At 63.9% G+C, this 57,671-nt stretch carries 41 protein-coding genes (1 of these 41 running past the window's edge); 24 read left to right on the forward strand and 17 right to left on the reverse strand.

What is annotated here, in order from left to right; genetic code table 11:
* The 4 genes from H292_RS27215 to H292_RS0117335 all read left to right on the forward strand — a co-directional run.
* A partial coding sequence (locus tag H292_RS27215) for an alkaline phosphatase PhoX (RefSeq protein WP_037188669.1) occupies nucleotides 1-285 on the forward strand: 285 nt, incomplete at its 5' end.
* A 297-nt stretch (nucleotides 286-582) separates the two neighbouring features.
* A complete protein-coding gene (locus tag H292_RS0117325; protein WP_020112196.1) occupies nucleotides 583-15,240 on the forward strand; it encodes a non-ribosomal peptide synthetase in 14,658 nt (4,885 codons plus the stop codon).
* A 23-nt stretch (nucleotides 15,241-15,263) separates the two neighbouring features.
* Nucleotides 15,264-16,238, forward strand: coding sequence for an alpha/beta hydrolase (locus tag H292_RS0117330; RefSeq protein ID WP_020112197.1), 975 nt, complete (start codon nucleotides 15,264-15,266; stop codon nucleotides 16,236-16,238).
* Between the two features lie 44 nt (nucleotides 16,239-16,282).
* Nucleotides 16,283-16,987, forward strand: coding sequence for a glycoside hydrolase family 25 protein (locus H292_RS0117335; protein ID WP_020112198.1), 705 nt, complete (start codon nucleotides 16,283-16,285; stop codon nucleotides 16,985-16,987).
* Nucleotides 16,988-16,999: 12 nt separating this feature from the next.
* On the opposite strand, the gene ggh is transcribed toward H292_RS0117335, so the two are convergent.
* Nucleotides 17,000-18,337, reverse strand: coding sequence for a glucosylglycerate hydrolase (ggh, locus tag H292_RS0117340; RefSeq protein WP_020112199.1), 1,338 nt, complete (start codon nucleotides 18,335-18,337; stop codon nucleotides 17,000-17,002).
* Between the two features lie 118 nt (nucleotides 18,338-18,455).
* Here ggh and H292_RS0117345 point away from each other — a divergent pair, with 118 nt between their 5' ends.
* From H292_RS0117345 to H292_RS0117365, 5 genes are all read left to right on the forward strand, one after another.
* Nucleotides 18,456-18,980 carry a DinB family protein gene (locus H292_RS0117345; RefSeq protein ID WP_020112200.1) on the forward strand — a complete coding sequence of 175 codons (525 nt, stop codon included), beginning with the start codon at nucleotides 18,456-18,458 and terminating at the stop codon, nucleotides 18,978-18,980.
* A 94-nt stretch (nucleotides 18,981-19,074) separates the two neighbouring features.
* A complete protein-coding gene (locus H292_RS0117350) occupies nucleotides 19,075-19,752 on the forward strand; it encodes an SDR family oxidoreductase (RefSeq protein WP_020112201.1) in 678 nt (225 codons plus the stop codon).
* 15 nt (nucleotides 19,753-19,767) lie between these two features.
* A complete protein-coding gene (locus H292_RS0117355; RefSeq protein ID WP_230594125.1) occupies nucleotides 19,768-20,286 on the forward strand; it encodes a GNAT family N-acetyltransferase in 519 nt (172 codons plus the stop codon).
* 18 nt (nucleotides 20,287-20,304) lie between these two features.
* The gene (locus H292_RS0117360; RefSeq protein WP_020112203.1) at nucleotides 20,305-20,727 is read left to right on the forward strand and encodes a pyridoxamine 5'-phosphate oxidase family protein; all 423 of its coding nucleotides are present in this window, start codon (nucleotides 20,305-20,307) and stop codon (nucleotides 20,725-20,727) included.
* A gap of 35 nt (nucleotides 20,728-20,762) precedes the next feature.
* Complete coding sequence (locus H292_RS0117365; RefSeq protein WP_020112204.1) at nucleotides 20,763-22,001, forward strand: glutaminase; 1,239 nt, start codon at nucleotides 20,763-20,765, stop codon at nucleotides 21,999-22,001.
* Here the strand turns inward: H292_RS0117365 and H292_RS0117370 are convergent.
* Entirely contained in the window at nucleotides 21,989-22,861 is an 873-nt protein-coding gene (locus tag H292_RS0117370) for a LysR family transcriptional regulator (RefSeq protein WP_019665099.1), read from the reverse strand. The two genes, H292_RS0117365 and H292_RS0117370, sit on opposite strands and share 13 nt — an antisense overlap.
* Before the next feature lie 31 nt (nucleotides 22,862-22,892).
* Here H292_RS0117370 and H292_RS0117375 point away from each other — a divergent pair, with 31 nt between their 5' ends.
* Nucleotides 22,893-24,197, forward strand: coding sequence for an MFS transporter (locus H292_RS0117375; protein ID WP_020112205.1), 1,305 nt, complete (start codon nucleotides 22,893-22,895; stop codon nucleotides 24,195-24,197).
* Here H292_RS0117375 and H292_RS0117380 read toward each other — a convergent pair.
* Complete coding sequence (locus tag H292_RS0117380) at nucleotides 24,128-24,769, reverse strand: SGNH/GDSL hydrolase family protein (RefSeq protein ID WP_020112206.1); 642 nt, start codon at nucleotides 24,767-24,769, stop codon at nucleotides 24,128-24,130. The two genes, H292_RS0117375 and H292_RS0117380, sit on opposite strands and share 70 nt — an antisense overlap.
* Before the next feature lie 25 nt (nucleotides 24,770-24,794).
* Nucleotides 24,795-25,238 (reverse strand): Lrp/AsnC family transcriptional regulator, encoded by a 444-nt coding sequence (locus tag H292_RS0117385; protein WP_020112207.1) that lies wholly within the window; start codon nucleotides 25,236-25,238, stop codon nucleotides 24,795-24,797.
* A gap of 80 nt (nucleotides 25,239-25,318) precedes the next feature.
* On the opposite strand from H292_RS0117385, the gene H292_RS0117390 reads away from it, so the two are divergent.
* The 3 genes from H292_RS0117390 to H292_RS0117400 all read left to right on the forward strand — a co-directional run bounded on the left by H292_RS0117390 (nucleotide 25,319) and on the right by H292_RS0117400 (nucleotide 27,243).
* Nucleotides 25,319-25,993 carry an AzlC family ABC transporter permease gene (locus H292_RS0117390; protein ID WP_020112208.1) on the forward strand — a complete coding sequence of 225 codons (675 nt, stop codon included), beginning with the start codon at nucleotides 25,319-25,321 and terminating at the stop codon, nucleotides 25,991-25,993.
* On the forward strand, nucleotides 25,986-26,312 hold the full coding sequence (locus H292_RS0117395) for a branched-chain amino acid transporter permease (RefSeq protein ID WP_020112209.1): 327 nt from the start codon (nucleotides 25,986-25,988) through the stop codon (nucleotides 26,310-26,312). Before H292_RS0117390 ends, H292_RS0117395 begins: the two co-directional genes overlap by 8 nt.
* A 187-nt stretch (nucleotides 26,313-26,499) precedes the next feature.
* On the forward strand, nucleotides 26,500-27,243 hold the full coding sequence (locus tag H292_RS0117400) for a DUF5131 family protein (RefSeq protein WP_020112210.1): 744 nt from the start codon (nucleotides 26,500-26,502) through the stop codon (nucleotides 27,241-27,243).
* Here H292_RS0117400 and tcmP read toward each other — a convergent pair whose 3' ends face one another.
* From tcmP to H292_RS0117415, 3 genes are all read right to left on the reverse strand, one after another.
* On the reverse strand, nucleotides 27,244-28,215 hold the full coding sequence (tcmP, locus tag H292_RS0117405; protein WP_020112211.1) for a three-Cys-motif partner protein TcmP: 972 nt from the start codon (nucleotides 28,213-28,215) through the stop codon (nucleotides 27,244-27,246).
* Nucleotides 28,216-28,337: 122 nt separating this feature from the next.
* A complete protein-coding gene (locus H292_RS0117410; protein WP_020112212.1) occupies nucleotides 28,338-28,745 on the reverse strand; it encodes a hypothetical protein in 408 nt (135 codons plus the stop codon).
* A gap of 48 nt (nucleotides 28,746-28,793) precedes the next feature.
* Nucleotides 28,794-29,660: a ribonuclease H family protein gene (locus tag H292_RS0117415; RefSeq protein ID WP_020112213.1), complete on the reverse strand. Its 867-nt coding sequence runs from the start codon at nucleotides 29,658-29,660 to the stop codon at nucleotides 28,794-28,796.
* Nucleotides 29,661-29,842: 182 nt separating this feature from the next.
* Here H292_RS0117415 and H292_RS27220 point away from each other — a divergent pair, with 182 nt between their 5' ends.
* The 3 genes from H292_RS27220 to H292_RS28210 are packed head-to-tail and all read left to right on the forward strand — an operon-like array spanning nucleotide 29,843 to nucleotide 34,759.
* On the forward strand, nucleotides 29,843-31,927 hold the full coding sequence (locus H292_RS27220; protein ID WP_020112214.1) for a hypothetical protein: 2,085 nt from the start codon (nucleotides 29,843-29,845) through the stop codon (nucleotides 31,925-31,927).
* Nucleotides 31,917-33,533, forward strand: coding sequence for a class I SAM-dependent DNA methyltransferase (locus tag H292_RS0117425; RefSeq protein WP_027498891.1), 1,617 nt, complete (start codon nucleotides 31,917-31,919; stop codon nucleotides 33,531-33,533). Before H292_RS27220 ends, H292_RS0117425 begins: the two co-directional genes overlap by 11 nt.
* Nucleotides 33,533-34,759, forward strand: coding sequence for a hypothetical protein (locus H292_RS28210; RefSeq protein ID WP_155949801.1), 1,227 nt, complete (start codon nucleotides 33,533-33,535; stop codon nucleotides 34,757-34,759). The genes H292_RS0117425 and H292_RS28210 overlap by 1 nt, the downstream gene beginning before the upstream one ends.
* 1,619 nt (nucleotides 34,760-36,378) lie before the next feature.
* Here H292_RS28210 and H292_RS27715 read toward each other — a convergent pair.
* The 3 genes from H292_RS27715 to H292_RS28215 form a co-directional block, all read right to left on the reverse strand.
* A complete protein-coding gene (locus H292_RS27715) occupies nucleotides 36,379-36,954 on the reverse strand; it encodes a hypothetical protein (RefSeq protein ID WP_155949802.1) in 576 nt (191 codons plus the stop codon).
* A gap of 113 nt (nucleotides 36,955-37,067) precedes the next feature.
* Entirely contained in the window at nucleotides 37,068-37,733 is a 666-nt protein-coding gene (locus H292_RS0117450; protein WP_020112221.1) for a DUF4352 domain-containing protein, read from the reverse strand.
* 31 nt (nucleotides 37,734-37,764) lie between these two features.
* Nucleotides 37,765-37,965 (reverse strand): hypothetical protein, encoded by a 201-nt coding sequence (locus H292_RS28215; protein WP_155949803.1) that lies wholly within the window; start codon nucleotides 37,963-37,965, stop codon nucleotides 37,765-37,767.
* Between the two features lie 476 nt (nucleotides 37,966-38,441).
* Here H292_RS28215 and H292_RS0117460 point away from each other — a divergent pair, with 476 nt between their 5' ends.
* The 3 genes from H292_RS0117460 to H292_RS0117470 all read left to right on the forward strand — a co-directional run bounded on the left by H292_RS0117460 (nucleotide 38,442) and on the right by H292_RS0117470 (nucleotide 42,522).
* Complete coding sequence (locus H292_RS0117460; protein ID WP_020112223.1) at nucleotides 38,442-41,645, forward strand: type I restriction endonuclease subunit R; 3,204 nt, start codon at nucleotides 38,442-38,444, stop codon at nucleotides 41,643-41,645.
* Nucleotides 41,642-41,851 carry a hypothetical protein gene (locus H292_RS0117465; protein WP_020112224.1) on the forward strand — a complete coding sequence of 70 codons (210 nt, stop codon included), beginning with the start codon at nucleotides 41,642-41,644 and terminating at the stop codon, nucleotides 41,849-41,851. Before H292_RS0117460 ends, H292_RS0117465 begins: the two co-directional genes overlap by 4 nt.
* A gap of 413 nt (nucleotides 41,852-42,264) precedes the next feature.
* Nucleotides 42,265-42,522, forward strand: a complete 258-nt coding sequence (locus H292_RS0117470) for a hypothetical protein (protein WP_020112225.1) — start codon at nucleotides 42,265-42,267, stop codon at nucleotides 42,520-42,522.
* 40 nt (nucleotides 42,523-42,562) lie between these two features.
* Here H292_RS0117470 and H292_RS0117475 read toward each other — a convergent pair whose 3' ends face one another.
* The 3 genes from H292_RS0117475 to H292_RS0117485 form a co-directional block, all read right to left on the reverse strand.
* Nucleotides 42,563-44,398: a DUF262 domain-containing protein gene (locus H292_RS0117475; RefSeq protein ID WP_020112226.1), complete on the reverse strand. Its 1,836-nt coding sequence runs from the start codon at nucleotides 44,396-44,398 to the stop codon at nucleotides 42,563-42,565.
* A 65-nt stretch (nucleotides 44,399-44,463) separates the two neighbouring features.
* Nucleotides 44,464-44,892: a hypothetical protein gene (locus tag H292_RS0117480; protein ID WP_020112227.1), complete on the reverse strand. Its 429-nt coding sequence runs from the start codon at nucleotides 44,890-44,892 to the stop codon at nucleotides 44,464-44,466.
* On the reverse strand, nucleotides 44,889-45,872 hold the full coding sequence (locus tag H292_RS0117485) for a hypothetical protein (protein ID WP_027498892.1): 984 nt from the start codon (nucleotides 45,870-45,872) through the stop codon (nucleotides 44,889-44,891). The genes H292_RS0117480 and H292_RS0117485 overlap by 4 nt, the downstream gene beginning before the upstream one ends.
* A gap of 382 nt (nucleotides 45,873-46,254) precedes the next feature.
* Between H292_RS0117485 and H292_RS0117495 the strand changes: the two genes are divergently transcribed.
* Nucleotides 46,255-46,938, forward strand: a complete 684-nt coding sequence (locus tag H292_RS0117495; protein WP_019665093.1) for a thioesterase domain-containing protein — start codon at nucleotides 46,255-46,257, stop codon at nucleotides 46,936-46,938.
* 15 nt (nucleotides 46,939-46,953) lie between these two features.
* On the opposite strand, the gene H292_RS0117500 is transcribed toward H292_RS0117495, so the two are convergent.
* The gene (locus tag H292_RS0117500) at nucleotides 46,954-48,768 is read right to left on the reverse strand and encodes an AfsR/SARP family transcriptional regulator (protein ID WP_020112230.1); all 1,815 of its coding nucleotides are present in this window, start codon (nucleotides 48,766-48,768) and stop codon (nucleotides 46,954-46,956) included.
* Between the two features lie 57 nt (nucleotides 48,769-48,825).
* On the opposite strand from H292_RS0117500, the gene H292_RS0117505 reads away from it, so the two are divergent.
* Entirely contained in the window at nucleotides 48,826-49,617 is a 792-nt protein-coding gene (locus H292_RS0117505) for an SDR family NAD(P)-dependent oxidoreductase (RefSeq protein ID WP_027498893.1), read from the forward strand.
* Here the strand turns inward: H292_RS0117505 and H292_RS0117510 are convergent.
* Both H292_RS0117510 and leuS read right to left on the reverse strand, forming a co-directional pair.
* On the reverse strand, nucleotides 49,614-50,876 hold the full coding sequence (locus H292_RS0117510) for a lipase family protein (protein WP_026347792.1): 1,263 nt from the start codon (nucleotides 50,874-50,876) through the stop codon (nucleotides 49,614-49,616). The two genes, H292_RS0117505 and H292_RS0117510, sit on opposite strands and share 4 nt — an antisense overlap.
* Before the next feature lie 86 nt (nucleotides 50,877-50,962).
* Entirely contained in the window at nucleotides 50,963-53,773 is a 2,811-nt protein-coding gene (gene leuS, locus H292_RS0117515; RefSeq protein ID WP_442978570.1) for a leucine--tRNA ligase, read from the reverse strand.
* A gap of 103 nt (nucleotides 53,774-53,876) precedes the next feature.
* Between leuS and H292_RS0117520 the strand changes: the two genes are divergently transcribed.
* The 3 genes from H292_RS0117520 to H292_RS0117530 all read left to right on the forward strand — a co-directional run bounded on the left by H292_RS0117520 (nucleotide 53,877) and on the right by H292_RS0117530 (nucleotide 56,515).
* Nucleotides 53,877-54,278, forward strand: coding sequence for an SdpI family protein (locus tag H292_RS0117520; RefSeq protein ID WP_020112234.1), 402 nt, complete (start codon nucleotides 53,877-53,879; stop codon nucleotides 54,276-54,278).
* A 22-nt stretch (nucleotides 54,279-54,300) separates the two neighbouring features.
* Complete coding sequence (locus tag H292_RS0117525; RefSeq protein WP_373454683.1) at nucleotides 54,301-55,272, forward strand: DUF1648 domain-containing protein; 972 nt, start codon at nucleotides 54,301-54,303, stop codon at nucleotides 55,270-55,272.
* Between the two features lie 157 nt (nucleotides 55,273-55,429).
* A complete protein-coding gene (locus H292_RS0117530; RefSeq protein ID WP_020112236.1) occupies nucleotides 55,430-56,515 on the forward strand; it encodes a GGDEF domain-containing protein in 1,086 nt (361 codons plus the stop codon).
* Nucleotides 56,516-56,595: 80 nt separating this feature from the next.
* On the opposite strand, the gene H292_RS0117535 is transcribed toward H292_RS0117530, so the two are convergent.
* Nucleotides 56,596-57,671, reverse strand: the 3' portion of a protein-coding gene (locus H292_RS0117535; protein ID WP_020112237.1) for an esterase/lipase family protein. Its footprint extends 154 nt past the window's final position; the window shows 1,076 of its 1,230 coding nt (coding positions 155-1,230); its start codon lies beyond the right edge, outside the window — the gene reads right to left on this strand; it ends in the stop codon at nucleotides 56,596-56,598.

The raw sequence follows: 57,671 nt of genomic DNA on the forward strand, positions 1-57,671 counted from the left end.
AAGGGCAACCTGTGGGTCTCGACGGACGGCAACGCTCTCGAATCCAACGACGGCCTGTTCGCGGTGGTCCTCGACGGCGATCGCCGCGGCGAGACCCGGCAGTTCCTGACGGTCCCTGCGGGCGGTGAGACCTGTGGTCCGATCATCCAGGACGAGCGCGTCGTCGTCGCCGTGCAGCACCCCGGTGAGTTCGACGAGGCGTCTGCTGACAACCCCATGTCGCACTGGCCCGACGGTGGCGATTCCCAGCCCCGTCCCTCGATGGTGGCGGTCTGGAAGGTCTAGCTACCCGGAACTCGTACAGCACGATTCGCGGAAGGCCCGCACAGCCCACAGGGCTGTGCGCGCCTTCCGCATTGTTAGGTCTCATTCAAATAATTGACTGCATCTGTGAATTCTCTTCACAGTCCCGGCCAGGGGCGAGGTTCGGTTGACCTTGGGTAACGGTTGTGTAAACCTCGAATTCTCAGACCTAGCGGGTGGGACCTTCGTCACAGAGCGAGCGGCGTTTCGGGGCAGCGCACGCCACGTCCGGTTCCGAGCCTCCGCCAACCACGCTCCTTCGACCGAGAGAGCACTACTGTGGATTCGGCTGATTCAGTTGCGCTGAGCAGGACCGACACCGGGCATACTGTGACGTCCGCGCCGTTCCCGCTCACTGCTGCACAACGCGGGCTGTGGTTCGCCCAGCACTTGATGCCGGACGTTCCGATCACCATCGCGAACTACATCGACGTCCACGGTGAACTCGACGGTGACTTGATGCGTGGGGCGGTGGAGCAGGCTGCGGCCGAGCTCGGTGCGGGCTCGCTACGCCTGGTGGAAATCGACGGTGAACCACACCAGTACATCGACAAGTCGACCCGACACGAGTCGACGGATCTCGATTTCACTCAGGAACCCGACCCCGAGGCCGCGGCGATCGACTGGATGCAGGCCGCCTACTCCCGACCCATCGACATCATCGAGGGCCCGCTGATCCGAGCTGCGACGCTGCGCGTCGGCGCCGATCGAACGTTCTGGTACTCGCACGTCCATCACATCGCTCTCGACGGGTACGGCGCGGTCCGGCTGATGAACCGTGCCGCGGAGATCTACACGGCGGTTCAGGCCGGTGAGTCGCCGTCGGTCTCGAAGGCGGGCGCACTCGAGGACGTCTACGCAGCCGAGGACGACTACCGCTCTTCGTCGCGCTTCGACAAGGACCGCGAGTACTGGCGGGAGAAGACGAGCGCGCTGCCGGCTCCGGTGTCGCCGTCGGGCATCGTCGCCCCACCGGCACCGCGGTCGCGGATCTGCGGGGAGCCGCTACCGGAGACTCTCGAGAAGGCACTCACCCGCGCCGCGGACAGGCTCGGATCGGCGTTCGCACCGTTGGCCGTGTCCGCGGTCGCTGCGTTCCTGTCCCGTCTGACCGGCAACGACGACATCGTTCTGTCGCTGCCCGTTGCCGGACGCACGACGGCGGTGCTGCGACGCTCCGGCGGCATGGTGTCCAACGTCCTCCCGATCCGTGTGCGCATCGTGCCGGGGACGACCGTCGCGAGCCTCGTCGACGCTGTGCAGCTGGAACTGACCGGTGCTCTGCGGCATCAGCGTTACCGCGCCGAGGACATTCGACGCGACGCCGGTGCCAGCCAGGAGCATCGCGGGTTCTTCGGTACCGCCATCAACATCATGGCGTACGAACGTCAGGTGCAATTCGGGCGCGAAACGGGATACTTCAACGTCCTGTCCACGGGCCCGGTCGAGGATCTGTCGGTCAACATCTACCCACCTGTCGACGGCGGTGGCTCCCGTATCGACTTCGAGGCCAACCCCAACGTCTACAGCGCCGAGGCGACCGAGGACCTGTACCGCCGCTTCGTCCGGCTTCTCGCGCAGTTCCTCCACAGCGATCCGGACTTCGCAGTCACCGATCTCGACCTCCTCGATGACGCGGAGATCGACGCCGTGGTCCCCGCGCGCGGCGGACCGGATGCACCACCGATGCTGCTTCCGGACATCCTCGCGGCCGGTGTGGCACGGAACCCGGACGGAATCGCTCTCGTCGACGGCACCACCGAACTCTCCTACACCGAACTCGATCGGCGCAGCAACACCATCGCCCGGGCGCTGATCGCCCGCGGCGCGGGTCCGGACTCGGTGGTGGCCGTCGCGCTTCCGCGTTCCATCGACTCGGTGGTCGCGTTCTGGGCCGCCGCGAAGTCGGGTGCGGCCTTCGTGCCGATCGATCCGACGTATCCGCCCGAGCGGATCGGCCACATGGTCACCGATTCCGGTGTCCTGGTGGGCCTCAGCACCACAGCGTTGGCGGACTCTCTTCCCGACGCCGTGCACTGGCTCGGGATGGACGACCCGGGCTTCGCCAGCGAGCTCGGGACACGCTCCGACGCACCGATCTCCGACGCGGACAGGCGGTCTCGACTCGGTCTCGACCACACGGCCTACATGATCTACACGTCGGGATCGACGGGGACACCGAAAGGCGTGCTCGTCGGCCACCGCGGTCTGTCCGTGTTCACCGCCGCTCAGCGCCCGGAACTCGCCCTGACGACGGACTCCCGTGTCCTGCGGTTCTCGTCGGCCAGTTTCGACGCCTCGGTGTTCGAGATGCTCGCCGCGTTCGGGGCCGGTGCCACGATGGTCGTCGCGCCTGCGGATGTTCACGGCGGCAGCGAACTGACGGAGCTGCTCACGCAGCACGCCGTCACACACATCGTCACTGCTCCTGCATTGCTGTCCACCGTCGAGGTAGAGAAGGTCGAGTCGTTGACGTCCGTCGTCGTCGGCGGTGACGTCTGCCCCCCGGACCTCGTGGACAGGCTGCGGTCGCGAGCAGAGCTGCGGAACAGCTACGGCCCTACCGAATCGACCATCGTGATCACGATGACCGAACCCCAGAAGGATCCGCGGGCGATCACCATCGGGCGGCCCTTGCAGGGTGCGACCGCCGTGGTGCTCGATCGGTGGCTTCGACCCGTACCGGTCGGCTCGAGTGGTGAACTCTACGTCGGCGGACCAGGTCTGGCCCGCGGCTACCACAACCGTGAGGGGTTGACGTCGACCCGCTTCGTCGCGGATCCGTACGGCTCGGGTCAGCGCCTGTACCGCACCGGAGACGTGGTTCGGTGGCGTGTATCGAACACAGCGGGTGTGGATCTGGAGTTCCTCGGCCGCAGCGACTTCCAGGTTCAGCTTCACGGCCTGCGTATCGAACTCGGCGAAGTCGACGCCGTTCTGTCCTGGCATCAGTCCGTGGACTTCGTCGTCTCGACGGTGGCCCGACGCGGCGACCGATCCACCCTCGTCGCCTACGTCAAGACCAAGGCCGGTCACGAGTTCGATCGCGACGCCCTCATCGCATTGGCATCGGAATTCCTTCCCCGGCAGTCGGTTCCCTCCCTTCTGGTCGAGATCGACTCGGTTCCGATCACACCGTCGGGCAAGGTAGATCGATCTGCTCTGCCGGATCCGCTCGCCCACGTCGAAGCCGCGCCGTTCCGCGCCGCGAGCGATCCTGTCCAACAGATCATCGCCGACGCGATGGCGGAGGTGCTCGGCAAGGACTCCGTCGGCGTCGACGACTCGTTCTTCGCTCTCGGCGGCGACAGTATCGTTGCCATTCAACTTGTTTCGCGCGCCAAGGCGTCCGGGGTGGTGTTCACACCGCGGGACGTCTTCGAGCGTCGCACGGTCGCCGGCCTCGCCGACGCCGCAGTCAGCGACACCGACCGAGTCCGGCTCGAGGAACTGCCCGGCGGCGGGGTCGGTGACCTGCCGCTGCTGCCCATCGCCGCGAGCGTCCTGGCGCGGGCCGAGCAGCCGTCGGACCTCGACAACTTTCATCAGGCTCTCGTGCTGGTCGCGCCGTCCGATCTGAACACCGAGGATCTGGTGGCCGCGCTGGCGGTGCTGATCGATCACCACGATGCGCTGCGGGCACGGCTCGTCGACGACGGTCTCGTGGTCGGGCCCACCGGATCCGTGGATGCTGCGGCCTTGGTGTCGACGGAGTGCTCGACTGTCGATTCGGGGGGCGAATCGGGGATCGATCTCGAGGGCATCATTGCTCGCGCCGGTGCGCGGCTGCGGCCGCGGGATGCCGTGATGCTCCAGGTGGTTCACGTCACCGACCCCGACTGCCCGCGGATCGTGCTGGTCGCCCATCACCTGGTCGTCGACGGTGTGTCGTGGCGGATTCTGCTCCCGGATCTCGTCACGGCGTACGCGCTGCGCCAGTCCGGACCGACCCTCCAGCCGGTGGAGACCTCGTTCCGCCGGTGGGCTCATGCTGTCGACGACCTCCCGTCGCACGGGGCCGACGCGTGGCGCGCACTGTTGAGCGGTGACAACGCCCTGCTCGGGTCACGTCCACTGGACGCACGGGACACCGGGGCCACGACCCAGGTCGCCCAACTGGCCGTGTCGTCCGACATCACTCAGGCGCTGTTGGAACAACTGCCGAACCGCTATCGGATGGGTCCCGAGGACGCTCTGCTCGCCTCCCTGGCGGTGGCCCTTCGGACGTGGAGGGTCCAGGCGTCGCACCTGGTCTCGATCGAAAGCCATGGCCGCGACACCGATTCGATTGCCGGTGCGGATCTCACCAGGACCGTCGGGTGGTTCACCTCCACTCACCCGGTGCGTATCGACGCGCCGTCCGGTCCCGATGCCGCCTCGATCGTCAAGGCGCTCAAGGAACAGCTGCGGAGCATTCCCACCGAACCGCAGATGTTCGGGCTCCTCTCGGCGCGTGGTGAATTCGTCGATTCGCCCGCGCCGCGGATCAGCTTCAATTATCTGGGCAAGGTGCCGGGGGGAACGCCGGATCAACCGTGGAAACCGGACCTGACCGTCGGCAACGACGTCGGGAGCGGGTCTGCCCTGCGTACCGCGTACGAGCTGGACATCAACGCACTGGTACGCGGCGGCTCGTTGATCGTCCGCATCGGTTTCCCGACGGGTGTGCTCGACGCCGCGGATGTCCGCCGTCTCACCGATCTGTGGTCCGATGCCATCACCGAGCTCGCAGAGCACGGCCGGGCCGAGGGCGTGGGGGAGTTGACACCGAGCGACGTTCCACTGGTGACCGTCGACCAGGCTCGATTGAATCTGTGGCACAGCGAATTCGGGAACGTCTCCGACGTGTGGCCGCTCACCCCGTTGCAGCGGGGACTGATGTTCCACGCCGATCTGATGCGCGACGGGGTGGATCCGTACACCGCGCAGATCGTCTTCGATCTGGACGGCGTCGTCGACGGAGACCGTCTGCGTCGTGCCGCGCAGCGCCTGCTGGATCGTCACGAGAACCTGCGGACCGCGTTCGTGCACGACGCTGCGGGGCTCCCCGTCCAGCTGGTGGTCGACGACGTGGCCGTCCCGTGGCAGGAAGTGCGGACGGACGATGTCGCTGCGACCATCGCGGCGGAACGCGGCCGTCGCTTCCACCTCGGTGACGCACCGCTCATCCGGTTCGCCCTGGTGCACGGGCCCGCCGGCACGCGCTTGGTGGTCACCAACCATCACATCCTGTTCGACGGCTGGTCCATGCCGATCTTGATCAAGGAACTGCTGGTCCTCTATGCAGCCGACACGCAGATCGGGATTCCGGTCCGTCGGTACCGGGACTTCCTGGCGTGGTCGAGTGCTCGTCGCTCCGACTCGGATGTCGACCGCTGGGCTGCGCACCTCGCAGGCGTCGACGGCCCGACGTTGCTCGCGGGCCCACACGTTCCCAGCGGTCGGTTGCCGGAGGACGTCGACGTCCGCATCGACGGCTCCGTCCTGGCGTCGGTCGCACGTGCGTCGAACGTCACCGTCAACACCGTGGTGCAGGCCGCGTGGTCGATCGTGCTGTCCACCGTCCTCTCGCGCGACGACGTCGTGTTCGGCGCCACCGTGTCCGGCAGGCCAGGTGATCTGCCCGGTGCCACCGAGATGCTGGGGCTGTTCATCAACACACTGCCGCTCCGCGTCTCGATCGACGTGCAGGACACCGTCGAATCGCTGACCGAGCGGGTTCAGCGCGAGCAGGTGGAACTGTTGGACGTCCACCACGTCGGACTCGCCGACATCCACGCGGCGGCCGGGCGGAGCGCGGACTTCGACACTCTCGTGGTGTTCGAGTCCTACCCCGTCGATCACAGCGCACTCGACGCCGCGACCGACATCGCGGGCATGGCGGTCCGCGGTATCGACGTCTCCGATTCCACGCACTATCCGCTCACCTTGGTGACCGTGCTCGAGCCGACTCCGACGATGACGTTGCGCTTCTCGCCCGACGCCTTCTCCCGCGGTCAGGTGGCGACGTTCGCCGACCGTCTCCAGCGGGCCATCCGGGCCATGGCCGAGCGGCCCGAGGGGCGCGTTCTCGACATCGACGTGCTCGGCGAACTGGAGCGTCAGGCCGTCACGTCGGACTGGGTGGCGACCGAGGTCGACTGCGGCACGGACACTCTCGTGGATCTGCTCGGCCGGTCCTCGACGGTCTACGGCTCGTCCACGTGCGTGGTGTACGACGGCCACTCGTTGACGTACGACAACTTCGCCGCCCGCGTGCACTGCCTGGCGCGCTACTTGATCCGGTGCGGAATCGGCGCCGAGTCCGTGGTCGCGGTGTCTCTACCGAGGTCGATGGACCAGCTCGTGGCGATCCATGCCGTCGTGCATGCCGGTGCGGCGTATCTGCCGCTCGACGACACCTTGCCCGCGTCGCGTATCGCCTACATGGTCGATACTGCCTCTCCTGCACTGATTCTCGGCACCGATATCGAGACATCGGTGCCCTGTGCAGACCCGCGCACCCTGGATCTGTCGGCGTTCGCCACCGGTCCCATCGCCCAGCACGAGCGCCCCACACCGGTTCGCCCGGGCAACACCGCGTACGTCCTGTTCACCTCCGGCTCGACCGGACGACCCAAGGGCGTCGCGGTCTCGCACGCGGCCATCGTCAATCGGTTGCTGTGGATGCAGGACACCTATCCGTTGGACACGTCCGACGCCGTCCTGCACAAGACCCCGGCCACGTTCGACGTGTCGGTGTGGGAACTGTTCTGGCCCCACATCACCGGGGCGAGGACGGTCATCGCCGAACCCGGTGGCCATCGCGACCCCAAGTACCTCTCGCGCCTCGTACGAGACGAGTCGGTCACCACCGCCCATTTCGTGCCGTCGATGCTCGACCTGTACCTCGACCACGGCGATCACGAGGACACCGGTTCACTGCGCCGGATCTTCGCCAGCGGTGAAGCGTTGAGCCGCCGAACCGTGCAGCGTTCCCACAGCACTCTGACCGCCGAACTGCACAATCTCTACGGTCCCACCGAGGCCGCCGTCGACGTCACCTACCACCGCACCGACGCCGCCGAGACGGGGCCGGTACCCATCGGGGTTCCGGTCTGGAACACCGGAGTCCGAGTGTTGGACCACGCGCTGCGGATCGTCCCGATCGGAGCTGTCGGTGAGCTCTACCTCTCCGGTGTGCAACTGGCACGCGGCTACACCGGAAGAGCAGCCCTGACCTCCGAACGGTTCGTCGCCGACCCGCACGGCGACGGTCGGCTGTACCGGACGGGCGACCTCGTCCGCTGGACCCTCGACGGTGAGCTGCACTATCTGGGCCGCAACGACTTCCAGGTCAAGCTTCGCGGTCAGCGCCTCGAACTCGGTGAGATCGAGGAAGCCCTGTTGCGCGCCGAAGGTGTCACGGCTGTCGTGGTCACCGTCCACGGCGAGGGGACCTCGGAGAAGCTGGTCGCCTACGTCTGCGGTGACGCCGAGACCGATGCCGTCCGGGCACACGCCGACGGCGAACTACCCGCGTTCATGGTTCCCACGGTGTACGTGCCACTGGCTCGTCTTCCCCTGGGCCGCAACGGAAAACTCGATCGGAGTGCGTTGCCCGAGCCGTCCGTCGGCCAGGCCGAGCACGTCGCACCCGACGGTGCAGCCGAGACGGCCGTCGCGCAGATCTTCGCCGACGTGCTGGGAGTCGACGGTGTCGGTGTGACGGCGAGCTGGTTCGAACTCGGCGGCAACTCGCTGACCGCCACGCAGGTGGTAGCGCGCATGAACGCGGAACTGCAGGGCGATCTCGGTGTCCGGGACCTGTTCGAGGAACCGACCGTGCGCGGCCTGACGACACGGCTGAACCGCCTCTCTCGCAACGGCGGTGGTGGTCCCACGCTCGTCCGTCGGGATCGGCCGGCGCACGTTCCACTCGCCCCCAATCAGCACCGGATGTGGCTGCTCAATCGGTTCGACCCGGTGTCCGGTGCGTACAACATCGCCGGCGCCGTCCGGCTGACCGGTGTGCTCGACGCCGAGGCGCTCGTCGAGTCGGTGTTCGATGTCGTCGATCGTCACGAAGCGCTCCGAACGTTCTACCCCGACTCCGAGTCAGGGAAGACCACGGCGACGGACGGCCCACGTCAGGTCGTCGTCGACTCGGATTTTCTCGACGTGAGCATCACGACCACGACCGAGGCCGGGTTGCCGGGCGCCGTGGCCGGGCTCGCGGTCCGCGGTTTCGACGTCACCGAACGACCACCCGTGCGCGCGGCGATTCTGCGTCTCGCCGCAGACGATCACGTGCTCGTCGTCGTCACCCATCACATCGCGGCCGACGGATGGTCCATGCGGCCCCTGGCACGTGACGTGATGATCGCGTACACCGCACGTGCCGCAACAACTGCACACCGAAGTTCAACACCCCGAAGTTCAACACCTAAGTGGCCGTCCCTCGAGGTTCAGTACACCGATTACGCGCTGTGGAAGATCGAGTCGCTCGGTTCCGAGCAGGATCCGGATTCCGTTGCTTCGCGTCAATTGTCCTTCTGGCGAGGGGAACTCGCCGGTGTCGCCGATCACCTGCCGCTACCGATCGATCGGCCTCGCCCGCCGACCGCGTCGCATCGAGGCGAGACGGTCACGTTCGCGGTGGCCCCCGACACCCGACGCGCACTGACCGAGCTTGCCCGGCACTCCGGTGCGACCGAGTTCATGGTTCTCCATGCAGCGTTGGCGATCATGCTCGCGCGAGTGTCCGGGACGTCCGACATCACCGTCGGAACACCGGTGGCAGGCCGTGGAGAACGCGCTCTGGACGATCTCGTCGGAATGTTCGTCGGCACGCTGACTCTGAGGTCGGACGTGGATCCGGCCGCACCATTCACCGATCTGCTCGCGTCGGTACGCGACCGGGATCTGGCCGCCTACAGCAACGCCGACATCCCCTTCGATCGTGTCGTCGAGGAGCTCACCCCCGTCCGGTCCACCGCGCATCATCCGCTGTTCCAGGTGATGCTGTCGCTGGAGGATCCGGTACCGACGGTCGAGCTGCCCGAGCTCACGGTCGCACCTCTCGCTCCGGTGGGCGCCGTGGCGAAGTTCGATCTGCAGCTGGCGTTCGAGTCGGAAGACCTCACTGGAACCCTCACCTACGCAACGGATCTCTTCGACGGCGGTACCGCTCGGTCCTTCGCCGAGCTGTTCCGGACGATCCTCGACGCAGTGGTCGCCGATCCTCGAACGATCGTCGGAGACATCGACCTGGTGTCCGTCGATCCGCTTCGCGGTACGCCGTCACTGCGACACCGCACCCTGCCCGACGCACTGTCCGCAGCCGTCGTCTCGTCCGCCGGCGGTACCGCGGTGGTCTCCGGCTCCGTCTCCATCGACTATCCGGCGCTCGACGACGCCTCGACCCGCATCGCCCGTCAGCTCATCGCGCGCGGAGCGGGCCCCGAGACCGCGGTGGCGATCGCGCTGCCGCGCGGAATCACCGCGATGACGATGCTGTGGGCGGTGGCCAAGACCGGCGCCGCGTTCGTGCCCGTCGACCCGCGCTACCCGCACGACCGGATTCTGCACATCATCACCGATTCCGGCGCACGGCTTGGCATTTCGGACATGAACGGTATCTCGGAAACATACGGAAGCTTCGGTTCGGAGTCGGTCGGTGTCGACTGGATTCATCCCGACGAACTCGACCCGACGCTCGGTTCGGCGTTTCCGATCACCGACCGCGAACGCAACGCCGCACTGAGTCCCCACCATCCGGCCTACGTCATCTACACCTCCGGGTCCACCGGAACACCGAAAGGTGTGTCGGTCACCCACGCCGGGTTCGCCGACCTCGGCGCAGAACTGGTCGAGCGCCTCGGTCTCCACAGAACCAGTCGAACACTGCATTTCGCGTCACCCAGCTTCGACGCGTCGATCCTCGAACTACTCCTTGCGATCGGCAGCGGCAGCACGATGCACATCGCCGATCCCCAGATCTACGGTGGCGCCGAGCTCGCAGCGGCTCTCGACGGCGTCACCCACGCCTTCCTGACGCCCGCCGCTGCCGCAACGATCGACCCGGCGTCGGTACCGGACCTGCGTGTCCTCGTCGTCGGCGGGGAAGCTTGCAGTCGTGATCTGACCTCCACCTGGGCCGATCGGGTCTCGTTGTTCAACGCGTACGGACCGACGGAAAGCACCGTCGTCGCGACGATGTCCGATCCGATGACAGTCGGTGCGCCGATCCGAATCGGAGCACCCACCCGAGGAATCGACGCGTACGTGCTCGACGCGCGCCTGCACCCGGTACCGACGGGAGTCGTCGGCGAGCTCTACCTCGGCGGCTCCGCACTCGCCCGCGGTTACCACGCTCACCCGGCGACGACGGCGGCGTCCTTCGTCGCCAACCCGTTCGACCCGCGCGGGCATCGGCTGTACCGCACCGGCGATCGGGTGCGGCGCGTCGGAGACGCCCTCGAGTACCACGGGCGCATCGACCACCAGGTCAAGATCCGCGGATTCCGCATCGAACTCGGTGAGGTCGACGCCGTCCTGACCCGCCACCCCGGCGTCGAACAGTCGGTGTCGATCGTGCACGCCGACAGCGTGGTGAGTTACGTCGTCGTCTCCGACGCAGTGTCGGGAGCACATGCGGAGCCATCCGAGATCGTCGAGCACGCTCGGCGGTCGCTGCCGGCTCACATGGTGCCGCAGGCCGTCACGATCATCGACGAGGTGCCGCGCACGCCGACCGGCAAGACCGACCGGACCGCACTGCCGGCACCGGTGTTCGCGACCCGTGAGTTTCTCGCTCCTCGAACGCCCACGGAAACGGTGGTGTCCGAGGTGTTCGGGGCGGTGTTCGGCGCCGCACGCGTCGGTGTCGACGACGACTTCTTCGACCTTGGAGGCAATTCGCTCGTCGCCACTCGGGTCATGGCGCACGTCAACGAGCGGGTCGGCCGGGCACTGCCGGTGCGCGCGCTGTTCGAGGCTCCGACGCCTGCGCAGCTGGCCGTGGTCGTCGACGCCTCGGAATCGTCGGCGCTGCCTGCGCTGCGTCCAGGACCGCGGCCCGAGGTGATCCCGCTGTCCGCGGCGCAACGCCGAATGTGGTTGTTGAATCAGGCCGAACCAGCTTCGGCGGCCTACAACATCGCGTTCGCCGTGAGATTGAGCGGAGAACTCGATGCGGATGCCTTGGCCGCAGCCGTGCGTGATGTACTCGATCGGCACGAGTCGCTTCGGACCGTCTACCCCGTTGCCGAGGACCCACATCAGGTGATCCTTCCGGCCGACGACGTCGAACTCGATCTCGCTCCGCAGTACATCGACGAATCGGCCGTTCTCGCCTCGGCTGCAGCGGTCCTCAATCGCGGATTCGACGTGACAGCAGCAGTACCGTTGCGCGGCAGTGTTCTTCGCACATCCCCGACCGAGTACGTACTGCTTCTCGTCGTTCACCACATCGCTGCGGACGGGCTGTCCATGGGCCCGCTCGCCCGCGACGTCGTCACCGCGTACGCGGCCCGAACACACGGCGCGCCGGCGCCGTGGGAACCGCTGCCGGTGCAGTATGCGGACTTCGCGCTGTGGCAATCGAACGTTCTGGGTTCCGCGGACGATCCCGAGTCCGTCCTGTCCACGCAGCTCGACTACTGGCGTACCCGGCTGGACGGCCTTCCCGACGTGCTGGATCTGCCCACGGACCGGCCGCGGCCTGCTGTCTCCTCGCAACGCGGGGCCGAGGTGGCGTTCGACATCGACCCGGCCGTAGCGTCGGCGATCAGGTCGCTTGCCCATCGCCACAGCGCCTCGGTGTTCATGGTCGCCGGCGCCGCTTACGCAGTCCTGCTGGCCCGGTTGTCCGGTACCACCGACATCCCGATCGGCACCACCGTGGCGGGTCGAAGCGCAGGCAGCCTCGACGACGTCGTCGGCATGTTCGTCGGAACCGTCGTTCTGCGCAACGAGATTCGGCCGGGGGAAATCTTCGCCGATCTCCTCGACAGGGTGCGCAGCACCAACCTCGAAGCCCTGGAGAACGCCGACGTCCCGTTCGAGCAGGTCGTGGAAACACTGCGACCGACACGCGCGACATCCCACTCCCCGCTGTTCCAGGCGCTGCTGGCGTTCGAACCGGATCGTCCGTCGACGCTCGAACTGCCCGGCCTCACGGTCTCGGAATTTCCGTACGAATCCGGCGTCACGCGATTCGATCTCGCTCTGACGCTGCGGGAAACAGCAGACGGCCTCGGTGGTTCCCTGCGCTACAGCACCGACCTGTTCGACGCCGCCACCATCGAGGGCTTCGTGGACCGGTTCACTCGGATTCTCACGGCAGCAGTGGAGAACCCGGCGCAGGCCGTCGGCGACATCGACATCCTCGCACCGTTCGAACGAGAACCCGTCCGCGGCCCGGACGCGGTCAGCCCCCGTACCCTCACTCAGTTGATCGGACAGGCCGTCGCGCAGAATCCCGACGGGGTCGCGATCCGCTGGAACGGGGAGGACCACACCTACCGCGAGGCCGACGACGCGTCGACCCGATTGGCTCGGGTACTGCTCGGATACGGAATCGGCCCCGAGACCGTCGTCGCGATCGGGCTTCCCCGCTCGGTGGATTCGGTTCTGACCGTGTGGGCCGTGACGAAGACCGGCGCCGCCTACGTGCCCGTCGACCCCGCATATCCGCAGGATCGACTGCAGCACATGGTCTCCGATTCCGGTGCAGTCATGGGCATCACGCTCACCTCGCACCGCAGTGCGCTGCCGGGCGACATCACCTGGCTCGAACTCGACGACCCGGAGATCCGCAGCGAAGTGGAGCGGGCACCGCGGCACCCCGTCGCAGCGGAAGAGCTGAACGGCGTCGCCGGACTCGACAGTGCGGCGTACATGATCTACACCTCCGGTTCCACCGGCCTGCCCAAGGGCGTCGTCGTCTCGCACCGGGGACTCGCGAACCTCGCCGAGTCCAGGCGCGAGGTGCACCGCATCGAACAGTCGTCGCGGTTCCTGCACAACACCTCACCGAGTTTCGACATGGCCGTCGGGGAAATGGTGTCCGCCCTGTCCGCAGCCGCAACACTGGTGGTGTCCCCACCGGAGATACTGGGCGGCGACGAACTGGCCGCGTTCCTGCGCGACGAGTCCGTCACCCACACGCTGACGACCCCCTCCACTCTGTCCACGCTCGATCCGAGCGGCCTGGACACCGTGCAGGTCGTCTGCGTCGGCGGCGAGGCGTGCAGCCCCGAACTGATCGCGCGGTGGGCGCCGGGCCGAATCATGGTGAACGGCTACGGACCCACGGAAGCCACGGACATATCGACACTCGGCGAGATCACCGCCGACGCTCCCATCGACATCGGCAGGCCCGTCGCCGGTCTCGTCGCTCACGTTCTCGACGGACGCCTCCACCCGGTGCCCGACGGCGTGCCCGGCGAACTGTACGTCGGCGGCCCCGCCGTCGCACGTGGCTATCACGGCCGGCCAGGGCTGACGTCGACACGATTCCTCGCAGATCCGATCAGCGGCGGCCGCATGTACCGGACCGGGGACATCGTCCGCCGCACACCCGACGGTCGGCTCCGGTACAGCGGGCGCAGCGACACACAGATCAAGATCCGCGGGTTCCGCATCGAGCTCGGTGAGATCGACGCCGCACTGTCGACTCACCCCGGCGTCGACTTCGCGGTGACCGTCGGCCACGGCATGCCGTCGGGCGAGACGGTGCTCGTGTCCTACGTCCTCGGCGACCGAGACGCGGTGCAGGGTGACGCGGTGCAGGGTGACGCACTTCGGAGCTACCTACGGAAACGGCTTCCCGGATACATGATTCCGGCGTCCGTCACATATCTGACGACCGTCCCCCGCACACCGACCGGAAAGCTCGACGCCGGTGCGCTTCCACCACCCGACTTCGGCCGCGACACCGGCCCGAACAGACTCCCGTCCACGGCGACCGAACGGCTCGTCACAGAAGCATTCTCGGAGGTACTGGCAGTGAACGACATCTCGGTGACAGACGACTTCTTCGACCGAGGCGGGTCCTCGCTGACGGCGATGCGTGTGCTCAGCAAGCTGAGGGCATCGACCGGCACGGCTCTGTCCCTGCAGGCACTGCTCGCCGAACCCACGCCGGAATCGATTGCGACACTCCTGGACTCCGGATCCGACGGCAGCTCGTCGTTCGACGTGGTGTTCCCGATCCGCACCACAGGCGACGGGGTACCACTGTTCTGCATCCACCCGATCGTCGGACTGTCCTGGTGCTACAACGGACTCGACAAGTACACCGACCGGCCGATCTACGGCATCCAGACCCCAGCGCCGTCCGACCTGCCGGACAGCCTGGACGCCCTCGCACAGCGTTACATCGACGAGATCGAGAAGATCCTCCCGGACGGCCCCTACCACCTGCTCGGATGGTCACTCGGCGGAACGATCGCCCACGCCATGGCCGTCCGCCTCCGGGCCCAGGGCAAAACCGTCGGATCCCTGGTGCTGCTGGACAGCCATGCAGTACAGAACCAGGACGTCTGGGAGACAGAGCTTCCCGCCGCGGACCTGCTCGACGCCGTCGGAATCACCATGCCCGGTATCGACGGATTCGGACCGGGCGGGGGCCAGCGGATCCGCCTCGATTCGCTCCCGTCGCTCGTCGCGGGATCGGGCATCATCGAGACACACGAGGTGGAACGGCTGATCGCTGCCGCACGACACAACCACGAATTGGCCGTCGGGCACACCCCCGGCGTCTACGACGGTGACGTCCTGTTCGTCAGCGCCGGGCACGAGGAACTGCACGGACTCGCGACGTGGCACCCGTACGTGACCGGCGATATCTCGAACTTCTCGGTGTCGCACACGCATTGGCAGATGACGTCGCCGTCGGCGCTACGCGCTGTCGGTCCGCTCGTGGCACGGCACCTCGAGGTCGGCGCGTGAGGGTGTCTCTCCGTCGGGCCCTCGTGGTCACCGCCGCCGCACTCCTGCTGGGACCGACCTCGGTCGCCGTCGCCCAACCGGAGACGCCCGGGGCGGTGAGCTCCGTCGACCACATCGACAAGATCAGCGATCGACGGTGGGACGTGCACGTCTACTCACCGTCGATGGATCGCGTGATCCCACTGCAGGTCCTCCGACCCGCGGACACCTCGGCACCGCGGCCGACGCTGTACATGCTCAACGGAGCCGGCGGCGGCGAGGACGGCGCGAACTGGCTGAAGCAGACCGACATGCCGGAGTTCTTCGCGGACAAGAACGTCAACGTCGTCATCCCCGTCGGCGGTTACCTCAGCTACTACACCGACTGGGAGCACGACGACCCCGGACTCGGGCGGAACAAGTGGCAGACCTTCCTGACCGAGGAATTGCCTCCCGTCCTCGACGACGCACTCGGGGCCAACGGCGGCAACGCGATCGGCGGCTTGTCCATGTCCGCCGGCAGCGTCCTCGATCTCGCGATCCAGGCACCCGGCCTCTACCGCGGGGTGGCGTCGTACAGCGGGTGTGCGCAGACGTCGGATCCAGTGGCACGCAATTTCATTCGCACTCTCATCGCCGTACGCGGCAAGGGCGACACCGACAACATGTGGGGTCCCGACGGTGATCCTCGCTGGGTCGAGCACGACCCGTACGTCAACGCCGAGGGGCTGCGCGGTCTGGAACTGTTCGTCTCCAACGCAACCGGTCTTCCCGGCCCGCACGAGATGCCGAACGCCGTACGCCCGGTCGGTTCACCCCCACTGCAGGAGCAGATTCTGCTGGGCGGGGTGATCGAAGCCGTCGCCAACGGGTGCGCCGAACGGCTGCAGCAGCGGCTCGGCGAACTGGGTATTCCAGCGCAGTTCGACCTGGGACATCCAGGAACGCACTCGTGGCTGTACTGGCAGGACGCTCTCCGTGCATCCTGGCCGACCCTGGAGCGCGCGCTGGCCGGCTGACGCCTTTTCACGTGCAAAATTTATATTCTACGAAAGCTGTGAGCATGACCCGTGCGTTGAAATCTCTCGTCATCGCCGGCGCACTGATCTGCGGCATGCCCGCAGTGGCGTCGGCCAACCCACAGACACTGGGCGCGCAGGGGCCGGACGTCTCCTCGTGGCAGCACATCGACGGCACCAAGATCGACTGGCACAGCGTGCGAAAGTCCGGCCACGACTTCGCGATGGTGAAGGCAACCGAAGGGCTCGACTACATCAACCCGTACTTCGTGCAGGACTGCCTCGTCATGCGAGCAGCCGGAGTGGCCCGCGGCGCGTATCACTATGCGGACGTGCGGCATTCACCGGAAACGCAGGCCGCTTACTACTCGACGGTGGTGCTCGGAATCAACGGGCCCGGCGACCTGCCTCCGGTGCTGGACCTCGAACACTCGCACGGACTGCCGCCCGAGCACCTCATCGACTGGACCCACCGGTACCTGAACACGGTGCACCTGCTCACCGGACGTCAGCCGATCATCTACACCTATCCGAACTTCTGGCGCACCGCGATGGCGGACACCCACGAGTTCAACCACTACCCACTGTGGATCGCGGACTACAACGACACCCTCGGACCACTCCCCGGCGGGTGGACGAACTGGTTGTTCTGGCAGTACACCGACAGCGGCCGAATCCCCGGCATCGATGCACCGACGGACATCAACCACTACTCCGGAGACGACATCCGTCCGTTGGCGCGCTGGTAACCCCCATGTGAGTCAGCCGAGCCAGTCGAGAACTGCTGCAGCAGTCCAGGATTGCTGCATGCTGCCGAGTGGCTCACCCGTGAACGGCTCGTAGTACTCGGCGAACGTACCGTCGCTGGCCTGCCGCAAGCCTTCCTCACGCAGGTCCAGTGAACGCTCCGCCCAACCCCGGCGCGAGAACGCCCACGAGAACAACCACGTCATGACGGGCCACACCGGACCGCGCCAGTATTCGCGCGGGCGGAAATCTCGCGACACCGGCGACGTCGACGGCGGTACCGCGTAGCGAAGGTCGGGGTGCCCACAGAAACGTGTTCCCTCGAACAGCCGCAGCAGCGTCCGCTCCTGCTCACGCGGTAGTCCACCGCACAACAGCGGCGCGAACATCGCGATGGTGTCGGTGGTGATCCAGCGCCGAGCCCGCAGATCGTAATCTCGTGCCGCACCCGACCGGCTGTCCGTCGTGGCGATGACGCCTGTGCGAAACTTCTCGGCCCATCCACGCAACTCGCGCACATCGGAATTCGGTTTCGAATGCTCCTCGCCGATGGTCGCCAACACATCGCACGCCATGGCGAAGATCGCGCTGACGAACACGTCCTCGACCGCGAAGCTCATCTTCTCCTTGAGCGCAGCGTCGTCGTACCCCGCCTGCTTCATCTCCTCGACGAGCCAGATGTAGCGGTCGTACTCGATATTGCTCGGCCGCTGCGACGCGTCGGTCACGACCGTGTCGTCCTTGCGCACGTACGGCGGCATCCCCCCGGGCACGACACCCCGGTACGACGCGTCCCACCGCGGCGAGTTGTCCATCCCGGATTCCCAGCCGTGAAACAGGGTGACGCGGCCGTTGTCCGCAATGTCGCGCGCCTCGGCCAACCAGCGATGCCACCGCACCAGGTTGTCCCACCGGCGGTCGAGGAACTCCTCCGCGACCGCTCGGGTGGTGCGGCCGTGACGACGGGAATGATCGAGAATTCTCTGCACCGCGATCGCGTGGACGGGTGGCTGGGTGATGCCCGACGTCTGCGGCCCCAACGGAGCGTGCACCGCCAGTTCCGACGTCTCCCACCTCGCCGGACCGGGGAAGTACCCGTCGACGCCGTTGGCGAACACGATGTGCGGAATCATCCCGTTCTTCCACTGCGCCGACAACAACGTGTCCAGCTCGACGACCGCGCGTTCCACGCTCAACGGCGCCAACCCGACCGACACGAACGCCGCGTCCCAGCTCCACATGTGCGGATACAGCTTCGGGGCGGCGCTCGTCATGGTGCCCAGGTCGTTGCCGCGCAGAAGGTAGGCAGCCCGCGCGGCCAACTGTGTCGAAGTGAATCCACGGTCGCCCATCCCTCTAGTTTGCGACCCTTCCGTACTTTCCGCCCATCGAGACTCGAGTTCTTTTCAGGACCGTAACTGTCCGCAATCGTCTCTACTGTCGTTCTCACCAGCAACGAAAGGGAACACCATGACTCTCACCGGTGAAAAAGCCGACATCGCGCGAATGCTCGCCGATCAGCGCAAGAACTTCCTCTACACCGTCACCGGCATCACCGACGACCAGGCCCGCACCCGAACCACCGTCAGCGAACTGACCCTCGGCGGCCTGCTCCACCACGTCGTCAGCAACGAGCGCGGCTGGATGAAAACCATCGCCGACATGGACGAGAACGCAGAATTCGACATGTCCCGTATGGGCACCGAGTACGTCATGGGTCCCGACGAGACCGTTGCCGGACTGATCGCCGACCTCGCCCGCGTCGCCGCCGACACCGAAACAGCACTCGCCACCATGGACCTCGACGCCCAAATCCCACTCCCGACGGCACCCTGGGCTCCCGAACGCGCATGGCAATCGGCACGGTTCACCCTGCTGCACATCCTGCGCGAAATCGCCCAGCACGCCGGCCACGCCGACATCATCCGCGAATCCCTCGACGGCGGCAGCACCACCATGTCCATGGCCGCCGAAGCGGGCATGACATTCGACTGAGCCCGATCCGTCGGACCGAATGAACCGTTCGGTCACTCCAAGTGACCGAACGTCACGTTCGGTCCGGCACAGTGCACGGATCTAAGGTGGAAGCATGACTTCCACTGCGCTGGTGACGGGTGCGAGCCGGGGACTCGGGGCGGAGATTGCCCGGGTATTGGCGTCGGATCACGAGGTTCGACTGGGCGGACGGTCGGCGGACTCGCTGGCGTCGATTGCGTCGGAACTGCCGGGTTCGACGCCGTGGCCGGTGGATCTTCTCGATCACGACGCTGTGGCCAGGGCGGCGGAGGGCATCGAGTCTCTCGACGTGCTGGTGCACAATGCAGGCGTTGCGACGCTGGGGACGGTTGCCGAGTCCTCGATTGCGGATTGGCGCGCCCAGTACGAGTCGAATGTTCTCGCGGTCGTGTCCCTGACGAAGGCTCTTCTGCCGGCGTTGCGACGGGCAGGCGGCCACGTGGTGCTGATCAATTCCGGGGCGGGTCTGCGCGTCAATCCGGGGTGGGGCGCGTACGCCGCGTCGAAGTTCGCGTTGAGGGCATTCGGCGACGCGTTGCGCGCGGAGGAGCCGGCGCTTCGGGTCACATCGATTCACCCCGGACGCATCGACACGGACATGCAGAGGGCGATCGTCGAACACGAAGGGGATCACTACGAGCCGTCGCAGTTCCTGCGGGCATCCACCGTCGCACAGGCAGTCCGCAATGCGGTCGACACACCGGCCGACGCTCATCCGACCGACATCGTGCTCAAGCCGATTCCCCGCTGAGCAATCGGAACACCGATGAACGGCAGCCATACTCGGGCGGTGATGATTCGACGCGAACGTCCAGCCGACCGCCCGGCCGTCCTCGGCGTCGTGCGGGCAGCATTCCGCCAGGACGACGCCGAACCTGTCGAAGTCGGGTTGACCGAGAAGCTGTTCGCCGACGGGTACGTCCCCGAGTTGTCGCTGGTCGCGGTCGTGGACGGCACGATCGTGGGGTACGTCATCGGTAGCCGCGGCGTCGACTTCGGGGTCGGGATCGGACCGCTCGCCGTGCTCCCGGAGTTCCAGGGCACCGGCGTCGGGAAAGCGTTGATGTACGCGCTGATCGGCGCGTCGGAGGCACTCGACATCCCGGTGCTGGCTCTGCTGGGCGACCCCGGTTACTACAGCCGGTTCGGGTTTCGCGCGGGCTTCGATGTCGGCGTCGAATCGCCCGACCCCGCGTGGGGCCACTTCTTCCAGGCCCTCCAGCTCGGTGCAGGCCCGGTGAACGGGAGCTTTCGGTATGCGAAACCCTTCGACGAGCTGGAGTGACGGACCTAAACTGAGCGCATGCCACTGTCGAAATCGGAACGAGAAGAGTTTCTGTCCGAGCCGCACATCGCGGCCCTGTCGGTCTTCGCCGGCAACGATCGAGGTCCACTGACCGTACCCATCTGGTACCAGTACACCCCCGGCGGCGAAGCCTGGGTGCTCACCGGGAAGACTTCCAAGAAGGCCGAGTTGATCCGTGCTGCAGGGCGATTCAGCTTGATGGTCGAGCGCACGGAGCCGTCCATCCGCTACGTTTCGATCGACGGGCCTCTGCTCCGCGAAGAGCCGGGCAGCGAGGAGAAGTCACGAGAGATGGCCAGCCGCTACCTCGCGCCCGACAAGGTCGAGGGATACCTCGAGTTCGAGAAGACCCTGGGTGAACACGTCGCGTTCTACCTAGAGCCTCGACACTGGTTGTCCGCAGACATGGGCGCTATCTGAGCCTCGCCCGGTGACCCGGTGCTAAATTTCGTACCGTGAAGTCACCTGTTCCCGATTACCTGCGGGAAGTACTGGACAGCCTGTCGAGCAATACGGACGGCGAGGTCGCGGACTACATTCCCGATCTCGCGCATGCGAACCCCGACGTGTTCGGGATTGCGGTGACGACGGTCGACGGACGGACTCATTCCGTCGGCGACGACGAGACCGAGTTCTCGATCCAGTCGATTTCCAAGCCGTTCGCGTACGCGGCCGCGCTGACCGACCGGGGCTTCGACGCCGTGCTCGACACGGTCGGGGTGGAGCCGTCGGGCGAGGCGTTCAACGAGCTGTCCCTCGAAGGTGACACTCGCCGGCCGAAGAATCCGATGATCAACGCAGGCGCCATCGCCACACATTCTCTGCTGGGTTCGTCGGTCGAGGAAAGAACCTCTCGCGCACTGAGTTTCTTCTCGACCCTCGCCGGACGGCAGTTGTCCGTCGACGAGTCCGTCTGCCGGTCCGAGCTGGACACTGCGGACAGAAACCTCGCCATCGCGCACATGCTGCGCAACTACGGCATTCTGCCCGACGAGGCCCATGCCGTCGTCGAGGGCTACACGACGCAGTGCTCCATCAACGTCACGGTCCGAGACCTCTCGCTGATGGGAGCCACGCTGGCGTCCGGCGGGGTTCACCCGACGTCCGGCGAACAGGTCGTCAGCCGGGCGGTCGCCCGGCAGACCCTGTCGGTCATGGCAGGGGCGGGCATGTACGACGCCGCCGGCCACTGGTTGACGTCGGTGGGTATTCCCGCGAAAAGTGGTGTGGCGGGCGGTCTTCTGGGTTCGCTGCCGGGCCAGGTGGGTATCGGCGTCCTGTCACCGAGACTCGACTCGCACGGCAACAGCGTCCGCGGCGTGAAGGTCTTCGAGCGGCTGTCCGACGACATGGGCATGCATCTGATGGACGTCGAGCCCTACGGTTCGTCGGTCCTGCGGAGCATCCGCGACGAGGACGGCGAATCGACCGTCGAGCTGCAGGGCGTCGTACAGTTCGGTGGCGCGGAGATGCTGCTCGACGCCTTGTCCCGCGACATATCTTCGGGCACAATCGTTTTCGACGTCTCCCGGGTGAACCGGTTCTCCGACGTCGGCCGACGAATGACTCTCGAGGGTATGCGACGCATCGCGCTCGACGGCCGAGACGTCGCGCTCATCGATCCCGACGGTGTTCTGCCGGACCCGAACCTGGGTGACGGCACTTACCCCCGGATCCGGACTCAGGACGCCTGATTCAGCAGGATCTCGGTGAACGCTGTTGTCACCGAGGTGATGTGCTCGGGGTGGGTGATCACCGAGACGGTGCGCGTCGGTGCGTCGACCACGTCGATCCGATGAAGCCGAGGAAACAACTCGGCCAGTGACGACGGCAGCAGTGTGACACCCAGCTGCGCCTCCGCCAGCCCGGTGACCAGTTCCGCCGAGTCCGCTTCGATGACCGGGCCCCGCTCGACGGACGACTGCGTGAACGCGTGATCGGTCTGCATGCGGGCTTCGCTCCCCGCGGGCCGGTCGATCATCGGCACTCCGCCCAGTTCGGCCAGGCGCACCGTCACCCTGCCTGCCCACTCGTGACGGGGGGAGACGAACAACGACAGCTTCTCCGTCCACAGCGCAGTCGACGTCAGACCGACGTGCGTCCGGCCCGGCGCGAGGCCGATGATCCCCAGGTCGAGGGAACCGTCGGCGACACCTGCGACGGTATCCGCGCTGCCCCTCGGCAACAGCGACACCGTCGTGTTGGGATGCGAGGTCCCCAACGCGGCGACGGCCGCGACCACATCCACCCGGGTCAAAGGAACGATCATCCCGACGCGGAGGCGTCGAACTTCGGTGTTCGACGGCGAGACGTCCGAGACGAGGCGCGCCACCGCACCCAGCACGCCGTAGGCGCGTTCGAGGAAGATCTGGCCCGCCTTGGTGACGGTGACGCTACGGCTGGTGCGAGTGAACAGCTCGACGCCGAGCTCTCGCTCGAGGTCGCGGATCTGACTGCTCAGAGCAGATTGCGCGACGTGCAGGCGGGCGGCAGCTCGGCTGAAGTGCTGTTCCTCGGCCACCGCGACGGCGTACTGGATATGACGGAGTTCCACCCCCACAATCTATCGCTTGGCGCGATCGATGGTGCTGATCGATCTATTGGACAGCATGATCGATCAGGAGAAGGCTGTACCCGTGAACACGACAACGTCGAACAAAACCGGGATCGGGACTCCCGTCGTCGCCCTCATGGCGGTGGCAACGGGACTGAGCGCCGGCGGCAACTACCTCAACCAGCCACTGCTCGACCTCATCGCCGAACACTTCGGAGTCTCGCAGTCCGCGGCCGCAGTGTCGGTCACCGTCGCGCAGATCTCCTACGCACTCGGTCTGCTGTTCCTCGTTCCGCTCGGCGATGTGGTCGATCGACGGAAGCTCAGCGTCGGACTGATGGCGCTGGCTGCCGTCGGGCAGGCTCTCGCCGGCTTCTCGCCCGGACTCTCGTGGTTGCTCGTCGGGACCGCCATGGCCGGATTGTTCTCCGTTGCCGCGCAGGTCATCGTTCCGTTCGCAGCCTCGATGGCCGACCCGTCGGAGTCGGGCCGAGTCGTCGGAATCGTCATGGGCGGTTTGCTGACGGGAATTCTGCTGGCCCGCAGCATCTCCGGCCTACTGTCCGACGTGACCGGATGGCAGGGGGTGTACCGGCTGGCCTCGGTCCTGATGTTGATCGCGGCAGCGGGTTTGTGGCGGGTACTGCCGCGACACTCGGGGACAGCAGGCGTGTCCTACCTGCCCGCGCTGGCGTCGATGGGCGTGCTCGTCCGTCGGTACCCCCGGTTACGTGTTCGATCCGCCCTCGGTGCCTTGTCCTTCGCGTCGGTCAGCGCAGTGTTCGCAACGATGACGTTGCTGCTCACCACCGAATTCGGCTTCTCCGCAGCTCAGATCGGGCTGATCGGGCTCGCCGGCGTGGCCGGTGCGCTGATGGCGTCGGTCGCCGGCCGTCTGGCCGACCGCGGACTGGTTCAGTGGGGAACCGGAATCGGCGTCGTACTGCTGATCGCCGTGTGGCCGCTGTTCATGATCGGAAGCCACGTCTGGCTCGTGTTCGTGCTTGCCTTCGTCCTGGTCGATTTGGCACTGCAAGGCGTGCACGTCAGCAATCAGAACGTCGTCTACGCCTTGGAACCCGAAGCACGGGCGCGCATCAACTCGATCTACATGACGACGTACTTCGTCGGAGCGTCGGTGGGGTCCGCCGTCGGCACGCTCGCCTGGAAGCACTACGGCTGGACCGGAGTCTGCATCACCGGAGTGGTGTTCGCCGGTCTGTCGCTGCTGGTGTGGCTGCGCGATCTACAGCTCGGCCGTACCGATCAGCCGCAACTACCGCCGACGCCGAGGCCGGACAGCGCGGAGAACAGTCGGTCCGCCAATCGAGCGTGACCACCGTCGTCCGGGTGAATTCCGTCGGGCGCGTAATCGGTGGCCGGGTTCAACCATCGCTCCGCCTTCGGATCCAGGAACGTCACGCCTGCCACCCCGGCCGCATCGCGGAGGTGGCGTCGGATCTCGTCGATGTTGCCGTGTTTGGCATTGGGGGCACCGGTCGGCCCGACGACGATGATCCGCGCTTGCGGCGCCACCACGCGGTAAGTGAGATACAGGCCGGTGGCCGCCGCGAACAACCTGCCGTCGCCGCGGTCGTTTCCGCTGCCCTGCACAATGATCACGTCCGGAAGCGACGTCGCGACGGCCGCTACCCGCGGGACACTGACGAACGGGTCGGTGCTTGCCGCGTACCCACTGCCGGACCGCGCCACCAGATTCAGATCCCAGCAACCCCTGGCCCCGAGCAGAGTGGCGTAGCCGCCGTAGCCGCTGCTCGCGCCGACGCCCGCGCTGAAGGAATCGCCGACGATCGCCACCCTCAACGGACGTGGTTGCGCGTGCGCGGGAACGTTCCCGACGAGCAGTGCGGCAACGACGATCGCACACAACGCAATCAGCTTTCTCACGAGAACGATGGTAAGTCAGCGAGACTCACGGAGCATCGGTCTTGAGAATTTTCATGGTGATGCGCGAGTCCACCCGCGCGATGGCCGGATCACCCATAAGTTGTGTCGTGAGCCATTTTTCGAACGCTGCAAGGTCCGCCACACGAACACGAATGAAATAGTCGGGGATGCCGAACATCCTGCGCAACTCCGCGACCTCCGACATCCCGGCCATGCGTTCCTCGAACGCGGCCACCGTCCGGAAGTCCTTCGCGACGAGGTCGGCATGAATGATGACTTCGAACCCCCGCCCCATGCGTGTTCGGTCGACTATCGCGGAGTAACCGGTGATGACGCCGTCCTCCTCCAACTTGCGGACGCGCCTCAGGCACGGCGCAGGCGTGAGCCCCACCTGCGCAGCCAACTCTTGATTGGTCAACCGGCCGTTCTCCTGCAGCAGCAACAAAATGTGCTCATCGATGGCATCCACATCTCTGATATTGCGCGCATCTCGGGCTTTACACAAGAAGCGGCAACAAAATCGCGCGACGTATTTCCTATCATTGCCGCATGACCACGCTCGCCCCCACCCAGCTACGCTCCCCGTTCCGCGACGCCACCCGATCAGCAGGCGTCGTATGGCTCGGATTGTTCGTTCTGGGAATCGGTTTCGGGGTGATCGTCACCGCACACGATCTCCCGTGGTGGCTCGCGCCCATCATCTCCGGCGTCCTCTTCGCCGGCTCCGTCGAATTCATTCTGGTCGGGCTCCTGGCCGCATCCGCACCCCTCGCCGCGATCGCCATCACCACACTACTGGTCAACTCACGGCACCTGTTCTACGGTCTCACCTTCCCCCTGCAACGCGTCGACGGCCGAATAGCCAAGCTGTACAGCATCTTCGCGCTCTGCGACGAAGCCTTCGCCCTCGCATCCGCCCGACTACGAGGCCGACAGATCCTGTGGACCCAGTTCGGCCTGCACTCGTCGTGGATGGTCGGAAGCCTCGTCGGCGCCGGTGTGGGCAGCTCCCTGCTCGCCGGACTCGAAGGACTCGACTTCGTCCTCACCGCACTGTTCGTCGTGCTGTTCCTCGACGTCTACCGCGAGAATCCCGACCGGGTGACGCTGATGTTGGCCGTCGGCGCCGGGATGATCGGGTGGGTGCTCGCACCTGGATCCATGCTGGTCGTGGCAATGTGCGTGTTCACCGCAGCCCTGATGGTCAGGCACCGGCGTGGTTGACTACTGGTACATCGCCGCAGCCCTGGCCGTCGCCGTCGGAATCACATTCTCGCTGAGAGCAATTCCGTTCCTCGTCCGATCGTCCCTGCGAGAATCCGCCCTCCTCGACTCACTCGGTAAGTGGATGCCCCTCGGCGCCGTCGCCATCCTCGCCGTCTACGCCCTGTCCTCCATCGACCTCACCGGCGCCGCCCACGGCATCCCACCCCTCGCCGGCGTCACCGTCACCATCGGCCTGCACCTCTGGCGCCGCAACATCGCCCTCAGCATCCTCGGCGGCACCGTCACCTGCGTCGTCCTGACGAACTGGGTGTTCTGATTCCGTCGACTTCGCACTTGCGCAGTTCCTCGTCGGCGTGTCGTCTGCACAAGTGCGAGTTCACGGGAAAGCACTCCTCGAGTGGAACCCGACCGGTTCGGCGCTCGCCGTAAGATCCGGTCCAGTAACTGGTGCAGAAACCCAGTTCTGTGATTCACTCGTACATACGTTCGACAAAGGTGGGGTTGTGGCAGACAAGTCTTCGATCGAGTGGACAGAAGCGACGTGGAATCCTGTGACCGGCTGTGATCGCGTTTCCACTGGTTGTGACAACTGTTATGCGCTGACGCTGTCGAAGCGGCTCAAGGCCATGGGTGCCGAGAAGTACCAGAACGACGGCGATCCACGCACCTCCGGCCCTGGATTCGGAGTCACTACACACCCGCGGGCGTTGGATCAGCCTCGTCGGTGGCGCGCACCCCGCGTCGTTTTCGTCAACTCGATGAGCGACTTGTTCCATGCGAAGGTACCCATCGCGTTCGTCCGCGACGTGTTCGACGTCATGCGGGAGACTCCGCAGCACACCTATCAGATCCTGACCAAGCGCTCACTTCGACTGTCGCGTATGGCGGACAAGTTGGAGTGGCCGTCGAACGTGTGGATGGGTGTATCGGTAGAAGACGCGTCGGCCCTGGAACGCGTCGACCATCTGCGAACCGTACCCGCAGCAGTGCGGTTCCTTTCCTGCGAGCCGTTGATAGGTCCGCTTGACGGGATCGACCTACGCGACATCGGCTGGGTTATCGCCGGCGGAGAATCCGGACCGAACTACCGTGTCATGGACATCAACTGGGCACGGGGTCTGCGGGACGACTGTCGCCAAGCGGGAGTTCCCTTCTTCTTCAAGCAGTGGGGCGGCCGGACCCCGAAACAACTCGGACGCGAGCTCGACGGCCGCCTCTGGGACGAGATGCCACGTCGCGCTGGTTAGTCACCACCACGGACGCGTCGACGGATCCCAGTGAGGCTCGGGTTGCCACAGAACCTCACCGCTGATCTCGGGTTCGGGAAGCTCCAGCTCGAAAAGGCCGGCTTGTCCACTCCTCGCGATTCGCTGCTCCTTCGCACGGCGCACCGCCTGCGCCATCATTGCCGGTTCACGCTGTGCGGCCTTCTTGTAAAGGTGACGCATGATCCGGTCGCCCGCGGGATGGTCTGTAGCGAAGACCATGTCGTAGATTTCAGTCTTGTTCGGCATCAGCATCGGGATTCGATGGGTGTATGCGTAGCCCAGCTGCTCAGCGAGCTGATAGCGAATCAAATTGACCATCTCGGCTCGATACTCTTTCGCCGTTATCAAACGCCGCTCCTTCGCGCGCTGTACGCGAAGCCAATCGTCGGTGCCGTACAACCGCGAAACACGTTGGCGAAAGATATCGTTGTTTGTCCCACGTGTCCCGCGAGCGATCGACACTGGCGACATCAGTATCCATAACTCCGCCTTCGCCTTGAAGGACTTGAATTCGGAGATTTTCTGCAATGTCGACCAATGCACTTCTGCTGCCTGTTGGTCGACGAAGGCAAACGTCGGCGCTTTGGAGAAGCGTTTGTACCGCGCCAGCGTGCCGTCGATCGTAATGTTGCAGTCCCCGGACACGACCTCGAACACGCGATCCGGAAACCGGTCGTGCAGGTCTGCCTTGAGCTTGTCCGCATTCTGCGGTAGTTCGCAAAAGATGTTCCGTGTGAAGCCGGGGCTCGACGCCAACGCCCGCCTCGGTGATCCAGCGATCGGCTCTCCAGTTGATCGCGCGACATTCTCCGCTCGCCCTGCCATGAGATCGATGTAGATCCGTTCGTGCGATTTCTTTGCTGCGACGTTGAAGGCTGGCAGGTACTCACTGAGTATCTGCAGCTTGTTTTCCGTCCAATACGACCACTCGCGTGGTGTGTTCTTCGACATCCGACCCCACCCCCATCAGTTGAAAGAACTACCCCTCCCGAAATATAACGGGAGGTCCCGACAATTCGACCGAGCTGGACCGGCAGAACGCCCACCCCTCGAGGACGTTCTGCCGGAGTTTTCTACAGCCCCGCAGAACCCGTCCACGGCAGCGGCACGGGAGCGGGCGCAGGTGCCGGGGCAGGCTTCGGCGCCGGCGCGGGGGCCTTCAGCGTCCAGGTCCCGCAGAAACTGGATGTGAACGCGACGTCGCTCGACTTGATCGTCACGACGGCCTGCCCGGACTCGGGGCTGATGAAATCGTTGGTGATGATCGAGTCGAAGTCACCATCGAAGCTCGACGCGCGCTCCCAGTAGCATCCGTACTCGTCGAGCGATCCCGACGACACGTAGGTGCCGGGGGCGATGTCGCTGCCGACAGCCCAAGTGCCGTTTCCGAACGACGTCGCGGGTGCAGCTGAAGCGACGCCCGCACCGAGCAGTGCGGTTCCGACGACGGCAGCAGCAGCGAAGAGAGACTTCTTGAACATGGATGAGCCTTTCGATTGGAACTGAAGGTGCAGAAACCGGGATGATTTCTACGCAGCCAGGACGCTGATATTCAGCTGTCCGAGGATGTTTCGGTTGATCTGCTCTTTGACGCACGGGTCGACTCCCGCTTCGTGATTCCGTCGTGCAGCGACGGCGAGACGGTCGGCGATTTCGTTGAGTTCGTGTCCAGAATGTCCGCGGACCCAGCTGTACCGAATGTCGCGACCTTCGGCTCGTCGGTGGACGACGTCGACTATCTCGACGACGTCTCCGCGGCGCGTGTCGAGCAGGCGCGACCGTGATTTCGTCAACGACGCCAGAGCGGGCTTACTGTCGGTAAGGATGTGGAGTCGACGGTACGGAAAGGTTCTGATTGCCAGCGCAATTGCGAGAAGTTCACCGGCGAGCACGCTATCGACGTCGGGATAGGCTTTGCTGGCAAACCCGCCTTCGGCGCTGACACACGCGACGCCGACGCCAGAACGGCCCGTCGCCTTGGATGCGTCGGTGGCGACCACCAGCTCGGGGAGAGCCTCACGCCTCGCGAGTTCAGCGGCCCACGCACGACGGTGTGCGAAGCGAGTGTGGTCGTCCAATGCCTGGACTGCGATGCCGACCAGCTCGACGAGACGCCCGCAGGCGGCATCCACCACAGTGATCCCCGGGAACGACGCCGAGGCCGCCTGGATCTCTCGCCGGAAGGCACTGTCCGATATGTACAAAACAGCCGAAGATTCGAGAACCGCCAGTAGATGTTCGAAAGCATCGAGAGCAGGTGCGTACATGCCGACCGTTGTAGAACTTTCGAAAACCATTGACTGCGGGCTGATCTCACCGCCCATCCAGGCCAGAGCGACTTCGCCGTCGTCGCCCGTGCCGAACTCCGCCCGGCGAATGTGTAGTACAGCGAGCATCGTGTCCTCCTCGGTCGGTTGCTGATGTGAACAGCTTCGACCAAGGCCCATTCATAAATGAAGCCGTGTATTGATAACCGGGGTTATCAAATTTGCGTGTCAGTTTGACAGAAACCTCGGGTAGCTTACAGGGGAGTGGACCGACAGGTCTCGACCAAGTCTACCGAGGAGGTGCGACATCCATGAGCGATCGCGTCGCGACCCTCCTCACGATGTCCGAAATCGCTGCGTTGGCCCAGGTCCAGCGGCCGGTGGTCACGATGTGGACGCGCCGGTACCGGGGCACCGACCGTCCGTTCCCAGCTCCGCGTCACGGGCGCAATCAGCAGCGACGCTACGACGGCGACGAGATCGTCTCGTGGATCGTAAGCCGCAACCTCGGCAACAACGACGCCCTGGAGGAGAGCCTGGCGCTGCACGCGGCTCTGGACACAGGGAACGACCTAGGCACGGACGTGGCCTTCGACGGGATAAGTGCTCTGCTCTGCCTCAAGTGGCATCTAGGGGCGCAGCTCAGTGAATATTCGGCGATCGAACTCTTGGACGAGGCCGACGAGACCGACCCCGACGACGAGTTCCTGTATTCGGAACTGGAAGCCCTCGGCGATGGGATCGCCGACTTCGCCGAGTATACGGACCGAATGGTCGATTCCGCGTACGGTCCGAGTCGGGCCTTCGAAACACTTCTTGCCCAATCGAATCGGCTGCACGGTGGTGATCTGCCAGCGATTCGACTCGCTCCTCGATGCCTCACCCTGTGCGCAGCCATCACGACGGCTCTCACCGACCCCGATCATCACGTGTACGTCGACCCGTCCGGCGGCATCAGCGACCTGCTGGTTGCAGTCCGTGCTGCCCTTCCCGAATATTCGGAATCGACGGCCGTCCGCCACGAAACCGACTCACGCCTGTCGCGTCTGGCGCGGCGTCGCCTCATTGTCCACGGCTGGGCCAGAAGGAATCCGCCCCAGGGTGGATTCGGCAGTGGCTTCGAGGTACCGGGGCCGGCTGCGTTCATCGTCGAGTATCCGTCGCCTCTGGCTCAAAGCGATTCGGAGATCCTGGCGCATATCGATGAGATTGCCGTCCAGATGTCCGACGAACACGTCGCGATCATCCTGGCCCCCGCATCTGCCTTGCTGGATGCACAACCAGATTCCGATGCTGCGCGGGTGCGATCGGACATTCTGCGATCGGACCGTGTACGCGCGGTCATTCGACTGCCGGAAGGTTTGTTGACTGCGCGGCCCGGAACGTCGATGGCACTGTGGGTGCTCGGTCCCGCGTCCGAGGCGGTCAAACCCGCGGACCGATGGTCGGTGCTTGTCGATGTCGGCTCACGCGAGCTGGACACCGCAACAATAGACGGCCTGGTGTCCGATGTCGTTGCAGCGATGGGTGATTGGCAGAGCGTTCACGCCCACGCGTTCCAGTTCGGTGTACTGGCCAAGACTTCGGTGCTGTTGGCCGAGGACAGAAAGGGCCTAACTCCGGCCCGTATCAAACGACCTCGTGCCAGGCGCAGTGGTGCAGAACTTGCAGCAGAGGTGCTTACACATTCGGATGCTGTCCGTCGCACCCAGCTCGAACTGCGTCGCGAAGTCCGCATCCCGGTGGGATACCGCGATTCGCAGGGTCTGCTGTTGCCTACACTCGGGCAGCTCGCCGCATCGGGCGAAGTCAAGATCGTGGGCGGCCACCGAATCGAATCCCAACATCTGATCGCCGGCGGCACTGTGCGTGTTCTGGGCCTCGACGAGGTCCTCGGCGACAGTCCGTTGGGCAGACGCGGGCTGGATCGCTTGGTGTTCTCGACGGCGTATCCCAGTGCGCGTTACACCGAACCTGGTGACATCGTGTTCTGCTCTGGCGCACGCTTTCGTGCGATCGTCGACCACGAGGGTTCGTCGGTAGTCGTCTACCCCGCGAGGATCATCAGGATCGCCGACGCCCCCTCGTCGGGCCTCATTCCCGACGTCATCGCAGGTCACCTCAACGCATCCGGTCTCGGCTCACGACCGTCGGGTGCAATCAGGTCGAGTGCGACGTGGAAGCGTTGGGAGATTCCGCGGGTACCGCCAGATCGAGCAGCGGCGACGATCGATGCGGTCGATTCGTTACGTCAGCAGCGCGCGGCGGCTATGCATTTAGTGACCCAGATCGATCAATTAACGAGCACCCTCGTCGACGGCTTGGCGCATGGAGTGCTCGCCGTCGGCGACGATTCGCAGCTTCTACAAGAAAGGCCGGCACGCAATGCCTCCTAGGAAACGGGCGGCGGCAGTCAGCACGCCGTCGACGATGAAGGAACTCAAGGACACCCTGTGGAAGGCCGCGGACAAGCTCCGCGGTTCGATGGACGCTTCGCAGTACAAGGACGTCATTCTCGGGCTCGTCTTTCTCAAGTACGTATCCGACGCCTTCGATGAGCGGCGTGAGCAAATCCGCGCTGAGCTCGTGGCCGAAGGTATGAACGAGGACCAGATCGCAAACCTGATCGACGATGCCGATGAGTATGCGGGGAGCAACGTGTTCTGGCTTCCCGAAACTGCGCGCTGGCAGTACCTCGCTACGAATGCACGCGGGATTCAGGAGACACCAGGATCACCGGGTAAGACGATCGGTCAGCTGGTCAACGAAGCCATGGGCGTCATCATGGAGACCGACACCAACTTCACGGGCACGCTCCCCCTCGTATTCAACAATGACAGTCTCGATCAGCGTCGCCTCGGTGAGCTGATCGACCTACTGACGGACACCCGGTTCACCGGCCACGGCTCGACAAGGGCCCGAGACCTACTTGGCGAGGTTTACGAATACTTCTTGGAGAAATTCGCTCGCGCAGAGGGTAAACGAGGTGGCGAGTTCTACACGCCCTCGAGTGTTGTCCGTGTGCTGGTCGAGATTCTCGAACCGTACAGCGGACGAGTCTACGACCCGTGCTGTGGATCGGGTGGCATGTTCGTACAGACCGAGAAATTCATCGAGAGCCACGGCGGGCATCGGACCGATGCTCACGTGTTCGGTCAGGAAGCCAATCAGCGCACGTGGCGCATGGCCAAGATGAACCTCGCGATCCATGGCATTACCGGCCAGCTCGGTGACCGCTGGGAGGACACCTTTGTACAGGACAAGCACCCGGACTTGCGCGCTGACTACATACTCGCTAATCCTCCTTTCAACATCAAAGATTGGGCTCGACGCGAAGACGACAGCCGCTGGAGGTTCGGCGTGCCGCCGGCTGGCAACGCCAATTACGCTTGGATTCAACACATCATCTCGAAACTTGCTGAGCGCGGTAGTGCCGGTGTAGTCATGGCGAACGGTTCGATGTCGTCGAACTCGGGCGGTGAAGGCGGCATCCGAGCGCAGATCGTCGAGGCCGACTTGGTCTCGTGCATGGTTGCACTGCCTACCCAACTCTTCCGAAGTGCAGGTATCCCGGTCTGTCTGTGGTTCTTTGCGAAGGACAAGTCCGCTGGGCCGAAGGGATCCATCGATCGGCGGGGGCAGGTGTTGTTCATTGATGCCCGAAACATGGGATACATGGTCGATAAAGCTGAGCGCGCCTTGCGCGATGACGACGTCACGGCGATCAGCAGGTGTTTTCATTCATGGAGGGGGTCAGTTTCCGCTGCATCAAGCGCATACTCCGACAAGTCCGGTTTCTCCTATTCGGCAAGTCTCGACGAGATCAAGGCTGCAGACTACGCCCTCACTCCCGGACGGTATGTTGGCGCCGCCGAAACCCTTGAGGATGCCGAACCCCTTCCCGACAAAATTAATCGGCTGTCAAGAGAATTGGCCAGGTTATTCGAAGAATCGAACCGATTGCAAGGCATTGTCCGTGACGAACTTGGCAGGATCATGTGATGGAGTATTATTTGGTTGATCTCCTTACCACGTCAAAAGACGGAGATTGGGGCAAGGGAGAACCCACGGATAAACACACCAAATATTCGGTTATCCGAGGTACCGACTTCGAATCCGTTTCCCAGGGAGATGGAACGGGCGTACCTGTCAGATATCTCCCAGATCGAACTGTCGAGCGGCGGCGGCTCCAAGTGAACGACATACTTATCGAGACAGCGGGTGGTTCGCCCACACGTCCAACTGGTCGTACGATGCTCATAACTCAGGATGTGCTCGACTCGCTTCCGTTTGACGCGACCTGCGCGAGTTTTGCCAGATTCCTGCGTGTCGACGACTCCATCGCTGATCCACGCTACGTCTACTGGTTCCTGAAAAGCCTGTACCTCACCGGTGAAATAGAGCAGTACCAAGTGCAACACACTGGAGTTGCACGTTTCCAGTACACACTTTTCGCACAGAGCCGAATCGTCCCGCTACCAGATCGTCGCACCCAGGAAGCAATCTCTTCTCTCCTGGCGGCACTTGATATGAAAATCCTTGCGAATCTGCAGGTCGCCGAAATATCGACGCAGCTCTGTGATCTCATCTTTGATGATCTCTATCGAGGCTTGAAGAGCCCTGAGGTTTTGCTGGCAAGCATCGTGTCAACGCAGTATGGAATTACAACTAAACCAACTAACTCGCCGAGCGGTCAGCGCTTATTACGGGTAACTGACATCAATAAGAAGCCCTGGATAACCTGGCCGAGTGCTCCTACATGCAGTCCGACCGAAACTGAGCTTCAGCGATACGCCGTCAGACCAGGCGATATTCTCGTCGCTCGAATGGCGGATCCGGGCAAAGTTGGCTACGTCGATCCCGGTTTCCCTCCTTCGGTCTTTGCCTCTTACCTGGTGAGGTTATCCGCCAAAAATCCTGAGAATTCGTTGTTCATATTTCACTTTCTGAGATCCAAAATGTATCAGGCATATTGCGCTGGAGCTATATCCGGTTCGGTTCAGAAGAATATGAACGCGCGCGTGATTGTGGATACCACTCTACGAATTCCTGATCAGCGAGCAATCGCCGAATTTAATGTCCGCGCACACAATCATCGCGCCGTTGCTATATTAGCTTTGAACGAAAATTCTGTCTTGATAAATCTGCGAAATACGCTTATCCCGAACCTACTTTCTGGGCGACTTACGGTAAGTGGCGCGGTTAAACAAGTTGAGAACATTCTCTAGCAGGAATTGAGCTTGTAAATGGTGAGGCCTATGGACGCGAATATTCCGGAACGAAGGCGAGGCTACCCTTGTTCAACATCGAATCAATTTGGCGGAATTTTTTAATTCGGTAGCGGCAAGCAGCAGTCACTTGCTGCTTGAGACCTGAATCGACTCACGCGCCACCACACGAAGGCACGGGAACATTACACCATGAATCCTGGCATCGTTCTCAGACGAGGACTGGTCTGCCCTGCCCTGCGCAGTAATACCGAACGGCTCGACGCCGATTCGGAGGTCATCGGACCGTAGGGTGTTGCCGGAGCCGCCAGCGGACGGCTGCACTCGTGTAGGTGACCAAATTCGTGAAGTCGAGTACTCGAGCGTCCAGTGTTCGTCACAGTCCTTTGAGTCGGAATGAAAACAAACCGTGCTCAATGACGGTCTCTTCGAGATGCCGGGCGCGGACAGAGTCGCCGACATCTGTACAGATGGATACACATTCAGCAGACGTCTTTTCCGGATTGCCGACGAGTGCGTTAATTGGTTCGGGCTACACTTAGAGTTTGAGACAACCGACGAGATCCGGGTTTCACACAGGTACATCGATCCGGCGTTCGTTCCTGACGCCGGTTCGAAGCCTGGGCCACGCAAAAAGCGCTTCCACGGCGACAAGTGGTTCGCGGACTAGGACCACTTCAGCGGCCCGCGAATCAATCGCCTGTTCGTGCGTCGACCCCCAGGACGTCACCACTACCAAAACCGATAACCACACTAATGGTTGGATTCGGTCAGACGGCTCCGGGCACACTTATGGAGGCTAAATACCTCGGCGACTGGAATCCCACCTCAGAGTACAAAGCAATGCGTGCGATCAAGATCGAGCACCGATCGGAGACTTGGCTACAGTAACTTGGCTTCCGATCGGAGACACGTTGATGCTGAACAAGCTAATTCGGAGTTGCGCGGCAAGAGTCTTCGGTGTTGCCTGCCTCTAGGCAATTCTGCCAGTCGATCTGGCCCTGAACCCAAGGTGAAGGTGTTTGCACCACTGGGTAGTTCGGGTTCGGGATGGTCGCACCGTTCGGGTACACGCAGACATCGGTCTCGCACGTCGGAGTGTTGGCGTCGATCTCGCCTTGCAGCACCTGATCATGGACGGATTGGCAGTACGGCGACCAACCCGTCTCTGATCCGTCAGACCATGTTGTGGCAATCGGGCCCAATCCCATTTGGCAATCGACGATGTACGGCTCCTCGTACACCGGGGCCGGTTCCACGTATGTCTCGACGGCTTCGAATGCATTTGTCGCTACGACCGGCGGCACCTCCGTCGTCGGCTGTGCTGACGGCAAAGCCGTCGCGGTCACTGTGGTCGTCGCCGACGCCGACGCCGACGCAACAGGCGACGGGTCCACGGCCCGGTCTTCGCCACCTGAGCATCCAGGCAGAACTAACAGCACGGCGAACACAGGAACGACGACGATTGGCAACTTCACGGCCCATGTACCGTCCGAGTGACCTCTACCGTTACAGCGCAGACCAGTGCGACCTGCGCTTCGCAGTGGAAGTTGATACACCAGACTCCTGGCTAAATGAGCAGAACAACTCCCAGCGTCTGTTATACGGCGGTCGACCAATCACCCCGGATTCCGCGTCGACCGGCTTCTGAAGTGCTGATGTTTTCCCAGTGCCTCGATCAAGCGCTGCCGGGTCACGTTCAGGTTCGCGAGGCGCTTGCTGAGATGCGCATTGGGCTGCCTGTTGATCTCAGTGATGCGCTTGTCTACGCGGGCGATTTCGGCGCGGAGTCGCCGAACCTTTTCACCCGACGTCGACGATGGCGTAGGTAACCCGGCCGCAGTTTTCGGACCAGGAGACCCTTTGATCGCAGCCCTCTTCGCTCCGACCTGCTTCTGCGGAGCGGCGGCCGACTTTCGCACTTTGTTCAGGACCCGCTGAGCGCTGGCCGCCCGCTTGCGGACATCCGTTTCAGCGGGGGACTCCGCGAAGAGAGACCCGCCGAGGGGTCGCAATCCATGCGCTGCGAGGTAGCTCGTCGCCTCGGCGATGATCTTCTCCAAGTCCTTGCACCGGCTGCACCGACGCGGGCTCGACGCGTCGACCTTGCTCGTCGACCCGCACCACTGGCATGCCGACGTTCTGGGCTTCCTCGTCGGTCGTGCTTGTGTGAACTCCGGGTCCGAACCCTTCACGTCCCGCCCACCCCACGGGGGTGTGTATGCGCCGGAAGGGTTGCCCGTATGCAATCGAACTCGGCCGCGCGCCATCGCCTACCTCAGTTCCGCTCCATCAGTACTGACTGAGATCATCTCAACGAAACTCGAGTTCCGCGCGAGAACATGGAATCGTGCAGTTCGATTTCGGCGGGTACAGCTCCCACTGGCATGTCGAAGACGACCTTCATGCTGACGCTGTTGCCCGGGTTGATCTCGTCCCAGATTGCGACGTCGGTATCGAGCCCGATCGCAGCCGAGGTGTCCGCACTGAACTTCCGGCCCTCGGCGTCGTACATTTCCTGAGAATCGGGACTGAGGCCCTTCGGCTCGTTCGACGTGTTCAGGACCGACACCGTGACGATCGTGAACTGTCCCTGAGCTTTCTCGACCAGATAGGGATTGTCGCCGACCGCGGCCAGTCCCGACTCGACGTTGGTCACCGTGAACTCGAACTTCCCATCACGCACCGGCATTCCGATTCCGGGAAGCGCCGCCGGCGCGTCCGGCTCCGGTTCAGATGCATTGGGCACAACGGGGGCGTCCGGCACAGCAGGTGCATCGGGTGCATCGGGTGCACCGGGTGCACCGGCACTGTCGGTCGCGACGGGTTCCGTCGTTTTGGGTTCGTGATCACCGAGGTTCGCAAAGATGCTCAGGACGATCAGCAGCGCCGGAACGCCGAGGATCCAGCGCCACTTCTTCGACTTCTTCTCGATGGGTGCTGCGGGGGTGGGTGCTGCAGGATGGTAGGACATGTCGTTCTCTCCTTGAAAGGTGGTTGGGATGTCAGTCGAGCGAAAAGACAAGGCCTGATTCGGCTTCCGACTCGGTGTAGGTGAGTTCGCCTCGGTGGCTGACCTCGACCTTGTAGAACGTTTTTCCGCGCGAGACTCCGGACACGGTGAAGTCCAGCCAACACCCGCTCGATCCGCCCGAGCTGGTCGCAAGTGCCCCCTTGGCCAGGAGGGTTCCGGATTCGTCGGACACTGTGACCGCGGCCCCTGGGCCGATGTCGTCGTAGCCGCCTCGGCCGGCGCACTCGAAGCCGTCGGGCAGTCCGTAGGTCGTGATGCTGTCCTCAAGCGTGATGGCACCGAGGCTCGAACGTCTCGGGCGCAGGATCAGCGGTGAACACCGACACGCCGGCGTAAACGCTAGCGCCGACGACAGCCACCGCGACCGCTCCGACTGCGGCGGCAACGATGACGGTTCGGCGTGGGGTGGAGGCGGATGATGGCGGCGAATCTGGCTGTGGTGGTGGACTACTCGGCTCGGTCGTTGATGTCTCCTAGCGACTCGGTGGTCGAGACAACTATGCAGTTCCGATTGCCTAGTTACTTATGTTTCACTTGATAAGGGGACTTATCGGAGCCGTCAACTTACCCCGGGACCATTTGGCAATATTCTTCAACTACCGAACGGGTTCCGGCACCGACCGACCGTTACCGTTTAAGTTGGACATTATGGGAGCAGCGATGAACTCGTACGGACCGTCCGAGGACGACTGGGAGCACATGGCCCTCGACAACCTGGGCGAGCTCGGGTGGCGTCCCGTTCCCGGCGTCGACATCGCCCCTGGCACCGGAGAGCGCGCGGGGTGGGACGAACTGCTCATCCGGCCCCGCTTACGGGCCGCGATTGCCAAGTTCAACCCACAATTACCACCGTCAGCCGTCGACGATGCGGTAGCAATAGTGGCGACCGCCGGTTCGACCGATGCCATCTCCGAGAACCAGGTCGTCCACGGCTATCTCACCGAAGGCCTGCGCAAAGTAACCTACGTCGACGACAGTGGCGTTTCGGTCACGCCGACGATCCGATTGTCCTCCATAGATCCCGACGAAAACGATTGGCTTGCAGTCAATCAGGTAACGCTCGCGCGCGGCGATTACAAGCGCCGGTTCGACATCGTGCTATACCTCAACGGCATGCCGGTAAGCGTCATCGAACTGAAGAACGCCGGAAACGCGAACACGACGCTCAACCAAGCACACGCTCAGCTGCGCACCTACGTGCGTGAGTTTCCGCTCGCGTTCAGGTTTGCGATCTTCAGTCTGGTCTCCGACGGCATCACCGCGAAGTACGGGACTCCGTTCACTGCGTTCAACCATTTCTCGCCCTGGAACGTCGACGATGACGGCGCACCCGTCTCACGTGACGACACGGACAACACCCCGCTCGGTATCGCGTTGTTCGGCCTGTACAACCAGGAACGATTCCTGCAGTTGATGCGTGACTTCACCGCCTTCGACAAGGGTGACACCGGCCTGGTCAAGCGTATTGCCAAGCCGCATCAGTACTTTGCCGTCAACAAGGCAGTGGGCTCGACCGTCCTCGCCGTCGAAAGCAACGGCAAAGCCGGCGTCGTATGGCACACGCAAGGGTCGGGCAAGTCGATGGAGATGGAGCTGTACACCAACCAGGTTCTTCGACACCCCAAGCTCGCCAACCCCACCATTGTCGTCATCACCGACCGCAACGAACTCGACGGTCAGCTGTACGAGACCTTCGCCGTGTCACAGCTGCTTCCAGGCGCACCCAAGCAGATTCGCAAGCGCGAAGAACTGCGGGCCGAACTGTCCGGACGTAACACCGGCGGAATCTACTTCACCACCCTGCAGAAATTCGGAAAGACCAAGGGGGAGCGGGACTCCGGCGAAAGTCATCCCCTTCTTTCATCGCGCCGAAATATCATCGTCATCGTCGACGAAGCCCATCGCAGCCACTACGACAACCTCGACGGCTATGCACGGCACCTGCGCGACGCACTCCCGCATGCAACGCTGATCGCGTTCACCGGAACACCGATATCGTTCGACGACAGGAACACTCAGGCCGTTTTCGGTGACTACATCGACATCTACGACCTGACGCGGGCAGTGGAAGACGGTGCAACCGTTCCGGTCTACTTCGAGAGCCGTCTGGTCAAAGTCTCTTTCGCCGACGGCGTCAGTGAATCGGACCTCGACGCGTCGGCCGACGAGGCCACCCTGGGCCTCGACGACACCGAGCGTAAACGCATCGAGGACAGCGTCGCAGTCATCAACGCCGTCTACGGCAACCCGGACAGGTTGAAGAAACTCGCGCTAGATCTCGTCGAGCATTGGGAAAACCGTCGCACAGCCATGACGAAGTTCCTAGCCACCGACGAACATCCCGATACACCCGGTAAGGCGATGATCGTCGGCGCCACCCGCGAGATCTGCGCGAACATCTACCTACAGATCGTCGCTCTTCGTCCCGATTGGCACTCCGATGACCTGGCCAAAGGCAAGATCAAGGTCGTCTACTCCGGTGACGCGACCGACGAGGAACCGATCAGCCTGCATGTGCGGCGCGACTCCGCGAATGCAACTATCAAGAAGCGGATCAAGAACCCTGACGACGAGCTGGAACTCGTCATCGTCAAGGACATGATGCTCACCGGATTCGACTCGCCGCCGCTGCACACCATGTATCTGGATCGACCGCTCAAGGGCGCACTGCTGATGCAAGCGCTCGCCCGAGTGAACCGCACCTTCCGCGGTAAGTCCGACGGCTTGCTCGTCGCCTATGCGCCCGTCGCGGACAATTTGGCCAACGCGTTGGCCGAATACACAGCGCAAGACCAGCAGTCGAAGCCGATCGGGCGTGACATCTCCGCAGCCGTGGACGCGGCGAAAGACTTGGTGTCGATCATCGAGGGGTTGCTACACGGATTCAACTGGCGAGCCGAATTGCAGGCCGCTCGGAGCGGTAAAGCATACTTCGACGCCGCGAACGCGACGGTGAACTACATCCGCGACCCCCGGTTACCGGAGAACCAGGTCATCGAGGGTGAGGAGACACTCGCAGCCCGCTACCGCAAATTCTCGTCGCAGTTGTCCCGCGTGTGGGCGATCTGCGGCAGTACCGAGGAACTCCGAGAGGTTGCACCCGTTGCTCGCTTCTTCGAGGAAGCGCGCGTCTACATGGCCAAATTCGACGCCGAGGAACGGCAAAGCCGCGGCGAAGCCGTCCCAGAAGACGTACAGCGCGCCCTTCGGCAGCTCATCGCCGCGTCGGTCGAATCCGGCGAAGTGCTCGACATCTACGCCGCCGCAGGCATGCCGAAGCCGTCGCTCAGCGACATCAACGTCGACTTCATCAAGAAAGCTCAGGAGGCTCGCAACCCAAACCTGGCCATCGAGGCGCTCCGCAAGCTCATCAACGACGAGTCCAAAGCGGCGACGAAGCACAATGTGGTCCGCCAGCGTGCGTTCTCCGATCGACTGTCGGAATTGATGCTCAAGTACACCAACAGCCAGCTCACTTCCGCCGAGGTCATCGCTGCATTGGTCGAGATGGCTAAAGAGGTGTCCGCGGAGGCGGATCGCGGGGCACAGTTCACACCGCCGCTGACAAGCGACGAACTGTCCTTCTACGACGCCGTCTCGCAGAACCAGTCCGCCGTCGACATTCAGGGCGAAGGCAAACTCGCCGACATCGCGCGCGACCTCGTCGGCGTCATGAAGCGAGACGCCAAGACCGATTGGACCATCCGTGCAGACGTGAAGGCCAAGCTTCGATCCCAGATCAAGCGGCTCCTCACTCGACACGGCTACCCGCCGGACAAGCAGCCCGACGCCATCAAACTCGTCATCGAGCAAATGGAGTTGATCGCACCAGTCTTCGTGGCGGAATCGTGAACCGGAAGAAAGCAGCCCTCATCGGCTTCCGCGTACTCGCGCAATGGCTGTTGGTAGCCGCAGCAGTGGTAGCACTCGTCGACGACCGCCATGACGCAGCGTCGATATATCTCGTCCTGTTCGGCATAGTCAGCGTCGTCCACGCCTTAATACCAATCGACCAGAGGCGTGGCGACAAACACGGTGAACGGGCTGCCCGATGGTGAGAGGCGCTGCGAACCGAGGAGTCGCTCTGACCACAGGTGGAATGGGCGAGAAGCGGATGTATCTGACTCCAGGGTCGAAGAAAAAAGAGGTGGCACAACCGCTTCCCAAACCCTCCAAGAAGAAAAAGGCAGCTCGGAAAGCACGCCCCATGAGCACATGCGATCTGTGCGGATCCGCATACCGAACTCGCCCGACCGCGGCTGGTAAGCGATGCTTCGATTGCTGGCAGGAGGAAGCGCGGTTGCTCCACTTGTGGTCAGCCATTCCGACACAACACGATTGTGTTGATCACCCCAGCCGCTCCACTTGCTCCAACGACCACCACCACGCATTCCACAGAGCTGCCGTTGATTTCGCAGTCCGTATCCGAAAGGGGAGCGTGGACGCCGGCCCAATAGTTCGTTCGATCCGAGTGCTATCGGACGCCCGAGCAAAAGAAGAAACCGCGCGAAAACGGCAGCAGCAGGAACGCCGACGCGCCGCAGCCGAGGCCCGTGAAGCAGAGAAGGCCAAAGCACTACGCGATGAGCAGAACAAAGCTCAGGCAGCCGAGATCGCGCGAAAAGAAGCCCGGGCCCGTCGGCTGATGGACTCAGTCCGTCGCGAGACGCCGATCGAGGATCTGAGTGAGGCCATGGCGAAGCTTCAGGGGCGGTGGAACGGACGTTGAGGGTCGTCCTCGGGCGACCGCGGCGGGACGACGGACCCACCTATGCGGAGAAGTGAGCACCCTCCGGCCAAACTACGCCCACGACCTCCGCAAGCACTCTCGCGCGTGCTGTGATGGCAGCCTCGTCCCAATTCTCGACCGTCGCGACGTCGGCATTGATTTGGAGCTTCGATTGTGTCGACAACGCCGGCCTCTTCACCTCCCACGCGCTGTCACTTTGCGACGCATTGAACGAACCGGTGATCAAGGTCAAGTTGCCGAGCCTGTGAATATGCTGCGCCCGCTCCTGCTCCGCGCGCATACGCTCGGCTTCGTCCACAGCAGTAACTGCCCAATTGACGCGCCAGTTCACTGGCATTATGTGCTCGATCTGAAGGTCGTCGTATGCGAAGTCGCCCTGCTCGGTCTTCGGGTTCTTCGACCGAAGGTGTCGGTCGACCTCGGCTAAGAGATACCGGAGCCTTCCGCGCGACAGCACACCGTCGTAAAAGCGTCGAGTAGTGAAGCTTTCGACGATGTCGTCATCGCTCGGCCACCACAGAGACTTACTCGAGCCGTTCAGTGCGGATGCGACGGCTATCGGAATGGAAAGGCCTTCTGCCGCAGCTTTCTGAGCGGCATGAAGTACGTCGACGAAAGTCCTGCCGTACCCACGAGTCGTAGCGTTCACAAGCGCGCGACGCATGAGCCAAGACTCGACCGCTGCCACTGTCAGCGCGTGCTCGTCCGCGGACAGCGTGTCACTGGAAAGCGTGCGTAACCACAGGAGCAGGGGGTTCGCGGTGACAACGTCGAGTTCGCGAATTCTTTTGTAACTCTGGCGTATCTGCGGCTCTGGGACCGGAGTTCGGCCGTAGACCGCTGCGTAGGCAACCGCGTAGGAATGAATTTCGGCCAGCACCTCCTCGGTCTTACGTTGCCCTACCGAGAGGTAGTTTCTGACCTCGGCGTACAGGTGACCGACGTTGACATCATGGCCGGCTACCGCGGTCAACCACGAAGAGAGAAGAACGTCTCGGCGTCCGCGAGCGGCGTGTCCTCGACCAACGACTACCTTCCACCAGTCCTCGTCGAAATCGGCCCAGTATCGGTCGTACAACGCGTCGATGATCGAATCGTCCACGAAGTCACCACGCAGAAAGAGCAGGTTCTTCACCAAGTCGGACGCCGACAAGGGCGTCTGACGCCCGTTGAGGACCTCGAAGATCACCTGCGCGTCGTCGTTGTCCTCCAGGTCTATCACCACCAACTTGAACAGGCCGATCAGAGCATTGACAACAACTTCCGACCGATCCGAACCATCTTCACCAACGACTATTTCACGCGTTTGGTCACCGAAGAAACGCCGCGCCTGCTCGTACAGATGGTCGCCGTCCGGCGGCGTCACGTCGTCCATGATCCGCTTCCAAATATCGCGGTCCTTCCGGCGTGGCCACAGCTTGTAGACCTCGTGCGGCTCCTTCTTGAGTTCTACCGGGTTCCACAGCAATCTATTGATCGTGCCCGACAACTCGGATTCGCGTTCGACCAGAACGTCCAGTACACCACGCAACAGCAACATCAAAGTGGTCAGCCGCTGTTGCCCGTCGATCACCGTGCGTTTGTCGACGCCACCCGTGGACGACGGCAGTTGCTCGCACACGACCGCGCCCAAGAAGTGCGGCGCCACATTCTTTTCCAGTACGGCAGCAGGAAGGTTCACCTGGACCGCTTTTGCGCGCGCATCTTCCAGTCGGTCCACCGCTGCAACCAGGTCTTCGAAGAGCAAGGCCCACTGGCCCTGCTCGGTCCATTCGTAGTCCCTTTGAAAAGTTGGGATGACGTATTGCGTGGGCGTCGTGACAACCTGAACGAGTTCGCGGGTTTCGGCCTTCAAGATATTCCTTCGAGGTGCTGACACACAGCGAAACAGATAAGCTCCGCTATCTAACTACACACAGGCTACAACTCCCATACATGATTGGGATCGTCCAGGACAGTGCGGATCTGATTCAAATCACCAGCGTTGGCAAGTGGCGAAGTCTTGGCTGTCTCGACGATGGTGTTCAGAACCAGACTAACGGCTTCGCCGTTCCCTTGGTCGAGTGCTGAGTCCAGTCTCTCGAACAAGGCGGAGAAGTTCTCCCGACGCTCAGCGAACGATCTTTCGAAGTAGTTGGCCAACAACGACTCTGCCGTACGGATCTTGGCAAGCTCGGTCGCCGCGTACGCCTTGACCTTCTCCTGCTTCGTGTTTTCCGTAGCGTGAATGCTTATACACGCCTGCGCGGCATCGACGAGCTGCGTGAGGGCGTTGAAGCCGTCCAACGCGTTCAAAGGGCCCTTTTTCGGCCCCAGTACGTCGCCCTCATAGACTTTACGAGTCGTCATGCGTTTCCCTCTGCCATCTTTCGATACTTCATGGTCAATGTCGATCCCTCGGCGGAAAGATTGCCTTCCTCGTCGAGTACCGGGGCAAGCGCGACTTCCTTGACAGCCTTGACCAACAACAGAGCCGACTGGAACCGCTCCGCGTGCTGAGCCGCCACGAACGGCTCGGACTCGAGAATCTCGAGCGCGTCGAGGGCTTGGGCGACAAGGCCCGACAGAACCGAATGCAGCTCGACGACTCGTAGGTCCACGGACTCGAGAAGGGTCTTCGTCGCATCCAACTGCGCGATAGCGATGTCGACCTCGGCCTGCTTCTCCATCGCCTTCGTAATCGCTTTCTTGCCTTGACCTTTGGCGACGAATCCGCCCATGAGCAGTGCGGGCCCGATCGCGACGACATTGAGCACCGTTGCGCCCAACGCCACGCCTCCGCCGCCGGCAGACAGTGCACCGCCACCGAGCCACGCCAGCGTGGCGCTCTGCGCTGCCGCACCCGACAGTCCCGAGATGGCCGCACCCGTACTCGCGGCACCCAGCGACACCACGGCCGACGTGGTTGCGACGTTCACTCCACCGCCAACTACCGCCGACGCTGCGACACCCGTTACCCAGGACCACGCATTCCGGTCGATTCCGTCGGGTCCCACGACACGCTCGTCGGAGACCTCGAGGCCGTCGGCCAGCAGTTTCTCCGAGTCGCGCACCTGCTTCGAATTGCGCTGCAGGAACGCAGCAAATCGGACCACGACTGCACTGAGCGCTTGCTCTTGCTCGGCACCCCATGCGGCGAGACGCGCATTCACCTCGTCGACATGCTGCTCCGCGAGTGTTCGTCGGACCTCGTACGTACGTTGCGACTTGTTTATCCGGTCGGTCGCCTTCTTGATGTCGAGCGCACCCTTGCCGCCCAGCACCAGACCACTTCCACCCGTCAACGCACCAACGGCAATGATTGCCACAGGTATCAGCGGTAAGACCATAGCTCCTCCTCGTCTCGACGGACAGTGTGCCAGGCAAGGCCGACAAACTGGGCACTGTGGTCGGCTTTGTCGAGTTCGCACTTATGCAGGTCCTCCTCGGTGTGTCGTCAGCACAAGTGCGAACTCGAGACGGATGGGTCGTCGAGTGCGAGGTTGTGTACTGAATCTGTGCCGATTTCGTGCGCAACCTCGCGTTCGGCTTCGAGTAGGGCCTTTGGACGAATCCCGAATCCCACCAGTGTCATTCGAGGGCTCGACCGAATCGTAATATAACGAGTCTGTGACGCGGGTAACAGTGTTGGTTGAATGCGCGACATACTCCTCAGGCGGCACAAGAGACCCACTGAAGACATTCCGACAGACTCGACCCTGGAGGCACCGCATGACCGTAGTGAACGATTACTCGAAGTTGGCCTTCACCGATTACGCCGACACTGCGGTCACCAACTACGCAACGCCTGCGGTTCTGCCCATTCGCACCACCGGCACCCAGGCTCCAGTATTCTGCATCCACCCGATCGAGGGCCTGACCAGCTGCTACGCCGAGCTCGTGGAGCATGTCGGCGAAGATCGGCCCGTGTACGGGGTTCAGGCGATCAGCACCAAGGCCGAGTCTCTGGCATCGCTCGCCGCGCTCTACGCCGACGAGATCGTGGCGGTCCAGGCGTCGGGCACCGTGCATCTTCTCGGTGTCTCCTTCGGCGGCGTTCTCGCCCACGCGATAGCCGTCGAGCTCCAGCGCCGGGGCGTGAGCGTCGGGCAGCTCGTTCTGGTGTCGGCCGAACCACGTCCGCAGGCCGCCGACACGGGCCGCGAACTCCTGGCACGAATGGGCGACGTCATCGACCGCAGCCGCGCCGAGGAACTCCTGGCCATCGCCGCACACAACGGCACACTGGCGGCTCGGCATTTCCCCGGCGTGTTCGTCGGGCAAGCAGTGGTAGTTGCCGACGAGTTCGGCGGCGGCGCCTGGCACCCGTTCATCAGCGGAACGGTCACCAAGTACCTGATTCCCGACGCACGCGATCTCTCCCTCGTCGGCGAATTGGCCGACCGCTTCTTCTGACCGCGAACCGCGGAGTCACTCCAACGCCGTGATCAACGGGCCGATCGGGCCGAGATCGAGTGCTCCGGACCCCGCCGCGCGCTCGCCGGCTGCAGGGAGCAGGGCCGTGTGTGCGCGTCGAGCAGCGCCGTGATGCCCGACGCGGAGGGCAGCTGTACCGACCAGGTACCAACAGATTTCGGCCATCAAATCGTGCGGCGGATCGGGGACCGTCTCGAGCATGCCCGACGCCTCCGCGTCGGTCGCGAGGAGCGGTTGGGCCCACGGCGCATAGGGGCCGAAGTCTCCCCTGGGTAGTGCAGTGTCGTTCCGCAGAGCCGTGGTCAGCGCGGACATGGCGGTCAATCCGGTTCGGAATCCAGGCATTTCGTCACCGTCCGGTGGAGGTGGTCCGCCGGTGAAGGTGTAGCGGAACCACGCGGTGAACACCGACGCGAGGGGGCGATCGAATCTGGCGGCGATTCCGTCCACGAGGTCTGCCTCCGCCGAGGCTTCGTCGATGTCGTCGAGCGCGCACAACGCTTGCATGCGGATCAGTCGACCGGCGATGTCGAAGGTGGGCAACTCGGATGCCACGGCGATGTCGATGATGTCGGCACCGATGCGTTCACGATCGCGGGCCAGGCCGGTCCTCCGACACGTCTGCAGATAGCGTGCGCTCAGCGCGAGGCAGAGTAGCGCCGGATCGGCGAGGGTCCGCGCCAGCCGCTCGGCCTCTCGTGCCTCGTCCATCCGGCTGTCCACGCCACGAGATTCCATCGCGATCGTCGCCAGCAGACGGGCCCGTACCCGGGTCGACGCCGTCGGCGGGAGGATCGCCAGAGTCCGGTCGGCGGCCTCGACGATGGCCGCTGATTTCGCCGGATCGTCGGACCGCGTCCAGACTCCCGGAACGTCGTAACCCACGATGACGCGTGCCGTCAGCTCCGGATCACCGAACTGCTCGGCAGCGCGGATCGTCGCCACGCGCTGCTCGGTGGCCGCGTCGACCGATCCGGACTGGGCAAGAAGCGGGAGAAGTGCTGTAGCACTTTCGATCTGCGATCGCGCACCGCCGCGAGCCTGCGCCGCCGCAGTCTGCATCAGGACAGAGCTGCCGTGAGAGAGCAGCCCAGAATCCCGCGTGAGAATACGCTGTTCCAGACTTGCCAGGCGATCACTCGGATCGAGGCCCAGCCCACGAACGAACGTCTCGCGAGCACGCCGCAGAACCTCGAGCGCGTCACCCTGCCGACCCGCCCCGTACAACGCGACAGCCAACAGACGCCACCCCTCCTCACGCCACGGGTGCTCGTCGACGTGGCGGTCGAGTGACGCAATGATGCTGTCCCCCTTGCCCTCGGCGATCCGCGCCTCCGCACGTCGCTCCACGGCACCGGCCCTGAGCTCTGCCATTCGCGCGCGTTCTCCCGTTGCCCACGCACGATCCGCGAACTCCTCGAACGCATGTCCGCTCCAGTGCTCGAGTGCATGCTCGGGCTCGTCGTCCCGAACCAACTGCTCCGCGCGCCACAGATCCACCGCGTCGGCGGCCAGAACGAGTGCGTATCCGGCACCCCTGGTCACCAACGTCGTCGGGGGAGTGCGCGCCGGCCTGCCAGGCTCCAGGATCTTCCGAAGCTCACCCACGAAGGTCTGCACGATGCCGAGTGCACCCGCAGGTGCGTCCTCCCACAGATCGTCGACGAGACTCGACGTGCGCACCGTCCTACCGCGAGCGATCACCAGCAGGCAGAGCATCTCGCGTAGACGCGGCTTCGAGATGCGCACCGGCATACCGTCGATCTCCACCTCCACCGGGCCGAGAACGCGGATCCGAAGCTCGCTCACGCTGCGATTCTAGTTCGCGCTGATCGGCCGCTGATCGACGTGCACGACGATCGACGCATGGACATGAACCTCACTGGAAAATCGGCATTCGTCAGCGGTTCCACCGAAGGAATCGGATACGCCGTCGCGCGGGCGCTGCTCGCCGAAGGCGTCGACGTGACGATCAACGGCCGCGACACCGCGCGGCTCGATCGTGCCGTCGAATCACTGCAACACCACGCCCCCGACGCCACCGTCCGCGGAATCGTCGCCGACTTCGCCGTGGCCACCGACGTCGAACTCCTTCTCGACCGGCTCGGGGACGTCGACATCCTCGTGAACAACGTCGGTCTGTTCGAACTCACACCCTTCACCGACATCTCCGACGACGACTGGCAGAGATACTTCGACGTCAACGTCATGAGCGGAGTGCGTCTGGCCCGACGCCTCATGGCCGGCATGCTGGGGCGTGGATGGGGACGAATCCTGTTCGTCAGCAGTGAATCCGGAGTCGACGTGCCGCCCGACATGATCCACTACGGCACGACCAAGACCGCGATGCTGTCCCTCGGAAACGGATTGGCCAAGCTCACGAAAGGCACTGCTGTGACCGTCAATTCGGTCCTCGGTGGACCCACCTACTCCGACGGAGTCGCACGGACCGTCGACGCTCTCGCCGCGGCGCGGTCCATCCCCGTCGACGACCTGAAATCTGCCATCGCGATCTCCAACACGACGTCCCTGCTGCAACGTTTCATCGAACCGGCCGAAATCGCGAACATGGTGACGTTCCTGGCCAGCCCGGTCGCCTCGGCCACCAACGGCGCAGCGGTCAGAGTCGACGGGGGAGTCCTACCCACGCTGCTCTAGGGCACCGGTGTCGGCGCCAGGCTGTTGCCCGGGGGAATCGTGGCGCAATTGCTGTGCGTCGGCGCCCCCGAGAAACGCTCGGTCATGAACAGCAGCCCCTGGGCCTCGAACGGCGGAAAAGCCTCGCCGTGAGTCAACCCGTCGTACTGCGAGTACTGGACGTCGACGCCCTGGCTGCAGTACTGGTGTGCAAGCGCCTGAACGTCGGCAGTGATCATGATGGTGTCACCGATCGGATCCGCGTGGCCAACGGCCAAGAACATCGGAACACGCGGTGTACCTGCGGTGCCCATGATGTTGTCGTTGATCGCCTCGACTACCTCCGGCACATCCAGAAGTGACGTGTACGGCGCCTTCACCATGTCTGCATCGGTGAGGGTGGGGTAGTCGTCGGCGAACTGCGCGATGCACTCCTGATCCACCTGGTCCATCACCTGCAGCCCGTAGTCCGAGACGAATTCGCTCGTGTTCAGTCCGTACGCACGCTGGTACGCGACGATGAGTGCCGGAATCACACCCGCCCATTGCGCGCTTCCGCTGACGTAAGGAAGATTGTGCGCGAGGTCGACCGGGAGACCACCCGCCGCGACGCCGACAAGGTTGAGCTCCGGCGCGTAACTCGGTGCAACCTCGGCACCCCACTGCGTCGGAACCGAGCCGCCCGAGTATCCGATCATCCCGACGGGAGTCGACGTCGGCACCTGCAGGAACTGCTCGGCCGCGCGAATACCGTCCAGCGCCGCGTATCCGGACTGTCGTCCGATCGTCCACTCCAGTTCTTCGCCTTCGTAATCCGGCGCGACGACGGTGTATCCCGCAGCGAGGTAACCCGCGATCACTGCCTGCTCCGCCTCGGCAATAGGACTCGTCGCACCACCGCTGAGGGTGTAGGACGGGTCGCATTGCGATCCGAGAGCGTCGTACGCCATGTGGTACGAGACGATCTTGGTCGGGCCGGGAATCAGCGGTCGGAGAACGGCCGCCGCGGTGACCGCGCCGCGACCCTGTTGATCGGTGGTGCGGAACAGCACCTGATTCCCGGTGATCGGCGTGGTCAGGGTCGGCGTTGCGAACACCATCGGCCGACTCCGCAGCACCGTGCCCGGCGCAACGTCGAGAGACCCGTCGTAGCTGTAGAACGGATCGTTCGCCGGAATGGGCGACCCGGGCCCCGGATCCGCCTGGGCAACGAACGCACTCGACCCGACGACCACGGCAGCGACCACGCCGACCAAGAAGCCTTTACCAACTCGTGACATGAGACAGATTAAAGCGCACCCATGCCCCCTGTGGCACCGCTGATCGCAAGTCTCATCCTCAAAGGATGGGTCCACTCGGTAGGGGATTACTTCAGAACGATATTGACCATGCGTCCCGGAATGACGATGACCTTCGTCGGCGCTTTTCCGTCCAGCAGGGCTGCGATCTTCTCGTCCTCCAACGCGATTTTCTCGACGTCGGCCGGAGCTGAATCGGCAGGTACGGAGACACGGCTGCGGACCTTGCCGTTGACCTGAATCGGGTAGTCGACGGTATCCGCGACGAGCCACTTCTTCTCCACCCGCGGGAACGGCCCGTGGGCGAGAGATCGATCGTGGCCGAGCAGCTTCCACAGCTCCTCGGACAGATGCGGAGCCATGGGCGCGAGCATCAGGACCAGCGGCTCCACGACACCGCGTGGTGCACCGTCCGGATACGCCTTCGTGAGGTGGTTGGTGAGCTCGATGAGCTTGGCACCGGCCGTATTGTCGCGCAGCGCAGTGTAATCCGCCTCCACACCGTCGATCACCCGGTTCAGGACGCGCAACGTGTCCTCGGTGGGCTTGTCGTCGGTGACGCGCACAGCGCCGGTCTCCTCGTCGAGCACCAGCCGCCACACACGCTGCAGGAAACGCTGCGCGCCGACGACGTCCTTGGTCGCCCACGGACGCGAGGTGTCCAGCGGACCCATCGACATCTCGTACACACGCAGGGTGTCGGCACCGTACTCGGTGAAGATGTCGTCGGGCGAGACCGAGTTCTTCAGGCTCTTGCCCATCTTCCCGTACTCGCGGTTGACGGGTTCGCCCTGGTAGAAGTACCCGCCGTCGCGTTCCTCGACCTCCTCGGCCGGAACGTAGACGCCACGCGCATCGGTGAACGCATAGGCCTGGATGTAGCCCTGGTTGTAGAGGCGACGGTACGGCTCGCTCGAGCTGACATGCCCCAGATCGAACAGCACCTTGTGCCAGAACCGCGAGTACAGCAGGTGCAGCACCGCATGCTCGACGCCGCCGACGTACAGATCGACACCGCCCGGATCGTTCGGGCCGTGGATCTCCGGACGCGGCCCCGTCCAGTACTTCTCGTTCTCCGGGTCCGCGAACGTCTCCGAGTTGGTCGGATCGATGTACCGCAGCTGGTACCACGAGCTACCCGCCCACTGCGGCATCACATTGGTGTCGCGGCGGTACGTCTGCAGCCCGTCACCGAGATCCAGCTCCACCTCCACCCAATCCGACGCCTTCGCCAGGGGCGGGGACGGCTCGGAGCTTGCGTCGTCCGGGTCGAAGGAGACCGGTGCGTAGTCTTCGACCTCGGGAAGCTGAACGGGGAGCACACTGTCCGGGAGTGCGTGGGCATTGCCGTCGGCGTCGTAGACGATGGGGAACGGTTCGCCCCAGTACCGCTGACGGGCGAACAGCCAGTCCCGCAGCTTGTACTGGATCTTGCCGGTGCCCGTGCCGTCGGCTTCCAGCTTCTTCACGATGGCGGCCTTGGCGTCGTCGACCGAAAGCCCGTCCAGGAAGCCGGAGTTCACCAACGGGCCGTCGCCGGTGTATGCGGCTTCGGTGACATCTCCGCCCGAGATGACCTCGCGGATGGGCAGCCCGAACTTCGTGGCGAATTCCCAGTCGCGTTGGTCGTGGGACGGCACCGCCATGATCGCGCCCGTGCCGTAGCCGGTGAGGACGTAGTCCGCGATGAACACCGGGACCTGTTCACCGTTGACGGGATTGACGGCGTAGGAGCCGGTGAAGACACCGGTCTTCTCCTTGTTCTCCTGACGCTCCAGGTCGGACTTCGCGGCGATCGAAGAGCGGTACGCTGCAACGGCTTCCGCGGGAGTCGCGGCGCCGCCGGTCCAGATCTCCGACACACCGTCGGGCCACGAAGCAGCCACCAGACCGTCGACCAAGTCGTGTTCGGGCGCGAGCACCACGTAACTGGCACCGAACAGCGTGTCCGGCCGCGTCGTGAACACCGTGATGTCACCGAACGACACCTCGGCGCCGCGCGATCGACCGATCCAGTTGCGCTGCATCGTCTTGACCTTGTCCGGCCAATCGAGGTACTCGAGGTCGTCGATCAAGCGGTCCGAGTACGCAGTGATACGCATCATCCACTGCTTCAGGTTCTTTCGGAACACCGGGAAGTTGCCACGGTCGCTGCGGCCGTCGGCCGTGACCTCCTCGTTCGCCAGCACCGTACCCAAGCCGGGGCACCAGTTGACCAGCGAATTGGACTCGTACACGAGGCGGAACGAATCCAGCACCTCAGCCTTCTCCGCCGCCGACAGAGCCGACCACTCCCGGCCGTCCTCGAGCGCACGCGAGCCGTCGGCGAACGACGATTCCAGCTCCGAGATGGGGCGCGCCTTCTGCTGCTCCTCGTCGTACCAGGAGTTGAAGATCTGCAGGAAGATCCACTGCGTCCAGTGATAGAAGTCGACATCCGTCGTCGCCAGGGATCGACGCCGGTCATGACCGAGGCCGAGGCGTCCCAGCTGGCGACGCATGTTCGCGATGTTCGCCTCCGTCGTCGTCCGCGGATGCGTACCCGTCTGGACGGCGTACTGCTCCGCAGGCAGACCGAAGGCGTCGTATCCGAGCGCGTGCAGAACGTTGCGTCCGTGCATGCGGTGGAAGCGCGCGAACACGTCCGTCGCGATGTACCCGAGCGGGTGACCGACGTGGAGGCCGCTTCCCGACGGGTACGGGAACATGTCCTGAACGAAGAGCTTGTCCTTCGGGACGTCACCGGCAAGCGCACCGACCGGGTTGGGAGCGTCGAACGTGCCCTGCTCTTCCCACAGGTCTTGCCATTGCTTCTCGATGCGCGCGGCCACATCCGCGGTGTAGCGGTGCTGGGGCGTTGCGTCCACTGGAACAGTCACCCACGCAGTTTAGTCGTAGCCACCTGCTGCCCTTGTGAGCGGGAATCCGCCCAGCTCAGATGCGCGTACTACAGGCGCGCGCAGAAGACGTATCCTTACCAGCGTGATCGTCGTGTCCATACTCATGTTCGTCCTCGCGCTCGTCGTCGGCTCCGTTGCCACGGCCTCGCTGACAGGCAAGCTCCCCCGCAACCGGTGGGCGGGAGTCCGAACGGCGGAGTCCATGCGCGACGACGAGAGCTTCGTCATGGCCAACAAAGTCGCAGGCCCCACCACGGCAGCGTCAGCGCTACTGCTACTCATCGGCGGTGCAGCGGCACTGATGCTCGGCGGCGCATTCTCGGTCATCGCCGTCGTCGCATGCCTGGTCGCCGCGTTCGTCACCGCCGGTGTCGGCGGATCCATCGGTGCGCGTGCGGCCGCCGCCACACCTGCCCCGGAGACGGGTGGGTGCGGTCACTCCTGCATCTCGTGCAGCCTCAAGGACGCGTGCGCCCCGAGCTGAGCTCAGGAGCGGAGCCTGCGGAGTGACCAGACCGACAGCAGTGAAGCAGCGGACGTTCGACCCGGCTGGAGTGATCTTCGGCGTCGTCGTGCCGATCGCTGCGGCCGCACTCGGACTCGTGGCCGTGCAGGTCTGGCGCACCCGGCTTCCGGATCAGATCGCCACCCACTGGTCGGGCACCGAACCGGACGGATTCATGAGTCCGTCGACGAGCGCTTGGACTCTCGCGATCGTCATCGTGCTCGTCGGCGGTGGATGCAGCGCCGTTGCAGCGCTGTCCCACGCCCTGCTCATCCTGCGCCGGACGATGCTGATGATCGGCCTCACCGTCGTCGGCCTCATCACCGTCCTGCAACTGGCGATACTCGCCAGGCAACTCGATGTCACGACCGTCACCAACGTCGAGATCCCCGGCTGGGCGATCGGAGTAGGAACGCTCGTCGGATTCGCCGTCGGACTCCTCGGCGCAACCCAGCTGCGTGACTACCGAGACCGTGTCGACGCCACCTCACCGCCGCCGGCAACGTTGCCGCGCGCGAGGGCCGAACTCCCCATCGTCGAACCCATCGGCGCGAGCCGCACATCCATCGCGATCGTGTTCACCATCCTGGCCGCGGCAGCCGCACTGACCTGCTGGCTGTCCGAGTCCTGGTGGCCGGTCGCCGTCTTCGCACCGATCGCGGCGTTCACCTCGTCGCTCATGCGATACGAGCTGATCGTCGACAAACTCGGCATCCACGTCCGCAGCCTCGGCATGCCCGCCTTCGAATACTCCATCGGCGAAGTCACCGGGGCCTCGGTTCGCGAGGTGGACCCGTTCTCGGACTTCGGCGGATGGGGCCTCCGCGTCAAAGGCCGCGGCAACTACGCGGTGGCCACCCGTAAAGGTCCCGCCGTGTTCCTCACCTTCGCGAACGGACAGAAACTGACCGTCACGGTCGACGGCGCGGACGCAATCGCGGGTACCGTCAACTCGCTGGCGTCCGAGCGTTGAATTGCGCTGAAACAAACCGATCGCCGCTTTTTACATCTAGGCTGTGATCGTAAAGGGGTAAGGGCTGGAGGCCGGCACGAACGACACACGATCATCAGCGGGCGATGGGCCCGGATCGGTCCGCACCGGCAACCACAGGAAGCCGTCGACCGACACTGTGTGGACCACGCTGCAGGAGTGGTATCAGCAGCCGTTCGATTACGAGTGGATCATTCACCACCGCTCCACGCGGGGCCTGCACCGATCGCTTCAGAACATGTTCGGCGCGGCCACACTGCTGTACGCGGCCGCGTCGATCCTCATGCTGTTCAGCTCACGCGGACCACAGGGACTCTTCGCCCAAGCCTGGGTCGGCCTCGTTCTGCTTCTTCAGGTCGCCGTCGCACTGCGCTGGTTCTTCGGCCCGCTGCCCACACGCCGAGACTTCATCGCCTTCGCCATCTTCGGTGACGTCGGCCTGACGTCCGTGCTCGTGCTGTACGAGCCGTTCGGTGCACTCATCGGATCCGGCTTGTTCGTCGTCACCGGCGCATTGTGCACCTACTTCCTCAGCCAACGCTGGCTGCTCGCCCACCTCGCCTGGTGCGTCGTGTTCGTCTCCATCACGGCCGTCAGAGCAATGTTCACGGGGTCCGAGGACGTACCGACAGCCCTGGCCGGCGGACTCGTCGCCATCGCCATCAACTCCGCGATACCCCTGCTCGCCCACATCGCGTGGACCGCGATCGGCCGAGATGCCCGACGCTCGCTGCTCGACCCACTGACCGAACTGCTCAACCGTCGCGGCGTCGACGACGCGGCCCTGACCCTGATGTCGCGCAGCCACGCACGAGGTCACTGCCTGGTGGTCGTAGTCGTGGACATCGACCGATTCAAAGCCGTCAACGACTACTTCGGCCACGATGCAGGCGACGACGTCATCGTCACCGTCGCCCACCGTCTACGAGAACTCTTCGAGGACGACGGCGTCGTCGCCCGCACCGGGGGCGAGGAATTCCTCGTCGTGTTCACCGGCACGATCGAACATGCCCACGACATGGTGCACCGAATCGGCCACAGCCTTTACCGCGGCGACGATCGGATCCCCATCACGGTGAGCGTCGGAGCCGCCGTGGTGTCGAGCCCGTCGGACCTGTGGAACGACAATGCCGCCACCATCACCAAGGCCACCCGGGCCGCCGACTCGATGATGTATCGAGCCAAGTACGACGGCGGCAACCGCACCGCCTCGATTCAACTCTGACACCCCGAACCCGGACGACCCCAGCAGAGAGCCCGGACTTCACCGTGGAAGCCCGGGCTCGGTTCTGATTGCCGGCCGGCCTAGCCTCCCGTGACCGGAGCGTTCCACACGCACGGGACGTCACCGACCGGGAAGCCGTCCGGGTCGAGTGCGTTCTTGATGTACCCGATGGTCCGCGGGGACACCGACATCGACAGATGATCGGACAAGTCGACGCCGCAGCCGTCCTGCAACAGAACGTTGTTCACCGTTGCATCGGGTCCGGCTTCGAGGAACGTCGTCCGGAACGGAGTCACCACCTCGTCGAACCGAGTGGCGATGGCCGTGTAGTCGACACCGCGCTCGGTGTCACCGCCCGCCGTCAATGCCTTGATGAGGTCGGAGTCGACGACCTGGTCCGACGCCGCGGGCCCGGCGACAGCACCCACGAGCCCGAGCACGTTCAAGCCGAGATTGTTGATGGTCCGCCCCAGGGTTCCGATTCCGACGAGGGTCGTCCCGTGATTGGACCCACCGAGGCTGACGATTCTGCCGACCTTGTTCTTGCACGGATCCGACGGATCGGCGCCGCCCTCGAACCGCATGTACTGACGCGACGCCAGGCTGCCCTGGGAATGCCCGACGATGTCGACCTGCGCCGCCCCGGTCCGTTCGAGGACCGCATCGATGTAGAAGGCGATTTCCTTGGCGCTCTCGGTGATCGGGCCCGTGCCTCGCAGCGCCTTGACGTGGCCGAGTGCACTCGAATCCTTGTCACCGGTGTTCGGCGCGAAGACGCAGTATCCCTCCGCCTTCAGTGCCGGGGAGATTCGAGCGAAGTTGTTGTATGCGTTCTCCCACGTACCGTGCAGCAGCACAACAGGATTGGGGTGTTCTTCGGTCGGCTTGCAGCTCCAATCGTTGGCGCCCGGCGGCGCGACATCCGGCTTGACGATGCTGTAGAGGAACCCGGCGAGGAAGTTCTTCTGCTCGGGCCCGTACCCGATGGTCTCGGTCTCCGGATCGTCGGTCACCCGCGCCGGCGCGGCGTCGGCGACATCGGGTTTCTCGATGCCCTGCTCTTCCGCCTTCGGCCGCTCCGCCTCCGACCCCTCGGGAGGAATCACCTCCGTGCCGTCGTCGCTGATCGTCGCGGGCAGCGCCGACGCGGAGGGCC

The organism is Rhodococcus sp. 114MFTsu3.1, from assembly GCF_000383555.1.
Lineage (GTDB): Bacteria > Actinomycetota > Actinomycetes > Mycobacteriales > Mycobacteriaceae > Rhodococcoides > Rhodococcoides fascians_E.

What these genes read in the sequence shown, in the direction of transcription:
- H292_RS0117335 (WP_020112198.1), top strand. Translation starts at nt 16,283, where the DNA reads ATGACCCGTGCGTTGAAATCTCTCGTCATCGCCGGCGCACTGATCTGC.
- ggh (WP_020112199.1), bottom strand. Translation starts at nt 18,337, where the DNA reads ATGGGCGACCGTGGATTCACTTCGACACAGTTGGCCGCGCGGGCTGCC.
- H292_RS0117345 (WP_020112200.1), top strand. Translation starts at nt 18,456, where the DNA reads ATGACTCTCACCGGTGAAAAAGCCGACATCGCGCGAATGCTCGCCGAT.
- H292_RS0117350 (WP_020112201.1), top strand. Translation starts at nt 19,075, where the DNA reads ATGACTTCCACTGCGCTGGTGACGGGTGCGAGCCGGGGACTCGGGGCG.
- H292_RS0117355 (WP_230594125.1), top strand. Translation starts at nt 19,768, where the DNA reads ATGAACGGCAGCCATACTCGGGCGGTGATGATTCGACGCGAACGTCCA.
- H292_RS0117360 (WP_020112203.1), top strand. Translation starts at nt 20,305, where the DNA reads ATGCCACTGTCGAAATCGGAACGAGAAGAGTTTCTGTCCGAGCCGCAC.
- H292_RS0117390 (WP_020112208.1), top strand. Translation starts at nt 25,319, where the DNA reads ATGACCACGCTCGCCCCCACCCAGCTACGCTCCCCGTTCCGCGACGCC.
- tcmP (WP_020112211.1), bottom strand. Translation starts at nt 28,215, where the DNA reads ATGTCGAAGAACACACCACGCGAGTGGTCGTATTGGACGGAAAACAAG.
- H292_RS0117410 (WP_020112212.1), bottom strand. Translation starts at nt 28,745, where the DNA reads ATGTTCAAGAAGTCTCTCTTCGCTGCTGCTGCCGTCGTCGGAACCGCA.
- H292_RS0117415 (WP_020112213.1), bottom strand. Translation starts at nt 29,660, where the DNA reads ATGCTCGCTGTACTACACATTCGCCGGGCGGAGTTCGGCACGGGCGAC.
- H292_RS27220 (WP_020112214.1), top strand. Translation starts at nt 29,843, where the DNA reads ATGAGCGATCGCGTCGCGACCCTCCTCACGATGTCCGAAATCGCTGCG.
- H292_RS0117425 (WP_027498891.1), top strand. Translation starts at nt 31,917, where the DNA reads ATGCCTCCTAGGAAACGGGCGGCGGCAGTCAGCACGCCGTCGACGATG.
- H292_RS28210 (WP_155949801.1), top strand. Translation starts at nt 33,533, where the DNA reads ATGGAGTATTATTTGGTTGATCTCCTTACCACGTCAAAAGACGGAGAT.
- H292_RS0117450 (WP_020112221.1), bottom strand. Translation starts at nt 37,733, where the DNA reads ATGTCCTACCATCCTGCAGCACCCACCCCCGCAGCACCCATCGAGAAG.
- H292_RS0117460 (WP_020112223.1), top strand. Translation starts at nt 38,442, where the DNA reads ATGGGAGCAGCGATGAACTCGTACGGACCGTCCGAGGACGACTGGGAG.
- H292_RS0117480 (WP_020112227.1), bottom strand. Translation starts at nt 44,892, where the DNA reads ATGACGACTCGTAAAGTCTATGAGGGCGACGTACTGGGGCCGAAAAAG.
- H292_RS0117485 (WP_027498892.1), bottom strand. Translation starts at nt 45,872, where the DNA reads ATGGTCTTACCGCTGATACCTGTGGCAATCATTGCCGTTGGTGCGTTG.
- H292_RS0117495 (WP_019665093.1), top strand. Translation starts at nt 46,255, where the DNA reads ATGACCGTAGTGAACGATTACTCGAAGTTGGCCTTCACCGATTACGCC.
- H292_RS0117505 (WP_027498893.1), top strand. Translation starts at nt 48,826, where the DNA reads ATGGACATGAACCTCACTGGAAAATCGGCATTCGTCAGCGGTTCCACC.
- H292_RS0117510 (WP_026347792.1), bottom strand. Translation starts at nt 50,876, where the DNA reads ATGTCACGAGTTGGTAAAGGCTTCTTGGTCGGCGTGGTCGCTGCCGTG.